The organism is Frankia sp. R82, from assembly GCF_023716925.1.
Taxonomy (GTDB): Bacteria; Actinomycetota; Actinomycetes; order Frankiales; family Frankiaceae; genus Frankia.
Map to the genome: position 1 here is coordinate 57,290 of NZ_JAMQQG010000003.1, position 57,671 is coordinate 114,960.

Genomic DNA, 57,671 nt, shown 5'->3' on the forward strand with positions numbered 1-57,671 from the left:
GACGGCGAACGCGCCGCCCGGTTCGTGGGCAGTGCCCTCGGCGATCTGGAGACCGCCGCGCCCGAACTGCGCGAGGCGGTACGCGCCTTCCTCTCCACCGGGTGCAACGCCACTGCCGCCGCGGCTCGGCTCTACCTGCACCGCAACACCCTGCTGCGCCGCCTGGCCCGGGCCGAACGGCTGCTGCCGACACCGCTGTCCGACAGCCTCCTGCCGGTCGGTGTCGCCCTGGAGATCCACCGCTGGCGCGGCACCGCGCCCCGAGCTCCCCGGTAGCCTCCCACCCCGCGCCGCACCCGGTCGGTTCCTGACGGGGCCTGGTCGACGGGACCCGGTCGGGTCCGCGGCGTCCGTGCCACGCAGCGATGGCGAGGTCCGGGCAGGAGGGCACCGGGCTGCCGCGGATCACTCGGTCGGGGGCTGCTCCTGGTGTCGGCCGGAGCTGAACATCCAGGCCAGGTGTGCGCCCGGGATGTCGCGGATGGTGCGCACCACGAGGCGTAGCCGGTCCGGGTCCACCGTCGGTGCCAGGTGCCGCGCGTCGGCGAGCAGGACGCGTTCGGCTTCGCGAAGGTCGTGCAACCGCCGGGTGATGTGTGCGTACACCTGGTCGAGTGCGGTGTGCTCGTCGCAGCCCGTGGCGTGTCGCAGCACGAGGACATAGTTGGTGGTCTCGCCGCGCGCGGCCTCCCGGGGCAGGGACACCACATCGTTGCACCAGGCGACGAGGTCGCTGGAAGCCGCGCACAACTCGGTCCAGCTGCTGGTGGCGACGAGGTCCGGGGGGATTTCGGTCTGGTGGACGACTTCCAGCAGATCGACCATGAACATGGCGTTGTCGTCGCGGCGCAGGGACGGATATTCGGCCGGGGTGGCCAGTGTGCCGTTGTGCCGGTGGGCGATCTGGGTGAGAAACGCATCGCGATGGTGGTGGATGTGCTCGAGGAAGCGGCGACGCCACTGCGGGGACATCTCCCGGGCCGTCCGGGGCCACAGGTCCGCCAGTGCGGTGACCGGGGCAGAGGCCGTGCTGGGATCGGACCGTCCCTCGACGATCGAGGTGATCGCGGCGTAGGTCGTGTGCACGAGCTCGGCGCGCAGGCCCATCGACCCCTCGTCCTGCTCGTCATCGAGGTGGAACAGCCACAGCACCCACCGGGCGTAGACCTCGACGTCGCTCGGATGGGCGTCGGGCAGGATGCGCGCGGCCAACAGGTGGAATCCGGCGGCGTCGAGCCGGGCACGCTCCCGGGCGTCGGTTACCAGACCGACCCGGGATGCCCAGGTCAGGAGATGCTCGCCGATCTGTTCGGCCTCGGGATGGATCCGCTCGGGGATGGGAATGCCGAAGTCGAGTCTGGACACGCCGGCAGCGGAGAGCTGGGTCATGAGCTGGCCTCGGTGACAGAGAAAGGTACGGGCGGCGGACGCGCCCGACTCCGGTGCCTTCACGACAAAGGCACCACACTCCGTCATTATCACGCGACAAGACGCCCGGTGACTTAAGGACTACGTCCCGAGTGGCGTGGATCCCTTTCCTGCCGTGAGTCAGGCAGACGGCCTGGCGGTCAGTGGCTGGCCGACGGGTTGTCGCGTAGCTGCTGGTTGATCTTCTGGGCTTCCGCGAGCTGGTCTTCAAGGATGACGATGCGGCAGGCAGCCTCGATCGCGGTGCCCTGGTCGACGAGCTCCCGGACGCGGGCGGCGATGCGCAGCTGGTAGCGGGAGTAGCGGCGATGGCCGCCCTCCGAGCGCAACGGGGTGATCAGGCGGGCTTCGCCCAGGGCCCGCAGGAAGGCGGGGGTGGTGCCGAGAAGGTCGGCTGCGCGGCCCACGGTGTAAGCGGGGTAGTCGTCGTCGTCGAGGCTGTCGGCCGGTTTGCGGGTGGTTCCAGGACTCATTGCACCTCTTGCAGCTACGTCGAATATGGATACGTCGAAGGGGGCCTTGGTGTCGTCTGACACCAAGGCCCCGAGGGCTCAACACCATCTACCGGCCAGGTGCGCCGGATTCCTTGTTCCGCGCTGCCGCCTCAGAGGGCGGGTACGGAGACCGCGTATGCGTGACCGGGGACCACCTTCCAATCCGGGGCATGCAGTGACCGAGCGAGCCGAACCATCGCTCGGGCGATCCTGATGGCGTCTACTCCTCTCTACTCGTTGTCTGGCGGGGTACTGCCGAACTTCCGCGGTGGTGCTCGACGGTCCGTCCGACCGCCGTCCTGCTCGCGACAGTTCGTGTCTGCCGCGACCCTGGACTCTCTTGGCTACAAGAGCAAAGCTACCTGACGCGAAGCTCGATGTCTACTGTGGCGGGGACAGATTTTTCGGGTCCAGCTAGAGAGGCTTGCTGCTGTGGACGGATGCGACCGGATGCGACCGGGAGCCGGCCACCGACCCGTACGCTGTTGTCCAGGCCCTCCCGCCCGGCCTACCACGCCGGCCTTCATCACACGGACCTCGCATAATGGCTCGCTGTGACGGTTACCCGTTCTGCTGCTGAGGCCGCATGCCAGGCGGTGGTGGAGGGAGTGCTGGAGCGGATCACCTTCGTCAGTGAGGAGACCGGCTACACCATCGCCCGACTGGCCACCGAGCGGTCCGGCCCGGACCTGCTGACGGTGGTGGGTCCTTTGCTGGGCGCGCAGATCGGGGAGAGTCTGCGGCTGACCGGGCAGTGGGGCAGTCATCCCCGGTACGGCCGGCAGTTCCAGGTGCACTCGTACACCACGGTGCTGCCCGCCACGATCCAGGGCATTCGCCGCTACCTCGGCTCGGGGCTGATCAAGGGGATCGGGCCGGCGATGGCCGAGCGGATGGTCGCGCATTTCGACACCGACATCCTGCGGATCATCGAGGAGGAGCCGGCGCGGCTGATCGAGGTGCACGGGCTGGGACCCAAGCGCACCAGGAAAATTGCCGATGCCTGGGAGGAACAGAAGGCGATCAAGGAGGTGATGGTGTTTCTGCAGGGGGTGGGGGTGTCCACCTCGCTGGCCGTGAAGATCTACAAGAAGTACGGGGACACGTCCATCGGCGTGGTCCGCACGCAGCCCTACCGGCTCGCCGCCGACGTGTGGGGCATCGGGTTTCGGACCGCCGACACCATTGCCCAGGCGGTCGGCATCCCCCACGACAGTCCCGAACGGATCAAAGCCGGGTTGCAGTACACCCTGTCGCAGGCCGCCGACAACGGGCACTGCTTCCTGCCCGCGCCGAACCTGGTCACCGAGGCGGTGAAGATCCTCGAGGTCGAGCGCGAGCTGATCGGCCCGTGTCTGGACCAGCTCGCCGCCGACGAGGGCGTGGTCCGCGAAGGTGTCCCGGCCGGGGACGCCACCGTCCCGGCGGTCTACCTGGTGCCGTTCCACCGTGCGGAAACCTCCCTCGCCGACGGGCTGCTGCGGCTGCTCCACGGCGACCAGGATCGGTTGGCGACGTTCACGGACGTGGACTGGGGCCGGGCGCTCGGCTGGCTGCGGGGCCGGACCGGTCAGGACCTGGCCGACGAACAGGCGGCAGCGGTCCGGCTCGCGCTCACCAGCAAGGTCGCGGTGCTCACCGGCGGTCCCGGGTGCGGCAAGAGCTTCACCGTCCGTTCGGTGGTGGAGCTCGCCCGGGCCCGCAACGCCCGGGTGGTGCTGGTCGCGCCGACCGGGCGGGCCGCGAAACGGCTGGCCGAGCTCACCGGTCACGAGGCCGCCACCGTCCACCGGTTGCTGGAACTGCAACCCGGCGGCGACCCCCGATATGACCGGGACAATCCGCTGGACGCCGATCTGGTGGTGGTGGACGAATCCTCGATGATGGACGTCATCCTGGCCAACAAGCTGGTGAGAGCGGTCCCGCCAGGAGCACATCTACTCCTCGTCGGTGACGTCGACCAGCTTCCCTCGGTCGGCGCCGGCGAGGTCCTGCGCGACCTGCTCGCCGCCGATACCATCCCCAGGGTCCGGCTGACCAGGATCTTCCGGCAGGCACAGCAGTCCGGCATCGTGGTCAACGCCCATCGCATCAACGCCGGGACACCGCCGCGGCTGAACGGCTTCGCCGACTTCTTCTGGTTTTCCTGCGAGCCGGCCGAGGACTCCGGTCTGCATCCAGCGGAGGAGACCGCCAAAATGGTGGTGGACATCGTCGCCCGCCGCATCCCGAAACGCTTCGGGCTCGATCCCCGCCGCGACGTTCAGGTCCTGTCACCGATGCACCGCGGACCGGCCGGGGCCGGCAATCTCAACATCCTGTTGCAGGAAACCCTCACCCCGGCGCGGGAGGGTGTACCCGAGCGGCGCTACGGGGGGCGGGTGTTCCGGGTCGGCGACAAGGTCACCCAGCTTCGCAACAACTACGAGAAGGGCACGGCCGGGGTTTTCAACGGGACCGTCGGCGTCGTCACCGCCATCAGCCCCGAGGAACAGACGCTGACCGTGCTCTCCGACGAGGACGAAAGTCTCAGGTACGACTTCTCCGAACTCGACGAGCTCGCCCATGCCTACGCTGTCAGCATCCACCGCTCCCAGGGCAGTGAATACCCTGCCGTCGTGCTTCCCCTCACCACCTCATCGTGGATGATGCTGCAACGCAACCTCCTCTACACCGGCGTCACCCGCGCCAAAAAACTTGTTGTCCTGGTCGGATCCCGTAAGGCGCTGGCGACCGCGATCCGGACCCCGGGAGCCGGACGTCGTCATACCGCCCTCACCCACCGCGTCCTCACCTCCGGATCCCGCGGGAATGCAGAACCCTGGGTTGTCGAGCCGCACCATCCGGCAGAAGCGGCTACTGCACAGTAGGGCGCTCATGTGTTCGCCGGACACGGAAGCCTGGGCGGCTCGTCGCGCATGATCAAATGAGGCGTCGTCGTCGGCTTCATCCGCCAGCTCCGGCCTTGGAGTTCGCGGGGGTTTCGGTGCACTCCTGCGCAGCGTTCACCGAACTCGCCCTGGCACCTGACCAGGGCACCACCGGTGTCCGTCATGCCTCGCCCCGGCCCAGTACGACAGTGCCCCGGCCCCCGTCCGGCGATGGTCAGCTGTGCCGGGCGAGATCGAGCGCGGCCTGCAGCGACGTCCTCCACCCGTCGCTGGTGTAGCTGGCACCGGACACGGCGTCGATGGTCGCGCTCTGCGCGGTGAGCGTCTCCTGGCCCAGGATCGGGGCGGCTCGGGAGCTGATGCGCGACGAGCGTCCCCCCGCGGGCAGGGTCAGCGCGGTCACGGAGGTGATCCGGTCGCCAGAGACCGTGATGCGCACCTGGACCGGGCCGTAGGGGGTCGACGCGGCCGGCCCGTTGACGGTCACCGGGCCCGGTCGGCTGGGGGGACCCGCGGTGGCGGGGACGGACGGCGGCGTGGCCCGGTCGGCGGGGCCCGTCGTGGTCGACGACGGCGCGATCAGGCCGGGTGGTGCGGTCGGCGCGGCGCGGGTTGTCGACTGGCTGGCGACCAGCCCGCCGAAGGTGAGAACCAGACCGGCAACAGCGCCAGCCACCAGCAGCGACGGTTCTCGCATGAGGTCTCCAGGTGAACGCGGCGAATGCCGTTCGGCTAAAGCTCGAAAGATTCGTGGTGAATCTGATTGTCGGGAACAGCGAGCTGGCGGAGCACCTCGATGGTTGCGGCGCAGAATCCCGGCGGCCCGCACAGATAGACATCTCGGCGGGCCACGTCGGGAACAAGCGCACGCACGTGGTTCGGACCCAGCGGCCGGTCGGGGTCGGCTGACTGCCCGCGGGGTCCACTGACCATCCAGGCACGGGCGCCCCGGGCATTGACCAGGGCACGCGTCTCGTCGACAAGGACAGCGTCGGAAGGATCGCTGGCCCGGTGGAGCAGCACCACGTCAACGCTCCGTGGCAGTTCCTCGAGCAGCGCGCGGATCGGGGTGATACCAACACCGGCGCCGATCAGCAGCACCCGGGATCGGGTCCGGGCGTCGGCGGTGAAGATGCCGTACGGACCTTCGAAGATCACCCGGGTGCCGGGGGTCATCCGGGCGAGTTGTCGGGTGCCGTCACCGACGGCCCTGACCGTGATGCGCAGGACATCCCCGCTCGGCGCGGCGGACAGGGAATAGGGGTGCGCCTGCCACCAGCCCCGTCGGTGGAGAAAACGCCAGACCAAAAACTGGCCGCCCTGCGCGGGCAGCCTGTCCAGGTGCCGCCCCGTCAGATAGACCGAAGCCACATCGTCGGACTCGGCGACGACGGACACGACGCGAAGTCGATGGCGCAGGGATCGCGCGAGCGGCAGCCCGATGCGAAACAGCAGCAGGCAGCCGGCGGCGGCAACGAGCTGACCCTTCCACCACAACGCGATCAGTGGGGAGCCCGCCAGGTCGTGGCCGACCGCGAGCTGATGGCCGAAAGCGAGCAGGATCGCGAGGTAGGTGGTCAGGTGTACCGCGTACCAGGTCTCGTACTTCAGCCGCCGGCGCGCGGTCCGCACCGACAGCGTCGCCGTGACGACGACGAGCAGGAACCCGCCTGTCGCGGTCAGATATGTGGTCGCCAGCGTCCAGGACTGGGACAGAAAGCCGCCCACCTGCGCACCGCCGTATCCGGCCGCGAGCAGAAGCGGGTGCGCCAGGACTACCGCGAGGGTGCTCTGGCCGAGGCCGCGGTGCCAGCGCATCAGCGTGTCCTGGCCGACCGCCCGCTCCAGCGCCGGAATCCGGGCGGCGAGCAGCACCTGGGCGACTATCAGAACCTCGGCGAACAGCCCGGCGCCCCGTCCCGCCCAGGTCAGCAGCCCGGCTGCGCCTGGCCCGGCGGTGGCGAGTCCGGCCAGGGCAAGCGCGGTGACCGCGCCGAGGTTGAGCCCGGCAAGTACGACCAGCACGGCGAAGAGCCCGGGGCGGGCGGGTCGCGCTGGAACCGGTCGTCGGTACGGGGCTGATCTGCCTGCCCACGGGGCTGATCTGCCTGCCCACGGGGCTGAGATCGGCCGCGTCGAGTGGATGCCGGCGTTGGTCTGCTGCTGCTCGCGCATCCGCTCGTGCCCTTCGTCGCTGCGGTCGCACCACACCGGATGTCGGTCCGTTCGGCGTCCGAGGTGTCGCTCCACCGTGACTCCGGCCAGGTCAAGGCCGGGTCAAGGCAGGTCAAGGACTTGTCCCGATCCGGCCGGCCGGATCGCACGCGCCCTGCCGACGGATGGGACAGTTGGGCCATGACTGCGGTGCTGCTCGTCGAGGACGATCCCTCGATCGCCGAGCCGTTGGCCCGCGCCCTGCGCCGCGAGGGGTATGAGGTGCAGGCCGCCCCGGACGGATCCGCAGGTCTCGCCGCGGGGATGACCGGTCGGTTCGACCTGGCAATCCTCGACATCGGGCTGCCCCTGATGGACGGCCTCGAGGTATGCCGGCGGCTGCGGGCCCGGTTGCCGACCCTGCAGATCCTGTTGCTCACCGCCCGTTCGGAAGAGGTGGACTTCGTCGACGGGCTGGACGCGGGTGCCGACGACTACATCGCGAAGCCGTTCCGGCTCGCGGAGCTTCTGGCCCGGGTGCGGGCCGCCGTGCGGCGGGTGACCCCCGATCGGCACACCGCGGCGGGTGTGCGGGTGGACGTCGCCGCCCGACGGGCATTTCTCACCCGGAACGGGATCCAGCAGGAGCTGAACCTGTCCGGCAAGGAATTCGACCTCCTGCGCGTGCTGGTACGGGAGGCCGGGACCGTCATGACCCGGCAGAAGCTGCTCGCCGAGGTGTGGGAGACCACCTGGATGGGCTCCACCAAGACGCTCGACCAGCACATTTCCTGGCTGCGCCACAAACTGGGCGACGACGCCGCAGACCCGCGGTACATCACGACGGTCCGTGGCGTTGGCTTCCGGTTCACTCCCTGAGCCGGGCGACCCGATGCAACGCCGACTCCTCGCCTCCACCCTCGCGGTGGTCGCCGCCGCGGTCCTCACGCTGGCCGCGCCGCTGGCGGTACTCGGCGTCCACCAGGTCCACACCAGCTTCCGCGACAGGCTGCGGGCTCAGGCCGGCGCGGTCGCCATCGCGGTCGGGGAACAACTCGAGGACCACGAACCCGTCGATCCCGACCGGCTCGCCCGCCTGGTACCCGACAGGCAGGTCCACGCCAGCGTCGGTGGCCGCACCTACACCGCCGGCCCGCATCCTGTCGGGGCCACCACCTCGGCCAGCGCGAGCGCCGAGCACGGCGTGACCGTGACTGTCTCCTCGTCCGACCACGACGAGCACGAACGCGCCCTCATGGTGCTCGGCGTGGTCACGCTTCTCGTCGCAGCGTCGGCCGTCGTCGCCGTCGTTGCCGCCCTCCTGCTGGCGGCCCAGCTGACCCGTCCGCTGACCGCGCTCGTACGGGCGGCGGACCAGCTCGGTGCGGGGAACTTCGACCTCGACCCTCGACCGTTGGGTCTACCGGAGGCCGACCGGGTCGCGGCGGTGCTGGCGCACAGCGGCCGGCGGATCGGTGAACTCGTCGATCGTCAGCGGCAGTTCGCACGGGACGCGGCCCATCAGTTGCGCACACCGCTGACCGCCATCGGGCTCCGGCTGGAGGGGATCGCCTCGGCAGACGTGCCCGCCGAGACCCGCCGCGACGCCGAATCCGCGCTCGCGCAGGTGGACCGGCTCGCCACCGTCGTGACCGTGTTACTCGCCCGGGCACGCGGTGACGCGGCCCGTCCGCGGCCGGTGGATCTCGCTGACCTGTTCGACGAGCTGGCCCGGCACTGGGGCCCGCTGGCCGACCGGGCGGGGCGCACGCTCGTCATCGAGAGCGCTCCGCTCGTCGGACTCGCCAACCGGGACCATCTCGCCCAGGCGCTGTCGGTCCTGCTGGAGAACTCCCTGCGTCACGGCGCCGGAACGATCCGACTCACCGTGGTGGCACAGGACGAAGACGCCCTCATCAGTCTCTCCGACGAAGGCCCGGGAATTCCCGCCGATCGCGTGGCGACGTTGTTCACCCGTACGCCCGGTGGGGAGGGGAACGGCATTGGCCTTTTCCTCGCCCGAGCCCTCGTGGAAGCCGACGGCGGCGAGATCAGAATGGCCACCGCCCAGCCGCCGCTTTTCACCGTCACCATCCCCGCGCTGGCCCCCGACGGTGCTCCGGCAGTCACGACTCCCTGAGCCTCAGAAGCTGCTGGGATGCCGGGTCCGAGCCATGAGATGGTCAAGAACGTTCCGGACCGAACTCGCACTGATCTGCCGCTGCTGCTCTGGGCTGTTCCGGCGCAGGGGACAGGTGGGCCGCGATGATCTGCCAGCGGCCGTTGTCGTGGACCCAGGTGCGGGTGTAGTCCATGACGACGGAGACGGGTTCTCCGCTGATGCGGGCGGTGATCGCGGCGCGGACGAAGGTGACTCCGGTCGCACCGTGGAGCAGGCAGTGCCGGCGCAGCTCGGTGTACGAGGTCACGGCGAAGGCACCCGATGCATAGCCCGCGACGTCCTCGGCCTTGCCGTGGAGCAGGCCGTCGTGCCCGCGGGCGACGAGGTCGTCGTGCAGCACGCCGGTGAGCCCCACGGCGTCGTTGGCGGCCACCACGGACTGCAGCAAATCCTCGGCCCGCTCAAGACCGACGAGATCCGCAGGCTGTGCCATCGTCATGAGCTGATTCTTCCGCATCGGCGAAACACCAGACCGCCACGGTCGACGCCCACCCGGGAATCCGTGAGCTGACCGAGGTCGCAGTTCGCAGGTACGTCGGCAATCTGGGAGGTGTCGAGAACGACGACCGCCCCGCGTGGGCCAGAGCGGGCACGACGCCCCAACCACCTCCTTGCGTCATAGCTAAGCCTTACCTAAGGTTAGGGGGATGTGGCGGACTTGACGGGGAGACAACGTGAGCGAGACGCGGACGCTGGTACTGGGGTTCATCGCGGGGGTAACGATCCTGCTTGGGCTCCCCCTTGGGCGGCTACGTCGCCCGATGCCAGGAGTACGGCAGTTCCTGAACGCGACCGCCATCGGTATCCTGATCTTCCTTGTCTGGGACGTGCTCGCGCACGCCTGGGAACCCCTCGACGCCGCGTTGGGCAGGGTCCACGACCACAGCGGCGGCCTCGGCCCCGTCTTCGGCTACGGCACGCTGTTCCTCGGCGGCCTGTCCGTCGGACTGCTCAGCCTCCTCGGCTACGAACGCATCCTCATGCGCCGGCCCACCCCGCCACAGCCGGCGCCGGGCGCCGGAACGCGTTTCGGGCCCGGTGCCATGGCCGCCGACGAACTGGCCGCACTTGCGCCACCACCCATCACCACGGGCCGCTCATCCGCCCGGCAGCTCGCGCTGACCATCGCCGTCGGGATCGGTCTGCACAACTTCGGCGAAGGACTGGCCATCGGAGGCAGCGCCGGCCGCGGCGAGATCGAGTTGGCGACCCTCCTCGTGATCGGCTTCGCCCTGCACAACGCCACCGAAGGATTCGGGATCGTCGCCCCGCTCGCCGCCGACGCCGACCGGCCAAGCTGGGGCTTCCTCCTGCTCACCGGGCTCATCGGCGGCGGACCCACCCTCATCGGCACCGCGATCGGCCGACAGTTCACCAGCGACCCACTCAGCGTGATCTTCCTGTCCCTCGCCGCCGGTTCCATCCTCTACGTCGTCATCCAACTCATCGGCGTCGCCTCCCGCGCCGGCCGCCGTGAGCTGCTCTACCTCGGAGTGCTGGCCGGCCTCGCCGCCGGATTCATCACCGACGCCATCGTCACCGCCGGCGGCGCGTAGGACGCGGGCCGGTCAGTCCGCAATACGTGACGGTTGTGTTTCTGTACAGCTGGATGACCTGCTCTGGCCAGGTTGTATTGCTGCACAGCAGCTACGTTTCCCGGTTGGGTCCGACGGGGGTCGGACAGAGGGGACCTACCTGCAGATGCGTAGATCACTGTTCGCCGTGGGGGCCGCCGCCGCGCTCGCGGCGTTCACCGCACTTCCTGCCGTGGCCGGTCCGCCGGCCGATCCGGGTGCGCTCACGCTCGCCGTGTACGGCGATGCGCCGTATGGCACCACGCCGACGGACAACTCCGAGTTCCTCGCCACACCGGCGTTCATCAACTCGATCAACTCCGACCCGGCCGTCGACGTGGCCGTGCACGTCGGGGACATCCACTCGGGCAAGCAGTACTGCACCGCCCAGTACGACCAGTCGATCGCACAGCTCTGGCAGCAGTACAGGGTGCCGCTGGTCTACACCCCGGGCGACAACGAATGGACCGACTGCCACAAGGCGGCTCAGGGCGGCGGCACCTACGACCCGACCACCGGGAAGATCAAGTATGTGACCGACCCGGCCACCGGCCAACCGGTCGACTACGCCGGCGGCGACCCGATCGCCAACCTCGCGCTCGTGCGCTCGCTGTTCTTCCCGAAGGCCGGGCAGACTCTCGGCAGCGGCAAGCTGCCCGTCCAGTCGCAGGCCAAGGAGTACGACCGGGCGTTCCCGTCGGACGCGCAGTACGTCGAGAACGTCATCTTCGAGCGGAAGGGCACGCTGTTCGTCACGCTGAACGTGCCGGGCGGCTCGAACAACGACACCGACATCTGGTACGGCGCGCCGACGACGAGCACCGCGCAGGCCCGGGAGGCCTCGGAACGCACCGGTGCCGACCTGCGTTGGCTCGACCACGCGTTCGCCCAGGCCCGCCAGAACGGCGACACCTCGGTCGTCATCTCCACGCAGGCCGACATGTGGGACGTCGACGGCAAGACCCCGGCACACCTGACCAACTACGAGCCGCTGGTCTCCAGCATCGCGTCGCACACGACCGCGTTCGGCAAGCCCGTTCTGCTGTTCAACGGTGACTCGCACACGTACCGGTCGGACAACCCGCTCTCGCCGACCGCCCCGTGTGTCACCGAGTCCGCTGCCGGCGAGGTCAGCTGTGCGAACGAGTCCTCCGCACACCCCGGGTACGACGTGAAGAACTTCCACCGGGTCGTCGTGCACGGCAGTACGTTCCCACTCGAATGGCTCAAGCTGACCGTGAAGCCCAGCGCGGACTACCCGGCGGGCGCCAACGCGTTCGGCCCGTTCACCTGGCAGCGCCAGCCGCAGGCCTGACACCCCCGGCGGGGCCGGTGGCCACCCGCCACCGGCCCCGACCGAAACGACCGAAACGGTCGAGGCGACTGGTTGCGATCGGTCAGGCAGCCGCAGCCCAGTGACGCGTCGCCGCCTGCTTTGCTTCCGTCTCCATTGCCGCGAGAACCGTCAGGCCAGGCCCAGTGTGTGCGCCAGGAACGGATTGCGGAAGGTACCGGTGGGGTCGTGGCTCCCGGCCAGCTGAAGGAAGTCGGTGGCGCGGGGGTAGCTGGCGCGGATGGTCCGCGCGGGCAGGGCGAAGATCTTTCCCCAGTGCGGCCGGGGGTCGAAGGGCGCGAGCTGGCGCTCGACCGCGGCCACCGCGCGGGCGACGACGGCCTCGTCCGGCAGCCAGGTGAAATGCAGGCTTGTGGCGTCGCGGCGATAGGCGGGGCTGAGCCACAGGTCGTCGGCGGCGATCGTGCGCAGCTCGCTGATCTGCAGGGCCGGGCGGATCTCGTCGCCGATCCGATGGATCGCCGCGATCGCAGCGTCGGCGTGGTCACGGGAGACGAAGTACTCCGACTGCAGCTCGTTGCCGGCGCTGGGCGTGAAGCCCGACCGGAAATGCGGCAGCCGGTCGTGCCAGGGACCGGGGATCCCGAGCTGTCGGGTCGTGTGCACCGGGTCGAGGCCGGGTATCGGGTGCGCCGGGTGACTCACCGCTCGGGCGCCGAACATCTCCATCGGTACCGGATCAGCCTCGCCGGCCTTCTCGACGACGCGCCGTTTGGCCCACAGCCGGGACGATTCGGAGCTCCAGTCCGTGAGGACGCTGACGCTGTAGGCGGCCGCGAAGATCTCCTCGACGTGGTCGAGCAGGGCTGCTCGGGTCAGACCCTGGTAGACGTCCTGACGGACCTGGAAGGTCGGCACGATGGCGAGCGTCACCGCCACGACCACCCCCAGCGCGCCGAGCGCGACTACCTGACCGGCGAAGTCCGGGTCCACGCCCCGGCGGACCGTGCGCAGGTCGCCGGTCGCGGTGACCAGCTCGAGGGCGGTGACGGAGGTGGCCAGGTTGCCGTTGTGATCACCGGAGCCGTGTGTCGCGGTCGCGCACGCCCCGGCGACGGAGATGTGCGGCAGCGAGCCGAGGTTGGGCAGCGCGAAGCCCTGGGCGTGCAGCTCACGGGCGAGGGTGGCATAGCGGGTTCCGGCGCTCACGGTCACCTCGCGCGCGGCGGGGTCGATCCGGATCAGCCTGGGCAGCCGAGCCGTTGAGATCAACGTGCCGGTCGTGTCCGCGATCGTGTTGAAGGAATGGCGGGTACCGACCGGCCGCGCCCGCTCGCAGCCGGCAACGATGCTCTGGAGCTCCTCGATGGACGTGGGTGCGACGCGCCGACCCGCCCCGAAAACCACGTTCCCGGCCCAGTTGGCCCTTTCCAAGCCCTCAGCGTCCGGCATGCTGCCTCTCCTCGGCGTACCGGTCCCGTGTGTCGGCTGGGACGTGGCCTCGCCGCGACGAAATCCAGGATTGTCGCATCCACCGGGATTTTTGCATCCAGCTGAGACATGCTCGTGGTTCCCTGGCTCGAACGTCCACGGTCAGGCCAGCGGCCCGAGCCTGTTCCCGGGAGGACTCGCCAGGTCGTTCCCGCCGCTGCGGGGAATCCGTCGAGGTCGGCGGGGTCTGCATATCCGGCCTGGGCAGGCCTATGCGGTCGGGCCACCGACGAGGACGGACCAGCCGGCGTCGACCCGCAGGACCGAGCCGGTCGCCGGGCGGAGGGCCAGGTCGAGCGCGAGACCCACCGCGACCGCGACATCCGTCGGTTCGAGCACTCGGTGCAGCACGGAGTTCTCGGCCAGAATTTTCTCCCGCGCAGGGTCCAGAACGGCCGCGGTCGCCTCGGTGCGCACAGCACCGGGCGCGACGGTCAGGACACTGATTCCATCCCGGGCGGTCTCTGCCGCGACGTGCCGGGCGAAGGTCGCGAGCGCCGCCTTGGCGGTGCCGTGGGCGAGCCGGCCGCCGCCCACGTAGTCGGCGACGGTGCTGCCGAGGAAGACCAGCCGGCCCGCCCCCTGCGACCGCATGGCCGCGACGGCTTGCTGGGTGATGTGGAACGCGCCGGCCAGTTCGTTGGTGACCTTCGCCGCGAACGCCGGCCAGCTCAGCTCAGCCAGCGGCGCGAACGGCGGCGGAGCGGTGTTCGCGTTCACCACGAGCGCATCGATCCGACCCCGGTCAGCCACCACCGCCTCGATCATCTCCGCGACCGCGTCGGCGTCGGTGACGTCGGCGGCCAGCGCCGTGGCACTCCCGCCCGCTTGCCTGATCTCGGCAACCACACCGGCCGCCGCGGCGGAGTCCCGCCGGTAGTTCACGATCACGTGATAGCCGCGACGGGCCAGCTCAGGGGCGATTGCCGCGCCGATGCCCCGGCTCGCACCGGTAACAATGGCTGTGGGAATGGCTGTGGGAGTCGTCATCGTCTCGCCCTGCCACCTCTTTCGTATGGACAGTTCTTTTCATATGGATAGTTCTTTTTCGTCTGAATGGTTCCCGTGCGCCCGGCATTCCAGAAAACATCGTTGACGCGACGGTGGCCGTCTATTGCGATGCTATCAAGAACCCGGTGCGGGATCGGCTCCATCGTGCCGGGCCACGCCGCGCCGCCCGTCGGCTGATGCGGTGCCACTGTGCTCTCCTGTTCCGCGCGGCGCGGCGATCCGGAGAAGAAAGGAGCGCCATCTCGGAAATCGTCAAAATCATCCGGCGACCGAGCCCGGCGCGGCCTGCGGCAGACAGCGCATTCGGCCTGTGCGACCTGGCGCCGGCCGACGGGCCACCGTCCCCGAGTCTCGGCGCACGAACGTCGAAGCGGGGCCCGCGGCATCCATCAATCGACGCTCCAGCCCGTTTCGATCCCCGGCCGCGAGAGTGACCGCTGTGCCACGCGGACCGGCGTGACAGGGACGAGGTCCGCCGCAACGGTGAGGAACGGGGGCTGGGATGAGGAATCTGTCCCGTCGGGGGCTGGTCGGCGGAGCGGCAGCAACGCTGGGTGGAGGTCTGCTGGCGACGCCGGCCGTGGCTGCCGACGCGCCGGCGGCCACGTCGTCGGCGAGCGCCACGTACGCGGGGACGGCGGCTGGCCCGGCATCGACGATCGGTCGCGCCGATGCCCGCTACGACGATCTGATTCGGGGCAACAACTACCGTTTCGCCGGTAGCCCGGATTATGTCCGACTCATCACCAGCGTCGATCAGGTCCAGGCGGCGGTCGGCGACGCGGTGCGGGAAAACCGACAGATCGCGGTCCGCAGCGGCGGGCACTGCCTGGAGGGATTCGTCACCGATCCCGCGGTGAAGGTCGTCCTCGACATCTCCCAGATGTCCAACGTCTACTACGACGCGACGCGGCACGCCTTCGCCGTCGAGGCCGGAGCAAGCCTGGGCAAGGTCTACGAGACACTGTTCAAGCAGTGGGGCGTGACCGTGCCCGGCGGGGTCTGTCCACAGGTGGGTGCCGGCGGCCACATCTGCGGCGGCGGCTACGGAGCGTTGTCCCGATTGTACGGCCTGGTGGTCGATTATCTGGACGCGGTCGAAGTGGTCGTCGTCAACTCCGCCGGAAAGCCGCAGACCGTGGTCGCCACCTCGGCATCATCCGACCCGAACCGCGATCTGTGGTGGGCCCACACCGGTGGTGGCGGTGGAAACTTCGGTGTTGTCACCCGGTACTGGCTGCGCGACCCACGGGCAACAGGCACCGACCCCGCCAAACTGTTGCCCCGGCCGCCCGGGTCGCTGCTGCTCACCCAGCTCAGCTGGCCGTGGGCGAAGCTCGACCAGACCAGCTACACCTGGATCGTCGCCAACTTCACCCGCTGGCACGAGGCGAACAGCGCGCCCGGCTCGCCGGCGTCGTCTCTGTTCGCCACTCTGTGGCTCAACAGCATTCACACCGGCGACCTGCGGATGATCGCACAACTCGACGGGACTCTCCCGAACGCAACCGCCATGCTGGACGCTTTCGTGTCCGCCGTCCGGGAGGGCACCACCGTCCAGCCGGTCGGAGGCACTCATCGCACACTGCCCTGGTGGGATGCGTTCCGCTACTCGAGCTTCGCTGACTTCGGCGCGAGCATCGGCCAACGCACCAAGGACAAATCATCCTACCTGCGGAAAAGCTACACCGAGGCGCAGCTGGCGGCCATCTACCGCCATCTCACCCAGGCCGACTACACGGGGACGAGCGCGACCATCCTGCTGGCCAGCTATGGCGGCCAGATCAACAGCGTCGCTCCCGACGCCCGAGCAATTCCGCAACGGGATTCAATCATCAAGGCGCAGTATTCCGTCTCGTGGATCGACCCGGCCGAGGACGACGTTCATCTTTCCTGGGTGCGCGACCTGTACCGGGACATTTTCACCGACACCGGCGGAGCACCCGTGCCGAACGCGAACTGTGACGGCGCGTACATCAACTATCCCGACGTGGACCTCGCCGACCCGGCCTGGAACACGTCGTCGACCCCCTGGTCGAGCCTTTACTACAAGGGAAACTACGCCCGACTCCAGCAGGTCAAGAAGCACTGGGACCCGCAGAACCGGTTCCGTCACGCCCTGTCCGTCGAACCCGCCCGCTGACAGTCGGGCAGCCGGCGCTGGAGCGGCAACCTGACTACGGCTATCTGCCTACTGTCCCAGGAGCGGCCAGGCCGCTGCCCTTGAGGCGCCGTTGTGCGCACTGCGGGCCCGCCCGTCCATCGTGCCGAGGGCGGGCCCGCAGCCGGCTGGTCAGGAACTCACCGACGCTGCGGCAGCCTGCCCGGCAGCGCCTTCCGTGGCGTCGCGGCGAGCCAGCGTGGCGAAGAAGTCGGGGGCCACCTCGGTCAGGTCCTTGAGCTCCGCAAACCAGCCGAGCACCTGCGGCGAGCGTCGGTCGGCGGCCTGCTGATGTGTTTCCAGATCGGCCCACTCGGCGATCATGTAATAGCGGTCGGTGTGCTTGTGCGACTGGTAGAACCGCAACTGCACAAAGCCGGGCTGAGTGCTCATGTACTCCGAGATCAGATTGATGATCTGCTGGAACCGCACCGGATCACCGATCACCCGAATCGGGTTGATCATCGTGGTGGTGGTCGTCGAGGCCGGCGTGGCCGTCGAGGCCGCAGTGGTCGTCATGCCATCCACTCCTGCTCACGTTCGTCGTCTGGTGGCCCGCTGGCATCGTGGTGAGCTGCCGCGTCGAAGATGTCCCGGCCCGGCCCGGCCCGGCTCCGCATCGCCGGCCCGGTCCCGCATCGCCGGAGTCCTACGGTGCTGGATCTAGGCCGTACCGGCGGGGGGCGATGCCGGCAAGGTTTTCGCGGCCACGTCGGCAAGGGCGGCGAGGACGGCGGTCTGGCGGGCATCCCGGTCGGCCACCTGACGGTCGTAGGATGACGTGTCATAGCCCTGTTCGGCCTGACCGACGAGGTCGGTGATGGTCTGCTCGTCCAGCTGTGGACTACCGAGCAGGGACCATCCGGCGGCGAGCCCGGCACCGATGTGCTCGAACCACGCGCCGAGGCCGCCCGGGCCGCCAGCGAGATGCAGGGCATGGAACGGGCCGACCACCGCCCAACGCAGCCCGATCGAGTGCGTGACCGCGAGGTCGATGTCGGCGACGCTGGCAACGCCCTGCTGGACAAGGTGAATGCATTCGCGCAGCAAAGCGGTCTGCAGCCGGTTGACGATGAAACCTGGAATCGGCCGGCGCACCACCACCGGCGTCCGGCCTACACCGCGCAGGAAGGCCTGGGTCCGCGCGATCAGCTCGGGTGGCGTCGTCTCCGCACCGAGCACCTCCACCAGCGGAATCACATGTGGCGGGTTGAACGGATGCGCAACGATGATCCGCCCGGACGTGGTTGCCGTGGCCCGCGCTGCGAGCGCATCGGGCAGCAGGGTGGACGTCGAGGACAGCAGCAGTGCGTCCGGGCTGGCAAGGTCGGCGACCGTCGCGAACAGGTCCTGCTTGGCTTCGAGCCGTTCGGAGATGCTCTCGATCACCACATCGGCGCCGGTGACGGCGGTGGACACATCGGTGGTGACGATGAGCCGGGCCAGGAGGGCCCGGGCCGGGCCGGTGCCCTCCGGCAGCGCGTGCGTGTGCAGTTCGATGCGGGCGCGAAGCGTCGGCTCCGCCTCGGGCCGTCGGACGAGCAGACGGACCTCGTGGCCGGCGCCGAGCAGCAGCGCCGCCCAGCCCAGGCCGATCGTGCCTGCGCCGAGGACCGCCACGGCCGCGGGACCGTCCGGGACCTCTCTGACGTGATCTGTCGTGCTCATTGCGCTCCCCTATGTCGGCTATGCCGTCCGGTCGAGATCTGCCGCCCTGCCGGGCAGGTCGTCCGCCCTGTCGAGAGGATCTGCTCGGCCAAGAAGGTCGAGGTAGCTGACGGCGGCCTTGTCGAAGCGCAGCGCCACATGGGTGGACGCTGTGCGGATGTCCCGCCAGAACCGCTGCAGCGGACGGTCGGGATCCTGGCCTGCGGTGCCCGCCGTGACGACCAGGCGATCGACGGCGTCGACCAGGTAGGAGGCGGCGAGCGCGGTGTCCCGCAGGTTACGCGCGATCAGCGCTGGGGTCGGCTCCTCGTGGTCGGCCACGTGCGCCACCCGGTGCAGCAACAGCTCGGCGGCGTCGATGTCACCGGCGGCACGGGCCACCGACACTGACGTCGTGGCACCTGCGGGCAGGCCGCGGCAGAAGTCGACGAAGGCGCCGCGGGCCGCACCGAGCAGCGGCGTCGCGAAGGTGAGGCCGCTGATCGCACGCAGCGGCACGCCGAACGGCCTGCCCGGATGGAGCGGGCTGTGCCCGGCCGCCGCGACGGCGCTGCGAAACGTCAGCCGCGACGCGACCGGCGCCTCGTCAAGGATCAGCGTGTGGCTGGCCGTCGCTCGCATCCCCAGGGTGCGCCAGCTGTCCCGGACTGTGAACACACCGCGAGGCACTGCGACGAACAGCGGACCTTCCCCGGCATCGGCCCTGGTCCCGGCCTCGGTCGGCCGCACGCACACCAGCGCCCAGTCCGCCAGGTCGATGCCGCTTGTGTACGGCCACGCACCGCTGACCCGCCAGCCGTCCGCGGTCACCCGGGCTGCTCCGCCGGGTACCAGGGCGGCTGCGATCAGGGTGTCCGGCCCGTTCGCCCACAGCTCGGCCTGCCCGTCAGCAGGCAGGAAGGCACCGAGTCGCGCCGAGTAGGCGAACAGGGACGCAAGCCATGCCGCCGACGTACAAGCCTGACCGAGCTGGTCGACCGCGCGGGTCAGTTCCGCGAACCCGCCCGCCCGCCCGCCCCAGCGCGCGGGCACCAGGTGACGGGCGAACCCGGCTGCCTGGATCGCCGTCACCACCTCGACGCTGACTGCCCGCTGCTCGTCGTTGGACCGGGCGTGCGCCGCGGCGACGGCATGCGCGACCGCCACATCGGGCGTCGACGTTTCCAGCTGGGCAGTCGAGCCCGTCGCCGCGGCTGGCCCGGACACATCCGTCGCCCCCGTGGTTGCGGTTACCATCCGCGCCTCCCGAAAGCCGAGTGGATGTGGGACCCGGCTGACACCGGGGCCCGGTCATCCCAGCGTCGCGGGGTGCGCTTGAGACGAGCTTGAGGGTCGCTCAGCCTGAACGACCCGACGCCCTCGACGGCGCCGATCCCGGCGCGCTGCCAGGGTGCAGGTCCGGAGCGTCGGCGAAGACAACCTCGGCCCAGGTCGGTGGCGGACCGGTCAGTGTCACCGGCGGTTGCGCGCCAGGAACGGCGATGCCCTGCAGCACCACTTCGAGGTAGCGCAACTGCAACCTTTCGGCCCGTTCGGGCGTGCTGTCCGGCGTCGAGCGCAGGTGCGCCAACAGCAGATAGACGTCCGTCGCGACCACCTCGGGCCGCAACGCACCGCAGTTGTGGGCGGCAGCGACCAGGTCGTCGATGGCGTCGCGCAGTTCCGTCGCGCTGTCCTGGATCTCACCGCCGACGGTCGCCGAGTTGCCGATCAGGACGAACAGGGCACACGAGCGGGCCTCGACCATGCGACGCATGAAGCGCCGCAGTGCCTGCCAGCCGTCCGGTTCGCCGGCCAGGGCGTCGCGCGCCTCTTCGGCGGCCCGGCCCATCGCCCCGAGGCACATCGCCCGCAACAGGTCGGTCTTGCTCGGGTAACGGCGGTAGATGCTGCCCATGCCGACACCGGCCCGCGCGGCCACGGCCGAGACGGGCGCGTCCCAACCGAGCTCGATGAACACATCGCGCGCCGCAGCCAGCACCGACACATCGTTGCGCTCGGCCTCCGCCCGGCGTCCGCTGCGCGCAGATCTGGTCGTCGAGGTCCGGGTCGTCTCGGTCTTGGTCGTCTCGGTGGCCACCCCCGGAGTCTATGAGGAACGGAGCAGTCCGTTCGACACTCTCCAAACGGAACGGTATGCTCCGATCCGATTCGGACATCGCGAGGAGCAGCCATGACGTCACAGGTCGACCGCACGCAGCCGGCCGCGCCGCCGGGCGAGCCCGCGGACGCTCCGGCCACCACCGGGCAGCCGGCAGGCGAGCAGACGGTCAGGCCGAAGCCTGCCGCGAACGGGAGCACACAGGCCGAGCCACCGGCGGTTCCGCCGCCGAAGGGCGGACTGATCCTGGCGGTCTGCTGCGCCGCGCAGTTCATGGTCGTGCTCGATGTCTCGATCGTGAACGTGGCGCTGCCGACGATCCGCAGCAGTCTCGGGTTCGACGCCTCGGGTCTGCAGTGGGTCATCAACGCCTACACGATCGCCTTCGCCGGCTTCCTGCTCTCCGGCGGCCGGCTCGCCGACCTGTTCGGACGGCGGCGCACGTTCCTGGCCGGGATCACGGTGTTCACCGCGGCGAGCCTGCTCGGCGGGTCGTCCACGTCGGCGGTGATGCTCGTGATCGCCCGGGCGGTGCAGGGTCTCGGCGCCGCCGTGGTCGCGCCGGCGACGCTGACGGTGCTGGCCACGACGTTCACCACCACGCAGGCCAGAACCCGGGCGTTCGGCATCTGGGGCGCGGTTGTCGGCGCCGGCGGTGCGGTCGGTGCTCTGGCCGGCGGCGTGCTCACCGAATGGCTGTCCTGGCGGTGGATCCTGTTCATCAACGTGCCGATCGGAGTCGTACTGCTGTTCCTCGCGGCGCGTGCCGTCACCGAACTGCCCGGGCTCCACCGGGAGCGAACACTGGACCTGTGGGGTGGGCTGTCCGCGACTCTCGGCGTGATGGCCCTGGTCTACGGCGTTGTCGGTTCGGAGCAGCATGGCTGGGCCTCGACGCAGACCATCTGCGGGCTGGCGGTCGGCGTGGCCGTCCTCGGGCTGTTCCTCGTGGACCAGGCCCGCTTCGCGGCCGAACCGCTGCTCCCGCTGGGAATCTTCCGTCACCGATCGGTGGTGACCGCGAACCTTGTCGTGTTCGCCAGCGGTGCCGCACTGTTCGCCATGTTCTACTTTCTCACTCTGTTCCTGCAGCAGGTACTCGGCTACAGCCCGATCCGGGCGGGCCTGGCCTATCTGCCACTCGCAGCAGCGCTGATGGCCTCCGCGCGGGGCACGGCACGGCTGCTGGCCAGGCTTGGGCCGGGAACGCTGCTGCGCGCGGGTCTTGTGCTCACCGCGGGCGGCCTGGCGTGGCTTGCACTACTGGACGAACACTCTTCTTTTGTCGGCGGGATTCTTGGCCCGACGATCCTGGTCGGTATTGGCCAGGGCGCGGTCATGGCCTCCGCGACCATGGCGGGCACTGCGGGGCTGCCGATGAACCAGGCCGGGCTGGCCTCCGGACTGATCAACGCCACCCGACAGCTGGGAGGCGCGCTCGGTCTCGCCGTGCTGGCGACCATCGCCACAGCTCGGATCGCCCATGCCCCGGGCTCGCCGGCCCACGCCCAAGCCTCCGGCTATGCCTTGGCGCTTGCCATCGCCGCGGCCATACCCACCGTCGCCCTGATACCCGCTGCCTTCGCGCCGGGTCGTCCCCGACCTGCCGATTCCTGAGGCGCATCCGAGCACGCGACGCGTACTGACCCACGCGTCGCGTCCCTAATGATCGAACAGTGCCGCAATGCCCGGACGGCTTCAGATCGTCGAACCTTCCAGGCATTTCGCATAACCGGGCAGGATGGACGTGAATGCTCCGCGCCGCTCACTGAGCAGATCGAGCGACAGCACCGCCTCAGGGACCTCGACCGGCGCGTCGAGCCGGGGATCGCAGGACAGCAGCGCCTGATGAAGGCGCCGCATCCGCGCCGAAGGCTCGATCCCCAGCTCCGTCGTGAGTACCTCGCGCAACCGGGCCACCACCTGCAACGCATGTGCCTGCCGGCCGCAGCGATACAGTGCGACCATTATCTGGGCGTGCAGATTCTCGTGGGTGGGATGCGCGGCGACAAGCACCGCGAGCTCGGCGATGAGCTCGTGGTGCATACCCAGCCGCAGATCAGCCTCGATGCGCTGCTCGAGTGCGCTGAGGTGGCGCTCCTGCAGGCCCGCGATCCAGGCCCGCAGTCGAGGACCGACCTGAACATCAGCCAACGGCTCCCCCTTCCAGACCGCGAGGGCCCGGCGGAAGAACAGTGCGGCACAGCCGTCATCGCGACGGGCCAGCGCGGCCCGACCACTGGCACAGCCCCGATTGAATTCGTCGACATCCAGCTGCTCGGGCGAGACCCGCAGAAGATACCCACGTGACCGGGTCGTGAGCAGCTCCTTCGCGTCGGGCACCGAGCCGATCGACGGCAGCGATGCCAGCAGGCGCCGCAGATGCAGGATGTACGTCTGCAGCGTGGACGAGGCACTGCTGGGCGGCTCGTCCTCCCACAACTCGGCTATACAGGCGTCCGCAGACACCACCGTGTTCGCGTTCAGCAGGAAGAACGCGAGAAGCTGCCGTTGCTTCGGCGCACTCGGCGTGAACGACTGGCCGCCATCCATCACACCCAGCGGACCGAGAACCTCATAGGTGACCATCGACCAAGAACCCTCTCTTCGTGCACGCGGTCAGGCGTGTGGCTCGGGAATAAATGGCTGCCCGCTGCGAAATACCGCCTGGAAATCAGGGTTCACCCCCAGACCGCATCACACCGAACCCCACTTCCAGCCCGGCGGGATGATGGATGTACTCCGGCAGCTGCGGTGAGCCTGGGAGGAGTCACGGCGGGCGGAACCTCTCAACTCGGTCACCAATGCCCACACCGTACGCCGGCACGCCGGCGACACCTCCGCGAAAAATCTGGTCGACGGACACAGCCGGCCGACCCCGCGGAAAATCACCACCCGAGCAGAGCAGCCGATCTACAGAGCGCACTCGAGATCCGACTAAAGTCGACAAACACCCGGCGGACCAGATATAAACGCTCTGCGCGCACAATTTTTGGATTCATGCGACCGCCCATACGTTCGACCATAGGTTCCGTACGGCGGGATGTCAACCAACATCACGCAGATTGTCCGGAAGACGGATCGCATCGACTTGCACTTGGTGTTTGGTACCCGCTCGGTGCCGAACAGCGGACACAACCCGGACAGCTGCGCCGCGCGCCGGCAATGAATGGGCCGCGGCATTGGCCCACCGGCTCGGAAGCACCCGATCTACCTCGGCGCGTCCGAGGGGCAGACAGCGAAGCGCAGGTGCCCGCCCGGTCCACGTCCCCGTGCGAGGAGCAGGATCACCGGGCAGACGGCAGGGACGTCGCGCTGAGGCAGGCAGGCCGCCAGGACCGTCGTACGAGGGGCAGATCAGGCTACGCGTGGCAGGTGGGAAGCGACCCGTTGAAGGCGATGATCTCCGCGAACGCGGCACCGATGTCGAGTGGCTCTCCAGGGGCCAGCCCTGCTGCCTCGGCGAGGCCACGCCGTACGTTCGCGACCAGCCGTTCCCCATCCAGCCAGGTGCGGAACGGGCCTGGCTCGGCGTCGCGGGCAATGTCGAGTGCAGTGCGCCGGTCGCGTTCCCCGGCGTGCACGAGCTCGGCCACCCAGCGGAAATAGGCGATGTTGGCGTCCAGGACCTCGGGGCCGGTGACCGGGCCATGGCCGGGAACCACGACGTCGGGTTCCAGTCGACGCAGCCGCTCCAGTGCCGCCAACGAGCCGCGGACCGAGCCCATCAGCGTGAAAGGCGTCACCTGAGAGAGCGCCACGTCTCCGGCGAACAGTACTCGCCGGTCCGGAATCCAGATCACCAGATCGGCCGCCGTATGGGCGGGACCAACGGTGAACAGCTCCAGGCGCAGCCCACCGACCCGGACCGTCAGCGCCTCGTCAAAGGTGAGCGTCGGCGGACGCACTCCGACGTCGCCCCAAGGGACGTCCGGCCACAGCTGCTGCAGGTGCAGGTCATTGTCGATGATCTGGGTCCGGGTCCGTTCGTTCGCGACGATCAGCGTCTCCGGAGCGAACGCCACATTGCCGAAGGTGTGGTCGCTGTGATGATGGGTGTTGACCAGCAGGGCTGGTTCCGCCGGGTACAGCGTGCGGACGGCGGCGCGCAGACCGTCGGCGCGAGCCCTGGTTGCCGCGGTGTCCACCACGGCGCACTGCCCGCCGTCGACCACGATGCCGGCGTTGTTGACGCACCAGCCGCCGGGCGGCTGCACGTAGGCGTGCACCCCGTCGGCTACCCGCTGCAGGCGGGCGGCCATCCGCGCGGAGCCGTCCATGGCAGCTCCGCCGCGCTCCGAACTGCCGCTCGCTGAGCTGCCGGCCTCCTGGCTGACTGTGGCATTCCGGTTCATCTGGGCCTCCCGGTCGTCGCCCACGCACCACCAGACATCGACAGGCTCGCAGCGGCCAGTGGAATCGGGCTGGAGACACCGTCGAGCCGACAGGTGCAGCCAACCTCCAGCGAGGTTCCAGCCGCCTCGCCCAGGGTTGGTTCCAGCGCTCGACCGTCCCGGGAGGTACTTCATGACGCCCAGGCTCGACGTCCACGACCGCGGTGCGGTCTACGCCGAGGTCCAGCACTTCTACGCCCGGCAGATCCGCCAGCTCGACGCGGCCGATGTCGACGGCTTCGCCTCGACCTTCACCCCGGACGGGCTGATGTGGCATGCCTCCAGTGGCGCGAGTGCGACAGGGCCGGCCGAGATCGCCGCCACGCTCCGGGCGAACTTTGCCCGACACACCGGCGTCGTTCCCCGGCACTGGTTCGACAAGCTGCTGATCGAACCAGCCGGAGAGGACGAACTGCACGTGTCCTACTACGCGCTACTGAGCCTGACCGCCGCGGACGGCTCGGTGAGCTTCCAGCCAACCTGCCTCGTCGACGATGTTCTTGTCATCACCGCGGATGGCGCGCTGCGCACTCGGTCGCGCCGGATCCACCGGGACGACCTGCTGCTGTCCCCGGTGGTCCCGACGGCTCCGGCGCAGGCGGCCACGGCAGGTGCGGGAGTCGGCACCGGTCCGGCCTGAGCACACCGTCCCAACGTCCTTGCCTGGTCGAGACAACCCGCCGGCCTCCGACAACCAGGGCCACGCCCGCGACACCCCTGCCGGCGCCGACAGAGGAGAGTGCATGTCCCGCCCAGTCCGCCGACGATCAGGTGCGCGCGCGGCGTTCGTAGCGACTGTCACCGCGGTCACGCTCGCGCTCGCGGCGTGCTCCTCGGCGGGCCATGCCGGTTCGCGCCCCGACGGCGAATCAGCGGCCGGGCCTGCCAGACAGGGCGGAACCCTGCGGTACGCCCTGTTCTACTCGCCGACCTGCCTGGACCCGCAACAGGCCGGCGAGGGGCCGGACCTTGGGGTGGTGGAGTCGCTGACCGCCCAGAACCCGAGCACGAGGGGGACCATCGTCGCGTCACTGGCGACCTCCTGGGAGGTGGCACCGAACGCCACTTCCTTCACCTTCCATCTCCGGCCTGGCGTAACTTTCAGTGACGGATCGGTGTTGACAGCGGCCGTGGTGGCGCAGAACCTCAGCAGCATCCGCCGGCTGGGCGCGACGGCAAGCCACGCTGGCTCCTATCTGGCCGGACTGAAGACGGTCGACACCCCTGATCCGCAGACAGTGACGGTCACCTTTGACCGGCCCAACGCCCAGTTTCTGCAGGCCACCTCGACACCCGCGCTCGCGATCGAGTCGGCGGCCTCGCTGGCCAGGACCGCCGGGGAACGCTGCGCCGGAAAAATCGTTGGGACCGGACCGTTCGTGATCGAGTCCTACACCCGCAACCAGCAGATCGTCATCAAACGCCGGCCGGGCTACGCGTGGGCGCCGAGCTCCGCAGGACACCAGGGGCCCGCCCGACTCGACCAGGTGCGGATCGCGATCGTGACGAACGAGACCACCCGTACCGGCGGTCTGTTGTCCCACCAGTTCGACGTGATCAGCAACCTGACCCCGCAGGACGAGTCGCGGGTACGGGCGGGTGGGTTCCCGGTGCTCAGCCGTACCGACCCGGGTGTCGTCCTGAGCCTGTGGCCAAACGAGAAGCGGACAGCCCTGGCGGACCGCAACGTCCGGGTCGCGATCTCCAAGGCGATCGACCGCAGGGACATCATCACCACGCTGTACACCCCGCAGTACAAGCCGGCGACCAGTGTCCTGTCGTCGACCACTCCGGGATACACAGATCTCGGGTCCGACCTCGCTCATGATCCGGCCGGCGCGCGCGCTCTGCTCGACGCCGCCGGTTGGAAGCCTGGCCCGGACGGCATCCGGGTTCGCGGCGGCCAGCGGCTCACCCTCAACGTGATCTTCGGATTGCCCCGCAGCCTGGAGCTCATCCAACAACAACTGCGCGCGGTGGGGGTGGACCTCCGGCTGCGACAGCTGTCGATCTCGGAACTGCAGGCGCAGTTCGCCGCCGGCAACTACGACTTCTTCCTCGGTAACTCCGCCCGCGCCGATCCAGATGTGCTGCGCACCCTGTTCAGCGCCTTCACGATCACCGGCGCATCGGCGGACCCCCTGGCCGCGGCGCTGAGCGGGCAGGCCGCCTCACTGGACACCGTGGTACGCAACCGGGACGCGGCCACCGCGCAGCGCCTGCTCGTCTCGGACGCGCACGACATTCCGATCACCGAACTGGCCGAGGTCATCGCCGCGTCGGACAAGGTGCACAACCTGCGGTTCAACGCCAATGCCAGCCTGAGCTTCTACGACGCGTGGTTGTCATGACAGCGTTCGCGACGGCGCGCGAGGCCCGGCGCCCGCGGGGTGAGCGCCCGAGTCGGGGCATCCGCACGTGCCGTCGCGCCGCGGGCCTCGGTGGGTTCGCGCGCCGGCTCGGACAGGTGGTGTTCGTGGTGTGGGCCGCGTTCACCGGAGCGTTCCTCGCGCTCTATCGCATGCCCAGCGACCCGGTCACTCTGATGCTCGCGCAGCGTTCCGGCGGGCCGAACGTTGTTGTCGACCCGGTGCAGCAGGCAGCGCTGCGTGCCGAGTACGGCTTCGACCAGCCGGCGTGGCGCCAGTACGGCACGCTGCTCGGTCGGGCACTGCGGGGCGACTTTGGCACCTCGGTGCAGACCGGCCAGTCGGTGCGTCAACTGCTGACCGATGCGCTACCACGGACCACGCAACTCGCTGCGGCCGCCCTGCTCGTCGCGGTGCCCCTCGGCGTGGCGGTGCCCCTTGCCGCCGCGCACATCCGGCGCCGACGCATTCGGAATCTGCTGGACGCACTGCCGGCCGCCGGGGTGTCCATCCCGTCTTTCTGGCTGGGGATCCTGCTGTTGCAGGGGCTGTCGTTTCACTGGGCCCTGTTTCCCGCCACGGGCAACGGCGGGCTGCGCAGCCTCGTGTTGCCTGCCATCACACTCGGGTTACCCGCCGCCGCCGTGATCGCCCAGGTGCTGGGGCGCAGCCTACGATCGGATCTGGGCTCGGCCTATGTTGAACTGGCCCGAGCCCGCGGTGCCAGCCAGTCGTGGATCGTCCTGCGACACGTGCTGCGCAATGCGGCTTTCCCCGCCCTAACAGTCACCGGCCTGCTGGTGGCGAACCTGTTCGGCGGAGCGGTCATCGTCGAGACGGTGTTCGCGCGGGCCGGGCTTGGGCAGGTCACAGTCGCCGCCGTGACGAACGAGGACCTGCCGGTGCTGCTCGGGCTGGTCGTGCTCGCCGCCATGATCTACGCGGTGCTCAGTCTGCTCGTCGAAGCGCTGTACCCCGTGCTTGATCCCCGGGTCCGCCGGGACAGGGGCGATGCGTCCCACCGTGCCCCCACGACCCGGGTACGGAAGGCCGTCTGATGGCCGGATCCACTGACCTCGCCGACGCCGGCTCGCGCGGCGATCACGCCGAGCCCGCCAGCAGCCACACACGCACCAGCAGCAGCAACCAAGAAGCACCCGAGCGCGGCCGCACCGACACCTCCAGCAGGCCGACGACACGGTCCGCGGTGCGGATCGGCCCGCGGACGCTTCTTGCCGTGGGCCGAAACCCAGGTCTGGTCGGGTCGGTCCTGGTGGTGGTCGTGGTGCTTGCCTGGGCGATTGCGCCTGGCTGGTTCTCCCACCAGGACCCAATCCAGGGCGTCACCGCCGAGCGGCTGCAGGCGCCCAGCTCCCGGCACCTGTTCGGGACCGATCATCTGGGCCGCGACCTGTATGCCCGGGTCGTGCACGGAGCGGCGCTGTCGCTGGAGGCGACGGTCATCGCCGTCGTTGTCGCCGTGCTTGCCGGTGCACTGGTCGGGACAGTGGCCGGTTATCTCGGCGGCTGGATCGACACGGCGTTCATGCGGGTCATGGATGTGCTGCTGGCCATCCCCGGCCTGCTGCTCGCGCTCGCCGTCGTCTCCGTGATCGGGTTCGGCGTCATCCACGTGGCGATCGCCGTCGGCGTTGTCAGCGTCGCCAGCTACGCCCGGGTGATGCGCGCGCAGGTACTCGTCGTGCGGGAAGCCGGCTATGTGGAGGCAGCCCGGGGCGGGGGCGCCCGCAATGGCCGAATTCTGCTCACCCATGTCATCCCGAACGCCGCGGGGCCGCTGCTGGCACTGGCCGCCCTCGACATCGGAACGGTGCTGCTGACGGTGTCCGCGCTGAGCTTCCTCGGCTTCGGCTCGGCGCCGCCCGCGCCCGAGTGGGGCGCGCTCGTCGCCTCCGGCGAGCCCTATCTGTACGCAGCCTGGTGGTTGACCACGTTTCCCGGTCTGACCGTCGCGGCCGTCGTGCTGTCCACCAACCGAATCGCCCGTGCCCTCGAAACGGATCGCCACCACTGATGAGCACCGCATCCGACGCCCCCGGCCAGAATCGACCGGCACCGGCCGGTTCGCGCGCGCCGCAGGCCGCGCGGGAGGCATCGCAGGCCTCGACTGCCTCGCATCACGCGGAGACGGATCCGCCCGGCGCATTGCTGCAGGTGTCAGGTCTTCACATCACCTACTCGACCGGGCGGCGCAGGGTGGCCGCCGTGCGCGGCGTCGACCTGACCGTCGCGCGAGGCGAGATCGTCGCACTCGTCGGCGAATCCGGGTCCGGCAAGAGCAGCCTGGCGCACGGGGTGCTGCAGCTGCTGCCCGCGACCGGGCAGATCGCCGCCGGCACAATCCGTTTCGACGGCCACGACCTGCTGGCCCTCTCACCGGAAAAGCTGCGCGCCCTGCGCGGCACACGGATCGCGCTCATCCCGCAGGATGCCACCGCGTTCCTCAACCCGACCCGGCGCATCGGCGGCCAGGTCGCCGAGGTACGCCGCATCCACGGCCTGGCCGACCGGCATACCGCGGCCCGGGAGGCCGTCCGTCTGCTCGCCACCGCCGGACTGCCGGATCCCGATCGGGTGGCCCGCCAGTATCCACACGAACTGTCCGGCGGGATGCGTCAACGCGTGCTGATCGCCGCGGCCCTCGCCGGCGAACCGGATCTGATCCTCGCCGACGAACCGACCAGCGCCCTCGATGTCACCGTACAGCGCGCCGTACTCGACCATCTGCGAGAGCTTGTCGACGCCCTTGGCATCGCGCTGCTGCTCATCACTCACGATCTCGGCGTTGCCGCGGAACGCGCGCACCGGGTGCTGGTCATGCACCAAGGGAGGGTCGTGGAGGCCGGGCCGGCCAGCCAGGTGCTGCATACCCCCACCCACCCCTACACCCGCCGGCTCGTCGAAGCGGCGCCCCGCCCGACCGGCCCCCGGCTGATTGTCACCCACCGGGACCAGGCCACCGATCCCGCACGACCACCCCGTGCCGGTACTCAACATCCCGACGGGGGCTCATCCCTCCCCACGGGATCTCGATCCGCTACCAACCTGCCACCCGCGCAGGACCCGGTGCTGACGCTGGACCAGGTCTCTCACGTGTACAGCCGGCCGGCGGTGGGCGGTGGGCGGCAGCATTTTCCTGCCGTTGCCGACGTCAGCCTCGTCCTTGGCCGCGGACAGTCGCTGGGGTTGGTCGGAGAGTCCGGTAGCGGCAAGTCGACGCTGGCCCGGATCGCCGCCTGCCTACAGGTGCCCTCCTCAGGCGGCGTCCGGGTCGGCGGGCAGGACGCGGTGCGCCGACGGGCACACGAACGTCGCCAGCTCCGGCGGCAGGTCCAGCTCGTGCAGCAGAGCCCCTACACATCGCTGGATCCACGCATTCGGGTCGGGCGCAGCATCACCGAACCCCTGCGGGCCTTCGGGATCGGTGACCGGGCCAGCCGGCGGGCCGCCGCCGCAGACCTGGCCGAGCAGGTCGGCCTGCCCGCGACCCTGCTGGATCGACGCCCCGGCGAACTGTCCGGCGGGCAGCGCCAGCGGGTCGCGATCGCGCGCGCCCTCGCGTTGCGCCCGGCGCTGCTCGTCTGCGACGAGCCAGTCTCCGCGCTCGACGTAACCACCCAGGCGCAGATCCTCAACCTGCTCGCCCGGCTGCACAGCGAGCACGGCATCAGCTACCTGTTCATCTCCCACGATCTGGCTGTCGTCCGCCAGATCTGCGAACGCATCGCGGTCATGCGGGCGGGACGCATCATCGAGGCCGCCGACACCACCACGGTGTTCGACCGACCCGTCGAGCCTTACACCCGCAAGCTCCTCGAAGCGATCCCCGGGCGCCGGTAGACGACAACGCGAAGGCCCCGATGCAGCCCCGGGATGCGGCCGTCGACAGCGATCAGCGGGCCCATCCGGAGGGCTGTTCCATCCACAGCGGCAGCTTCTCGCCGGCCTCGACCGCTACTGGCAAGGTGTTTCCGGGCGGCGGCAACGCGCATGTTGTGTATGGGGAGAACCCGCACGGGCCGTTCACCGCCCGGTTGAAGTCCAGCTCGAAGTCGAACGCCCCGCCGCCGGCGGACGTGGGCCGCGGTGCGAACACCAGCCGCGCGCCGGCGAACGTGGTCAGCCCGCTGGTGCGGTCCCGGAACGGGATGTGCAGCTCGTAGTCGGGCCCGGCATAGACCTCCAGAACGTGCGGCTCCCCGTCGAGGACGAAGCTGACCCGGCCGAACACCGAAAGATTCTTGATTTTTCCTTCGACAACCGAGCGTAGCGTCACGGGCCGCCGGTCCGGATAGGGCTCGTAGCGAGCCGGCAGGACCCACTTCAGGTCGTACGGGTAGGTGGGAACGCCAAGCTCGAGCCGGCGGCTCGCCACATACGGATCGTGCACCTGGATGCCAAACTGTTCGTCCTGGCCGGTCTGCGCGGGAAACAACAACGGAGTGACCAGCACGGTGCCGCACCACGCGGGCCGGGCCGCAAACGGCGCGGTCGCGTCGAACAGCTCGGTACGACCGTCGACCGGCCGGTCGTCGACAGTCAGCCGGTCCTGCGCCCTGGCGTCCACGACGATGCGCCGCCCGCCCTCGACCGACCAGGAGCCGGGGATCTCGTCGAACGTCTGCGGATCCGCTCCGATCCAGTACAGGGCCACCGGCGACAGCGGGCCGTAGGGCTGAGCGAGATAGTCCAGCCAGGCGCGGCGAAACTGGTACCACTCGCCCTGCAGTTCGTCGACCGGACGGGCCGCGAGCCCAATGTGATTCTCAGACATGAGTCGACTCCACCGCTTTCTTGGCCAGCGTGAGTGTTGCCCTGCTGTTCGCGCCCAAGGTGGCACGCACGGCATCCCGGGCCCTGGCCACGGTCGCCTCCGGGCCGAGCAGCTCGGTCACCTTCTCCGGACGCAGCACCACCGTGTGTTGGGAGGACACGTGCACCACACCGTCGTCCTGGCGGAACTCCCAGCGGCCAGTGTGCGCCGACATGATCGGTGGAACCGTCGTCTGCTTGTAGACGATGCTGTCAGGAAAGCAGACCCGCACGGACCGGGTGGTGTGCACCGTGCCGTCGGCGGCCCGGGTGTCCATGTCGATGGTCTGGATGCCCGGGGTGTCCTCGGTGAACGCCATCCGGGCGACGTGCGGCAGCCGCTGTTCCCAGGCGTCGGCCCGGTAGATGAAGTCGTAGACGTCGCGGACCGGGCCGCGCACCGACACGGCGTCGGTGAAGCTGAGGATCAGGTCGTCACGGGCCGCACCACGTTCGGCCGCGGCGCGCAACGCGTCGAGCTCGGCGCCGGTGTTGCGCTCGATGGTCGCGTGTACCCAGGCGACGTGGGCGGGGTCGTCATCGCGCACGGAGAAGTCGTGGTGGAACACGACCTCGGTGCCACCGGCGCCATCGCCGTCGATCTGCCATTCGCCGCCCAGCGCCGTCACCGGAGGTGAGGTGACCTCCTGGCGAAACCGCACCCGGCGCGCCTGCGGGTCCAGGTGTCGCCGGGAGGTCCAGGTGCGAACCTCGTCGCCGGCGAACGCCCAGATCTGCAGTAGTTCGGTACGGTCGTCACCGTCAAGCCGTCGCACGTGAACGGTCGGTGAGAACGTGTGCGGCCAGCCGGAAGTGTCCGCGACGAGCTGATAGACCAGATCCGGGGGGGCCGCGACACCTACCGCGTGCCGGGTCCGATGGATTCCTGGTTCCGACATGAGGCATCGGCTCCTGTGTTCGTCGGTCGATGGAAGTGGTCGCGTGAACGTTGTCACCGCGACTCAGTAGTTGCCGAGGCCGCCGCAGACGTTGATGGCCTGGGCTGTGATGGGATCGGCGGCCGGAGTGACCAGATAGCCGACGAGGCCAGCGACCTCGTCGGCAGTGGAGTACCGGCCGAGCGGGATCTTCGCCTGGAACTTCTCCAGCACGTCCTGCTCGGAGACGTCCCAGTGCTCGGCATAGCCCTGCCGGACCCGCTCGGCCAGTGGTGTCTCGACATAGCCCGGGCAGACCGCGTTGACGGTGATGCCGGTCTTGGCAAGCTCCAGACCGACCGCCTTGGTGAATCCGACGACGCCGTGTTTGGATGCCGAATAGGGCGCGCCGAGAATAACGCCCTGCTTACCGCCGGTCGAGGCGATGTTGATGATGCGCCCGGCGGGCCCGGCCAGCATTCGCCCGGTGGTAAGGACCTCCCGGGTGACCCGGAACACGCTGGTCAGGTTCGTCTCGATCACGTCGAGCCAGAGCTCGTCCGGGATGCGCGCGGTCTCTCCGCCGCCATTGCGACCAGCGTTGTTGACGAGGACGTCGATACGGCCGTACCGCTCGGTAGCCGCAGAGACAGCGGCCCGGATGTCGTCAGGTGCGGTGACGTCGGCCGCGGTGCCGTCAACATCCAGGCCCTCGCCACGTAGCTTGTCCACCACGGCCGTGACGTTATCCGCGTGCCGTGCGACGCCGAACACGGAGATGCCACGCTCCGCAAGCGTCCGGGTGACGGCGAGACCGATGCCGCTGGTCGCGCCGGTGACGAAGGCGACCTTCGGGGTGTATACGCTCACGATTCCGCTCTCCCTGTCGATTCCGGTGCGAGTTCCGATTCCGGTGCGAGTTCGTCTGCAGGTTCGTCGATTCCCGGAGCAGGTTCCGGTGGCCTCCGACTGGTCGGGCGCCGCACTGCCGTCAGCTTGAAACGTCCGGGTCCAGATCGCCTGGAGAGCGTCTGGAGCTCGCCGCGGTGGACCAGTCGGGCGCGTCAAGCACGTCGAGGACGGCGCAGGACCAGGTGAACCCGGCACCCACCCCGGCGAGCAGACACCGTTGTCCTGGTCGGATCTGGCCACTGAGCACGAGATGCTCGAGCCCGGCGTACTGGTCGCCGGCACCGAGATGGCCAACGGTGCGTGCCCACGGCCACGTCGTGGCCGTGACATCGACTCCCCAGGGGCGCAGATAGCCGGCGGTCAGCCGGCGCCGGCCGAAATGCGGCAGAACGAACCAGTCGATGTCGGCGAGGTCCGCGTCGGCGTCCTTGAGCGCCAGCATCAGGGCGTCCTGCTGTCCGGCGGCCACCCGGCCCACCGTGGCACCGGTGCTGGTCTCGGCAAGGAAATCGCGTTTGAGAACGTCGAGATCCATCGGCGCCCGGACGCCGAACGGTGCGGGTCCGAACGGGTCGGTGCCGCGATGCATTCGTTCCAGGGCCGGGTCGGACACGGTGGCGATGCTGCGCACGGCGGCGAACCCCGCTCTGTTGGAGAGCACCGCCGCGGTACCACCGTCGCCGTACACCGTGCCCGGATCGCTGCGCCATCGGTCGAAACCAGGCAGGTGAAACGTGTCGCCCGTGGTCACCAGTACCGCGGCTGGACGGTTCTCGCCGCGCAGCACCAGGGCGGCGAGTTCGATCCCGGCCATCCCGCCGTTGGACAACTGACGGATCTCCACCGCCGGGCAACGACATCCCGCCACCGCCTTCTGCACGTGTGAGGCCGCGGCCCACAGGTCATGCCCCTGGTAGTAGACGTCGGCGTGCAGCAGAACGCGGATCTGGTGCCCTGGTACACCGCAGCGTTGCAGCGACCGCACAGCCGCCGCGGCGGCGAGCGCGGTGGGCGGGGCCGTCGACGTGGACACCGCGTGGATACCGGTCTGCTCGGCGGTGCGCGCATCGCACAGCCCGGCCGCCAACGCCGTCTCGATATCCAGCCGGGCCGGCAGCTCACTCGACACCGCGGCAAGGTAGAGATCATGCGTGCGCACCAGCGCTCCTCCGGACGTAGGACATCGGACGTCGGACGTCGGCCCACCCCACGGTGGCGGGGCCGACTGGAGGCACGGTCGAGGATGCGCTGACCGTCTCTCCGGCGGGACTCCAGTCGATCGTCAGGTCGGTGCGTGAGGATGCGATGCATAGGTAGTGAGATCCACCGTTGAACCCAGATCGGCTGGTCACGCAACCCGCATGACCCCCGGGTCATGCGGTCACGAACCCGGAGGTGTCGCATGGCGCGCTCGGTGGTGCTGCTGTTTCCGGGTCAGGGCGCGCAGTATCCGGGTATGGCGGTGGATCTTTACCGTCGACATGCCACCTTCCGCACGGCGATGGACGAGGTGTTATCCCTGTGGGGGGACGAGGGGCGGGCCATCCGCACCGACTGGCTCGCCGATTGGCCGTGCATCGATCTGGACGATCTTCGGCGAGCGCAGCCACTGCTGTTCGCGGTCGACCACGCGTTGGCCGTGACTCTGCGGGAGGCGGGCGTCGTGCCAGCGGCGCTGCTCGGCCACAGCGTCGGGGAGATAGTGGCCGCGGTCGTCGCCGAGGTGCTGAGCCTGTCGGATGCCGCCGGTCTGCTCGCCGAGCGGATCGGGCACCTGGCCGACGCGCCGCCCGGCGGCATGCTGTCGGTGGCCGCCTCACCCGCCGAGGTACGACCGTTCCTGCTCGACGAGGTGGCGCTCGGCGCCGTCAACGCCGCGCGCAGCGTCGTGCTCGCCGGTCCGGCCGCCCCGCTCGAGGACGTACGGGTCCGGCTGCACGCCGCCGGTTTCACCGTCCTGCCCGTGCCCGCGCGCACACCGTTTCACAGCCCGGTCCTCGGCGGGCACGCGGCACGGTCCCTGCCGTCGGTTCGGCGGCTGAGCTGGTCGCCGCCGACGGTGCCGCTCTACTCGGGGTACACGGGTGGGTTACTCGGGCCCGCCGCGGCGACCGATCCGGACTTCTGGGCGGCACAGCCGGCCCGGCCGGTGTACTTCGCCGACGCGCTGGCTGCCGTGTCCACCGCGGGCGAGCAGATCCTGGTCGAATGCGGGCCGGGCGCGACGCTGACGATCCCGGCCCGACGCAGTCCGCGGGTACGCCGGGCCGGCACTCCGGTCGTCCCGTTGTTACCGAGGCGTGCCGGGGCGCCGGGCAGCGACCTGCGGCACGTCACCGAGGCGATCGCCGGCATCGTCGAGGCCGCGGGCCCGCCCGGGCCTGAGGTCTCAACGAGGATCGCCGGCTCCGTGCTCTCCCGCTGACGTCCAGCACCGCCTGCCTGTTCTCTGCGCCCGCTCTCCGTCTGAGCTTTCGCCGCTTATCCCCGGAACCGCCGAACAGCGAGGCCACGACTTCATGACCATACGACGCGCAGTCATCACCGGACTCGGAGCCGTCGCCCCGGGAGGGATCGGGGTCGACGCCTACTGGAAGCAACTGACAGACGGGCAGTCGGCCACCGGGCCGATCACGCTGTTCGATCCCTCCCCCTATCGGTCGCGCATCGCCGCCGAGGTGGACTTCGACCCGGTTGCCGCTGGTCTCGGCCCCCGGGAGATCCGCCGGATGGACCGGGCCACCCAGTTCGCGGTCGTCGCCGCCCGGGAGGCGTTGGGCGACAGCGGCCTGGAATCCGGGGCCGCCCCGGCCGAGCGGACCGCCGTCGCACTGGGCACGGCGGTCGGCTGCACCACCCGCATGGAGCAGGAGTACGTGATCCTCAGCGACAGCGGTCGCGACTGGCTTGTCGACTCGAGCTACGCGGTACGCGAGCTGTACAGCCAGTTCGTGCCCAGCTCGATGGCCGTCGAGCTGGCCCGGCTCGCCGGGGCCGCCGGTCCGGTGTCGGTCGTCTCCGATGGTTGCACCTCCGGGCTGGATGCGGTCGGACATGCCGTGGACCTCATCCAGGAGGGGAGCGCCGACGTCGTCGTCAGTGGTGGTACTGACGCCCCGATCGCCCCGATCACCCTTGCCTGCTTCGACGCCATCAAGGCCACCAGCCCCCGCAACGACGACGCCGAGCATGCCTCCCGCCCGTTCGACCGGACCCGTAACGGTCTCGTCCTCGGCGAGGGCGCCGCCGTCCTGGTGGTGGAGGAGCTCGAGCATGCGACGCGGCGCGGTGCACACATCTATGCCGAGGTATCCGGCTTCGCCACCCGCTGCAACGCTTACCACATGACGGGCCTGCGGGCCGACGGGATCGAGATGGCTGAGGCCATCCGGGTCGCACTCGAGCAGTCTGCCCTCGCTCCGGACGACGTCGACTATGTCAATGCCCACGGATCCAGCACCAGGCAGAACGATCGGCACGAGACGGCGGCGTTCAAACGCAGCCTCGGCGAGCATGCCCGGCGGGTCGCGATCAGCTCGATCAAATCCATGATCGGACACTCGCTCGGTGCTATCGGTGCCCTGGAGCTGGTGGCCTGTGCACTCGCCATGGAACACGGCACCATCCCACCCACAGCCAACCTGCGCGAGCCGGATCCCGAATGCGATCTCGACTATGTGCCGCTCGTCGCCCGCGAGCAGCCCGTCGACACCGTGCTCAGCGTCGGCAGCGGCTTCGGCGGCTTCCAGAGCGCCGTCGTGCTCGCCCGTCCCGATCGGAGGTTTCCATGACCAGCACCCTCGCGGACGGCGCCGCCGTGGTGACCGGCATCGGGATTGCCGCACCCACGGGGCTCGGCACGTCGGCCTACTGGGCGGCGACGCTCGCCGGCGAGTCGGGGATCAGGCCGATCACCCGGTTCGACGCGACCCGATACCCGGTCCGGGTGGGCGGTGAGGTCGACGGATTCGTCGCCGAGCAGCATGTACCGTCCCGGCTGCTGCCCCAGACCGACCACTCCACCCGGCTCTCGCTGGCAGCCGGGGCGGAAGCCCTGGCTGCCAGCGGCCTGACCGCGCAGGACGCCCCCGAGTTCGGCATCGGCATCGCGACCGCGTCGTCCATGGGTGGCTTCGAGTTCGGTCAGCGGGAGCTGGGGCATCTCTGGGCGCTCGGCGCCCAGCATGTCAGCGCCTACCAGTCGTTCGCCTGGTTCTATGCGGTGAACACCGGCCAGCTCTCGATCCGCCACGGCCTGCGGGGGCCCGGCACAACCGTGGTCTCGGACCAGGCTGGCGGCCTGGATGCGTTAGGTGCCGCTCGGCGGCAGATCCGCAAGGGCACTGCCGCTGTGCTGGCCGGTGGAGTTGACAGCGCGTTGTGCCCGCTGGGCCTCGCCGGGCAGCTCAGCACCGGTGAGCTCGCTGCCAGCGATGATCCGCGGGGCGCCTACCTGCCCTTCGACCGGGCAGCAGCCGGGCACGTGCCGGGCGAGGGCGGGGCGTTCCTGATCCTCGAGGATCCGGCGTTCGCCCAGGCACGCGGCGCGACCGTGCACGGCGAGATCGCCGGCTACGCGTCGACCTTCGATCTGTTCCCCGACGGTCCGGACGCCGACGGGTTGCTGCGTGCCGCCCGGCAGGCACTCGCGGACGCGGGCCTGGCGCCGTTCGACATCGATGTGGTCTTCGGCGACGCGTCCGGCCGGCCCGACGCCGACCGAGCTGAGGCCGCCGTCCTCGTTGCCCTCTTCGGCCCGAACGGCGTGCCGGTGACCGCGCCGAAGAGTGCCACCGGTCGGCTGTGCGCCGGGGCAGGGGCACTGGACGTGGCCACCGCGCTGCTCAGCCTGCGCGACGGCGTCATCCCGCCGACGGTGCACGTGCGCGAGGTCGACCCCGGCCATCAGATCGACCTTGTCGTCGGCGAACCCCGCCGCCCAACAGGCCGGCTGCGTACCGCGCTCGTCCTCGCCCGCGGCCACGGCGGGTTCAACGCGGCCCTCGTCGTCCGCGGGCCGGCCACCACCGCGGCAGCGCCGCCGACATCACCCGCCAACCCCGGGCCGAGCCGACCCTGATCCAGCCGGGCCTGATCGACCCGACCCTGACTGCTCTGATCGACCCTGTTCTGACGGAAGGTGACAACGGATGGCTACCAGGGAACTGACGATCGCCGATCTGACGCGGCTCCTGCGCTCGGCGGCCGGCGAGGAGGAGGGGGTGGACCTGGACGGCGACATCCTCGACACCGATTTCGCCACTCTCGGTTATGACTCGCTGGCCCTGCTGGAAACCGCGTCCCGCCTCGGTGTCGAGTACGGCGTCACCCTCACCGACGACGACATGGAGGCCATCACCACACCCCGCGCTTTGCTCGACCGGGTCAACTCCACCCTGACTCGCAGCTGAGACCCCTGCAGCGCAGACCGACACTCCAAAGGCCGCCACGAGCCGGCCCCGTGACACGCAGCGCCCGCCGAGCCAGGCCAGCTCGGCGGGCGCTGTCGTCCGTCTCGTCCCCGGCGGCAACGGAGGAATCCGTCACACCACGGACAACGATGACCTGAGGATCGGCCGTCGGGCGGTGGTCAACCGCCGCTGCCATCGGGTGGCTACCAGACTCTCCGCACCAGAAACGCGAGCGCGATTCGCGCCCCGCCCGTCATGTCGGTCCAGCTACTCCGCCTCTTTCAACACGAACGACGATAGCGGAATGCGTGTTCGCCGCATGCGGATCTGGCCACGGGGACCTCGGCCGCGAGTGGACGCGCCGGCGCTCCGGAACGGGCCGAAGGGCCCGGGCGGCAGGGAGAATCGGCCCCCGAACAGAAAACCCAGGGAGGCAGTCCGGCTGCGGCCCGGTAGAAATACTGAACGTATCCGAACAGACGCCCCAGGCGGCGACCCGACCGGAGTGTGCCTGCCGAAGCAGCGATGGGAGCAGGTCCATAATCACCGCCATGCCCACCTGGAAAGGACCGGCCGTGACGAACCCGGCACGATACGACGGTCTTCCTGTCCTGGATTCCGCCGATCTCGACAAATTGATCGACTACTGGAACGCGGCGAACTACCTGACAGTCGCGCAGATCTACCTGATGGACAACCCGCTGTTGCGCCGGCCGCTGTCCCGGCAGGACATCAAGCCCCGGCTGCTCGGCCACTGGGGCACGTCCCCGGCGCTGAACCTGATCTATGCACACCTGAACCGGCTGGTCCGGCACAGCGATCAGGACGTTCTCTACGTCGCGGGTCCAGGCCACGGCGGGCCGGCCCTGGTCGCGAACACGTATCTGGAGGGCACCTACTCGGAGATCTATCCGAGCGTGTCCCAGGACGAGGCGGGACTGCGGCAGCTGGTACGGCGTTTCTCCACGCCCGGCGGGATTCCCAGCCACGTCAGTGTTCCGACACCCGGGTCGATCCATGAGGGCGGCGAGCTCGGCTACGCCCTCATCCACGCCTTCGGCGCGGCCTTCGACAATCCGGACCTGCTGGTCGCGGCGGTGGTCGGGGACGGCGAGGCCGAGACCGGCCCGTTGGAGGGCAGCTGGAAGGGCGTCGACTTCCTCAACCCGGCCCGGGACGGGGCCGTCCTGCCGATCCTCAACCTGAACCAGTACAAGATCGCCAACCCGACGGTGCTGGGCCGGCTGCCCCGGGAACGGGTGACGGCCCTGTTCACCGGCCACGGCTACGACGTGCTGTGGGTGGAGGGCGACGACGTCCGGGCGGTGCACCGGGCGTTCGACGCGGCCCTGCGCACCGCGTACACGCGCATCCGGGAGATCCAACGGGCGGCCCGGGCGCCGGGAGCAGCCGTCACCGAGGCGCCGATCTGGCCGATGATCGTGCTGCGGACCCCCAAGGGCTGGACCGGACCGCATGAGGTGGACGGCATCCGGGTCGAAGGGACGTTCCGCGCGCACCAGGTGCCGCTGGCGCACGTCCGTGACAACCCGGCCCATCTGGCCCAGCTCGAGGCATGGCTGCGCTCCTATCAGCCGGACCGGCTGTTCGACAAGGACGGCACACTGATCGCCGAGCTGGCCGCGCTCGCTCCGTCCGGCTCGTTGCGGCTGGGCTCCTCCAGCTACGCCAACGGAGGCCAGCGCACCGAACCACTCCGGCTGCACGACTGGCGGGACTACGCGATCGACGTCGACCCGGAGGCACGGGGCAGCCAGCTGCACGAACCAACCCGCCGGTTGGGCCAGCTGCTGGCCGACGCCTATCGGGACAACCCGACCACGTTCCGGGTGTTCAGCCCGGACGAACTGGCCAGCAACCGCCTCGATGCCGTACTCGACGTCTCCGACCGCTGCCTGGTTGCCGCGATCGACCCACTGGACGACCGGGTTTCGCCGCAGGGTCGGGTGATGGAGGTCCTCTCCGAGCACCTGTGTCAGGGCTGGCTCGAGGCCTACACGCTGACCGGCCGGCACGGGCTGTTCGCGACCTACGAGGCGTTCGCCATGGTCTCGGCGTCGATGCTCATTCAGCACACCAAATGGCTGCAGGAGGCGAGCCGGCTGGCCTGGCGGGCACCGGTGCCCAGCCTCAACGTCCTGCTGACCAGCACCTGCTGGCGCAACGACCACAACGGTTTCTCCCACCAGGGGCCGGGGCTGATCGACACCGTCGTCCCGCTCTCGCCCGGGGTGGCGCGCATCTGGCTGCCACCGGACGCGAACACCCTGCTCTCGGTGGCCGACCACTGCCTGCGCAGCCATGATCACGTCAATCTGATCGTGGCTGACAAGCAGCCCCACCACCAGTACCTCACCGCCGACGAGGCGGCCGAGCACGCCGCCCGAGGCGGGTCCGTCTGGGACTGGGCCGGCACCGAGAAGGCCCTCGGCGGCGACGCCGACATCGTCCTGGCCGGCATCGGTGACGTCCCGACCATGGAGATCCTGGCCGCCGCCGACCTGCTCCGCGCGTTCGTCCCGAACCTGGCGGTCCGGGTCGTCAACATCATCGACCTGATGGCGCTGCTGCGGTCGGACCTGCATCCGCACGGCTTCTCGGCGGCGATGTTCCGAGCGCTGTTCACCGACTCGACCGACGTCGTCGTCGGCTTCCACGGCTACAGCCGAGCCGTCCACCAGCTGCTGCACAGCCGGCCGAACGCGGACCGTTTCCACGTCCGGGGCTTCATGGAGCAGGGCACGACGACGACACCGTTCGACATGGTCGTGCGCAACCAGGTCAGCCGCTACCACCTGGCCCAGCTCGCCATCGAGTTCGCCCGGGTCACGCATCCCGGCTCCGACCGGCTGGTCAGCCACTGTCAGGAGCAGCTCGCCCGCCACCGCGCCCACGTCACCGAACACTTCGAGGACCTGCCCGAGGTCCGCGACTGGACCTGGGCGGATCAGCCGAGCTGATTCACCCGGCCAGCGCGGCTCGGACCCCGCGGGCTATCTCGATGTCCTCGCGGGCCGCCACGACGAACACCCGGACCGGGGTGGCCGGCGCGCTGATCTCAGCGTCGCCGCCCCGGTGGTCGGTGTTGCGGGTGGAGTCCACCGCCACGCCCAGGAAACCCAGCCCGGCCGCAGCCTCGGCGCGGATCTCGGCCGAGGCCTCGCCGATCCCGCCGGTGAAGACCAGGGCCTCCAGACCACCCAACGCGGCGACCATCGCGGCGATCAGCCCGCGCAGTCGGTGCTGGTACACGTCCAACGCCAGCCGGGCCGACGGCTGCCCGGCTCGGGCCATGGCGAGCACCTGGCGCATGTCGGCGCTGCCCGTCAGGCCGAACAGACCGGACCGGTGTTCCAGGCCGTCGTAGAGCTCGTCAGCGGACAGGCCCGCCTCCCGCAACAGCCACAGCAGCGCGCCGGGGTCAACACTGCCCGAGCGGGTGCCCATGACCAGGCCTTCCAGGGGCGTGAACCCCATCGTCGTGTCCTGGCACACCCCGGCGGCCACCGCGGCCAGCGACCCGCCCGACCCAAGATGACACGTCACCACCCGGGGTCGGTCCGGCCCACCCGGGCTGGCGGGTCCGAGCAGCTCGGCCGCGCGCCGGGACGCGTAGGCATGGGACAGGCCGTGAAAGCCGTACCGGCGGATGCCGTGCCGCTCACGCCACTGCGCCGGGATCGCATAGGTCGACGCCGACGACGGCAACGAGGCGTGGAACGCGGTGTCGAAACAGGCCACCTGGGGCAGCTCCGGCGCTGCCGCCCGCACCGCCGTCACCCCCGCCAGCGCCGCCGGCAGGTGCAGCGGGGCCAGGCCGGTCCAGGCCCGCAGCTCCGCCTCGACACCAGGGTCGATCAATGTCGGACGCAGCAGCTTCGGGCCGCCATGGACGAACCGGTGCCCCACCGCCCGCACTCCACCGAGGTCCGCCACCTGCTCGAACACGCCGTCGAGGCTGTCGTCGGGGGCCCGGTCGGCGACCCACACCGGCGTGCCGGTCGGATCCAGCAGCCGCAGCTTGAGACTCGACGACCCGGCGTTGACCACCAGTACGTTGGCGATCTCGCTGGACCCGCCGACACCGATCTCCGGCCGATCCCCCACCCACTTCGAGGCCCCCGAGTCGGACATCCGTACCTCCTCGGCGGACGCTGGCGTGAGCCGATGCGGACACACCCGATCCGCTGTCGCCGAAGCGGTCGGCCCGACCACCGTAACCGGTGCCGGGAGTACTACGGACAGCGCATCGCTCTCGCACGATGCCCCACCGCACGATGCCCCACCGCCGGCGCCGACGAATGGCGTGCGCGTTCGCACTCTCCGTCACCCACACCTACGAGCTCGCAGGGAGGCCTAGCCTGGGTGACGACGGCCGGCCCCGGTCGGGCGGCGACGAGGTGGAGGCGTCCGGGTGGCGGAGTTCGACGTGGTCGTGGTCGGCGCGGGGGCCAGCGGGGCGGTGCTGGCCAGCCGGCTGAGCGAACGCTCTGATCGCCGGGTTCTGCTGGTCGAGGCGGGCAGCGACCATCCGAGCACCGCGGACTTCCCGAAGGAACTGCTCGACGCCGGTCTCATGGCGGCCATGCTGCCCGGGCATCCGAACAACTGGGGCTTCCTGGCCGACCTCACGCCCAACCTGCCCTACACCGTGGCTCGGGGCCGGGTCCTCGGCGGCTCGACCGCGCTGAACGGCACATATTTCATCCGTGGACGCCGGACCGACTTCGACCGCTGGGCCGCCGACGGGCTCGACGAGTGGTCCTACGAGAAGGTGCTGCCGTTCTACAAACGCCTCGAGCGGGATCTCCAGTACGGCGAGTCCGACCTGCACGGCGGTTGCGGGCCGATCACCGTCACCCGCGAGATCACCCGTCCGCATCCGGTGACCGAGGCGTTCGCCGCAGCCTGCGCGAGCCGCGGCTACCCGTACGAGGCGGACAAGAACGGCGAGCAGCCCGCCGGATACGGCCCGCTGCCCGTGAACGCCGTCGACGGCATCCGGCTCAACACCGGGATCACCTACGTCAACCCGGCCCGCCACCGACCGAACTTCGAGGTGCTCGGCAACACCCGCGCCCTGCGCGTGGTGCTGCGCGAGCGCACCGTGGTCGGCCTCGAGGTCGACACCGGCGGCCAGCGACGGACCATCACCGCCGGCGAGGTGGTGCTGTGCGCCGGGGCCATCATGTCGCCGCACCTGCTGGCCCTGTCCGGCATCGGTCCCAGGGCGGACCTCGACGCCGCGGGCATCCCGGTGATCCTCGATGTGCCGGCCGCGGGCAGGGGGTTCACCGACCATCCGGACCTGTCCTTCACCTGGCGCTCACGGCGCCCGATCGCCCCGGTCGCGTCCGGGGCGCCGGCGTTCGAGTCGGTGCTCAACTTCCCGTCCGGTTCGGCCACCGACGGCGAGGACCTGGAGATCATGCCGTCGCTGCGGTCACTGGCGGACATCGCCGGCCTCGGCGCCGTCGCCGGCCGCGACCACACCGCGACGGCACGAATGGTCCGCCACCCGGTGACCACGCTGCGCGCGCTGCGCGGAGTGTCCATCAGACGGCTGGTCCAGCAAGCCGCGCACCGCAACGAACTTTTTCTCGCCATCGCCCTGCAACAGGCGGAAGCGCGCGGCACCGTCACAACGGTCTCGGCCGACCCGCTCGCCCAGCCACGGATCGCCTACAACTACCTGTCGACGAAACGGGACCTCGCCCGGATGCGCGAGGTCGTGCGCGTCACCGTCGACCTGCTGACCTCGCACCCGTTCGCCGGCCTGTTCGGTGAGCTCGGCGAACTCGACCGCCTCACCCTCGAGGACGACGACGCCCTCGACACCTGGATGAAAACGCATCTGGCCACCGCCATCCATGCCAGCAGCAGCTGCCGCATGGGCGCCGCGGACGACCCCGAGGCCGTCGTCGACCAGCAGGGCCGCGTGCACGGTGTCAGCGGCCTGCGGGTGGCCGACACCTCCATCCTGCCCGCCGTCCCGTCCCGCGGACCCGCAGCCACCGCCGTCATGATCGGCGAACGCATCGCCTCGTTCATCGACCAGCCGGCGGAACAGTCGGCCCCTGACAACGGACACCGGCCGCCGCCATCGGACGGGCCGCAGCAGGCTCCGTCACCGGCGCCCTCGCCGGGTCACCAGAGCTCGGCGTAACGGGCCGCGCCCTTCGGATGGGTGACGCTCTCCAGTTGCTACGGTCGCTGAAGCCGACCACGACATCGACCGGCGAGCCCCGGAACTCCTCCCACGCTCGTACTTCGGCCAGTGACCCCGCCGACGATCCCACTCGGGCCACCGGGCGGCTGGCCGCCGCCGTGGGCACCGCCATCAGCGGCGGTTGGTCCGGCGGTGGGCTGCGGGTCCGGCGGTGGGCTGCGGGTCCGGCGACGCCGGGTGCCGGTCCGGCGATGCCGGCCGCCGGGGTGTCCTGGCCTGTCCCAGGCAGCGGCACGCTGGCGCTGCGCCCGTCCGCGGGGGTGTTCCCGACCTCCGTGCCCGTTCGCCCGTTCGCCCGTTCGCCAGGACGGGGGAGTCGAAGCCGCTCGGCAAAGGCGGACGTGGTCGCGCTGGGCAGTCTCCCACGGTGGACCTTCCAAGGAGTGCTTCCGAGTCACGTCCGGCCGCGCCCCGCCCAGGCCTGCACGGTCACCCGACACCAAAATGGCGGACGCGTCGAACTCGCCTCGAGCGCACACCTCAATGGGACATTTCCGGACAGCTGTTCCCCTTGGTCGGACGCTAGTGTGCTGTCCGCGAATGTTCACGGGCAGCGCGCTGGTAGCTGTCTGGGCTGCGGCTGGCTGGTTGGGGCTGGACTGGTCGGGGCTGTGGCTGGGCTGGCCGGGCCGTCGCTGGCTGGCGTCCGCCGCCGTCCGCTGGCACTCTCCGGTGTTGTCCGGGCACCGTTCGAGGTCACGCGGCCTCGCGGGGCTGGTTGCGACGGCCGATCTCGCCGCCGTCACGGGCCGTTGCCGGCGTCGGTGGGCCTGGTGGGGCGGATGGGTCCTTCTACAGGGATGAAACAGACAAAATTTCGGTTTGACCCCTGTAGAAGGACCACGTTGATCGACACGCCCGGGATTATCTCGACCTGCCGAGCCAATGTGGTCACGGTGCGTCACACTGGTCGCCGGGTGCAGGTCGCCGGGTGCAGGTCGCCGGTGCCGGGTGGCTGCCTCCGGCCCGGGAGGATGCGCCCGCAGTCACCCCGACACCCCGGCACCCCGGCGCCCGGTCACAACCGGAAACGTTCATGGACGGCGCACTGGCGAAGGCGCACCACACTCGCCAGCGAAAGCGGAGCGGAGCGGTGACGTCGCTGTGACCCGGCGTGAATTGTCGGGAAGTCGTTTTCCGCACCCGGGCACCCTGGATGCCCCACCGAAGATCGGCGGCCGTACGGACGATCACGATCGTCGCGGCGGGTTCTCGCCGGGCGTCTCGCCGGGGACGGGTGTGCACAGTCGCGTCAGACCACGCCGTCGACACCCGGCGGAACCGACCACCGATCGGACGAAGGCCGATCAGATATAACCAGCGGACGGGCGACGGCTACCCAATACTCGCCGACAATCGTCATCCATCCCTTTCCACCCAAAGGTGGGGACGCGGCCCGACGGTGCCACCGGCATGTCCGCGGCCGGCGGTCGGGCGACCTGCGGTGCGACCAGGCCAGAAAAGCGCCGAGGCGGTGCCGGTTTCCCGGCGGGCGATCCCTGCGGAACAACTGATCGGTGGAAAGAAGATTTCGTGCGCAGTTCGGTGGTTCGTGCGCAGTTCGGTGGGCGGTGCCGTCCCAGGAAATCAGGTCTGGAGGAATCGGGTACCGCTGGCCGAGAGCAGGAAACCCCGGCCTCGGCCGGGCCCGCTCGGTGGGTAGGTGAAGTACCGGCCGCTGATGGGATCGGACTCCCCCGGCTCCGGTTCCAGCACAAGGCGGGTCGGCGCCGATTTCAGTCGGCTCGCCGACGACGTGTAGTCGGCGGTGCGCAGTTCGCCGATGCGCGCGGTGACGACCAGCCGGACCTGCGGGTGGCGTTCCTGCAGGAAGGCGTTCAGGCTGTCGCCGAGCCGGGTCACGTCATCGACCAGCAGCAGCGTGGGCCGGCCCGCATCGGCGGCCCGCTGGGCGAGGGTCGTCGCGGCGTCGAGGTCACGGACCCGGTCCGCGGCCGAACAGCCGGTCAGCGGCGAGTCCACGGGGGCCGCCGCGTAGATCGCCACCGTGCTGCCCAGACCGGCCCGGGCAAGCTCCGCCAGCCGGCACAACAGCGTGCTCCGGCCGCTGCGGGGCGGCCCGTACACCAGCGCCGGGCTGGCTTCCGCCAGTTCCAGGCAGGCCGGCACGACCTCGCCGCCCTGGACGGTGAGCCCGACCGGAAGCACCAGCACGTCACCGGCGCGGCGCACACCCCCGTCCACCGTCAGGTCGTCCGGCTCGACGACGGCGGGCAGAGCCCGGACGCGTCGGGGCCCGGCCCCGGCTCCGGCATCGTCCGCCCAGGTCGAAGGCGATGCCGGCCGGACCGTATCCGGGATGGCCACCTGGACCTCCATCAGCAGATCGTTGCCGGTGGTCCACAGGCCACGGCCGGGCTCACCACGCGGGATCGCCCGCCGTCCGATGGCAAGATCGCCATAGGCGTTTCGGTCCGCGAGGCGCAGTACGAGCCGTTGGGGCGCGCGGGCGGCGATCTCGCTGCGCACCCGGGTACCGACGATGGACGCGGCGACGGCCACCTTGGCCGCCGGCCCCGCGCCGATCACCGCGGCGAAGTCCGCCAGCACCGCGATTCCCTGTTTGGAGCTGACGGACTCGTGCGCGTTCAGGAAGCCACCCAGGTTGTCGATCAGCAGGATCGACTGGGCCTCGGCCGCCCGCCGCGCCGCGTCCAGTGCTCCCAGTCGGGCGATCCGGGCCCGCAGGAAGGCCAGCAGGTTCGCCTGCCGTTCCAGCTCGTCGCCGAGGATGACGTTGCCGGCGCAGTGCGGGAGCCCGGCGAGGTCCTGCAGGTCGCCGCCGGCGAAGTCCAGCACGTACAGGTGCAGCGCGGTCGGCGGCAGGGCGGCGGTGAGACTGGTGGCGAGCGAGGTCAGTGCGGTGCTGGCCCCAGCTCCCGGAGCACCGAAGACCAGCAGGTTGCCGGCGTCGAGGTGCCAGGCGACGGTGGGTTGGCGGGCGTGCTCGGACTCGTCGGGACGGTCGCCGCGGGCGAAGTACGCCGCGAGCCCGGCGGGGCGGCCGGGGATCACCTCGCCCGCCCGGGCCCGGGCCCAGATCTCGTCCAACGTCAACGATGCGGGCAGCGCCGGCGGCCAGACGTCCGCGACGGGCCGTACCTGGCGCCAGCCCAACGCCAACCGGTAGGCCTGTCGCACGCCGGAGATCAACCTGCCCAGCTCGGACCGATCGTCGACCTCGCCGGCTCCAGCCGCTCCACCACCTCCATCCGCTGCCACGCCCGTCCCGCCGACGCCGCTTCCGGCCCCGATGGCGGCGATGGCCGTGCCGCCCACTCCACCCAGGCTGACCCTGCCCAGGGTGACGCCGCCCGAGCCGGCGCCGTCCAGGTTGGCGCCGTCCGAGCCGAGGCCGTCCAGGTTGGCGCCGTCCAGGTTGGCGCCGTCCGAGCCGAGGCCGTGCAGCAGCGTGAACGATGCGAGGCGGACCGTATCCTCCTTGGTGGCCTCGACGGGGCCGGATGGGTAGCCGGCCTGGAAGGCGAGCACCTGGTTGTCGATCCGGGCCAGTCCGCGGCCGGGCGTGGTGAACCGGGCGGCGTCGGGCAGGTCGATCAGGCGCACCGAGTCCTCGACGTCGAGGAGTTTGAGGGTCATCCGTAGCTGGGTGTTGCGTTTGATCTCGTCGTAGTTGCGTACCGAGGCGGGGCTCTGCGTCGCGAACAGCAGGTGCACGCCAAGCGAGCGGCCTCGTTTGGTCAGGTCGATGATGGTTGCCAGCTCGTCGGGGAGCTCGTCGGCGAGGATCTGGAACTCGTCGATGATGACGAGGAGTCGGGGCAGTTCGTCGGCGATCTGCTCGATCTTCTGCGCGCCGCGGGCGAACAGCAGCCGTTCGCGGCGCAGCAGCTCGGTGCGCAGGTAACGCAGGGCCCGTGCGGCCTCGTGCAGGTCGGTGTCGCTGACCAGGCCGACGCAGTGCGGCAGCCGGGTGAGCTCCTGCAACGAGGTGCCGCCCTTGAAGTCGAACAGCCCGATGATCACCTGGTCGGGTGAGTACCGGGTCGCCAGGCCGACGACGATCATCTTCAGCAGCTCACTCTTGCCGGATCCGGTCGCACCACCGAGCAGGCCGTGCGGGCCGTGGCGGACGATATCGAGCTCGAACGGCCCGTCCTCGCCGAGGCCCACCGCGATCGCGAGGCTGCCGGGGTCACGGCGGGCCGTCGCCCAGTGCCTGCGGATGGCCTCGCCAAGCCGGTCGGACGGCTGCGCCAGGTCGAAGGGGACGAGGTCGGCCAGGCGCACCCCGGTGGGCAGCGGCGCCTCCCGCTCGGCGACCAGCGGATCGTCCAGGCGCGCCAGCATCCGCGCGCAGTGGTCGGCGTCGTCCGCGTCGAGCGGTGCCGGGCTCGCGCCGGGGGTGACCCGGCCGGTCCTGATGTCGGCCTGGGTGAGGGTGCCCTCGGGGCCGAACTCGATCAGGGTGGTGGTCAGATTGGGGGGTGGGCCGGCCACGATGAGGGCCGACGCGTCGGCCGCGAGCGCCCGGCGGAAGGCGAGGCTGGACCCGGGCCGCAGCCGCGGGCCGTCGACGATCAGCAGCGTGCGGACCGCGTGTATCCGGTCGGAGGACGCGCCGGTCGCCAGGTTGAGCGGCGCCGGGGAGCCGGTACCCGCAGCTGCGCCCGCACCGGTCAGCCAGGCGGCGGCCTCGTCGAGGGCACGCTGTGGGTCGGCGGCGGCGTCGATGCGCCGTACCCGCAGGTCCCCGCCGGTGTCGTCGCGCAGGTGCGGGAGCCACTTGAGCCACTCCCAGTCGGTGGTGTCCTCGACCAGCAGGCCGATCCGCAGGTGAGCGGGCCCCTGCGCGCAGCACGCCTGGCAGACCGCCGCGCGGACCAGGCCCAGCACGTCCGGCCGTGGGCCGCGCAGTGTCACGAGCTCGCCACGGTCCAGGCTGAACGTGAGCGGGACGGGCGTCAGGCCCCCCGAACGGGCCACCCGTTCCCTGATCTCGGCGGCGGCCTGGTCCCCCCGTTCGACCGGTGGACGCCAGTCCAGGTGCCCGACGGCGACGAAGACGTCCAGAAAGTCGCTGTCGGTCGGACCCCGCTCCCACAGGGCGGCACCCAGCTGGTCGGCCAGGTGGACCCAGTCTGCGGCCGTCGGTGTGACGTCCCAGCGGCGACGCAGCTCCTGGCGCCGTGCCTCGGCCAGCCTGGTGTCGAACGCGGCGAGTTCCGCCGCCCGCTCGGCGACGCCGCGGCGCACCTCCCGGCGGCGACGCAGCCGGCTCTCCACGAACGAGAACACCACGATGATCGCGCCCAGGGCGGACATCAGCGCGTAGACCGCCTGCCTGGTCATGAGGAACAGCAGGCCGGCGAGGACCAGCGGCGCGGCCAGGGACGCCCAGTTGAACGGGCTCGCCCGACCCGGCTCCCGGGGCGTCGGCGGCAGCGCGACGACGTCCGGCGCCCGCGGCGGCACCGGACGGGCGGTGCGGTGAAAGGGCACGGTCGGGCGATGCCTGGTCGGCACGCCCAGCGCCTGGCCCGACCGGGCCACCTCACCGCCCACGCGGGTCAGGCGCAGGGTGGTGCCCCAGATCGCGAGCACCGCGCCGGGACGCAGCACCTGGTCGTCCGCGAGGATCTCGCCGTCCACGGTCAGTTCGTCGACCGCCCACCGGCAGGTGACCGCGTCGCCCGCCACGGTGAGACCGGCCGCCGCCTCCTGACGACTGCCGAGTTCGACCAGCGGCCCGTCGAACGGGTCGACGACCAGCGACACCGCCTGCCCCTGCGGCACCTCCGGCACCGCCAGCCGTGACCCGGCGCCCGGGCCGGCGACGACCACCAGTTCCCACCCCGCGAGGTACGACGTCGACGCCACCCCGGGCAGCGCAACGGCCAGTTCGGCGCGAGCAGCCGACTCGGCGGCAGCAACCCCTTCAACGCGAGGGGCTGGTTCGGCGCGAGCAGCCAGTTCGGCGCGGGGCTGCGGTGCGGGGGCCCACAGATCCATCGCCGACCCGGCCGCCACGACGCCACCGCCCGCCAGCTCGATCGTCGGCACCCACTGGGAACCACCGTCGACGTCCAGCCCGATCATCGGCACCCACCCGGAACCACCGCCGGCCGGCAGGCTGGCCCGGGCTGGCCTCCCGGCCAGTGCCTTCCGGTACCCGGAGTGGTACCTGGCCACGGGCTCGGCCGGCGCCACCTCGACGCCGTCGACGATCCCGCAGATCGCCACCGGCACCTCGGGCCCGAACGACTCGCCCTCCACCACCAGCCCGAACTCGCCGAGCGGCCCGAACAGCGCGGTACCCAGCTCCCGCACGGTCGCGTCCGCCCGGATCTCCACCGACCAGTCCCACGCCCCGCCGCCCATCGCGACCGCCCGCATCCTGATGATCATTGTGTGACCATCCCTGTCACATGCCGCTCCCACGCATCAGATGCGACCATCTCCTCGACCGCCAGCCACCTGAACCGAGCATCCTCCAGGCCGCAATCACGCGCGACAGGTTCTCGTTTCAGCTCAGCGGTAACGTTCAAAAATAGCTTCCGCTTTTATGGGAACATCACACACGGCCCGCGACTGGTTTTCAGGAAGAAGACTGAACCGAATTCTCTCGACGTCATTGACCAGGCCATGGAGAGCCCGTGCGTCCGAGCGACTCACAGCACGAACGGCACAGGTGAGACCCTCGAACACCGTGCGCGTCTCACCGATGTCGATCTGGCCGGAAGAAACATGAACGCGAAGGTCTGCAGTTCTTCGAAAATTCCCGGATCGATCACCTGATTACCACAGTCACCACTCGACCCTCCAATGACCGTCGACCCAGTCGCATACTTCATCGAATTCGATGCCGACCATTCCGTATTCCGATTTTCCCGAGTTTCGATATCGAGGGCGAAGTTTTCCGTAGTACTTCGTCAGCACTTATCCGATCGTCGCCGCATGTCTACCCGCGCCTATCTCGCCGTTACCCGTCGTGCGTGGTCGCGTCCTCGACGGCCTGTAGAAACCAGGCCCAGAAATTCTCCCAGCTCCGACTGCTGCACCAGTGTCTGCTCGGGGCGTCGACGGCAACAGTTTTCCCGGCAGCCGGGTGCTGGCAGACGACGTTATCTGGCATTTGCGGTACTGGTTCACCGTTCTGCACAGCCAGCCACACACACGGCGTTCGGTCCCGGGATTTGATCCTTTCGTAAATTAACTGTAACGCCTAAAGATCATTTCTGCTTTCACAAGAACATCGCGTACAGCCAACCGTTGATCCTCGGGTAGCAGACCGAATCGAATCATTTCAATATCATTGACCATATCATGGAGAGCCTGCTCGTCCGGGCGGGCCACATTTGCAAGCAAATAAGTCAGAGCCTCGAAATTCGTGTAGGCCTCATTTATTTCGATCTGGCCGGAAGAGACGCCCGCACGGAGCACCTGCAACTTCCGGAGAAGATCTGCATTACTCACTTCGTCATCACCGTTACCACTCTACCCTCCGGACTCAAAACGACTACGATGCCGCCCCCGTCATGGCGGACGTTACCGCCCATCTGAACCATGCCTTCTGTTCGACTTATAACATCCTCAATATACCTCGGGGCTACACTGCGGCCATAGTCCCCACCGGCCTGGGAAATCTGCGGAAAACCTCCAGTACTGCCACCTTCATAGGGCCCGGGTTTAGCTGAATACCGGAGTCCACTCGGTTGCATTCTGTCCACTGCATGTCTTGAGTAGAGACGGCTCCCGACCTGGGCGTACTCTCGGCCGTCGGCGGTGAATTTCGGATAGCTCTGCCAGGATGTCCAGAGAATTTTGTCGTCGGCGACGGTCGGGGCCAGGCCCCTGATCGCTGTGGGCCTGCGGACCGTGGCCAGACCACCGGCACCGGCACCGGCCAGGCCTCCGGTGGCGACGCCGAAGGCGAGCTCGCCGCCGTCCAGGTGGCCGGGGTGGGAGAGTTCCTGCGCCATGAGGTCCCCGGCTCCGCTGGACAGCGCACCCGCCCTGGCGCCCGCCAGGAAGCCGGCGTCCGGGAACAGTTTCGTAGCAGCGCCGCCGACACCTCCACCGACGCCTCCAGCAAGCCCGGCGACAGCTACCGACCGGGGGTTGAAATTCCCGGTGACAAGACCGAGGCCGCCCGAGGTGGCGGCGCCGATGAGAATGCCGGCTCCGGCCACCTGGCCGCCGGGGACAAACATCAGGCCTGTCCCGGCAGCGATCACCAGGCCGGCGCCGATACTGTCCCACGGGGCCGTCCGGATGTTGTCCCAGGCCTTGCCGAACGTGTTCTTGCCGGCATGTGACCGATACTCGTCGTAATCGTCGTCGCTCAGCGGACGCAGCCCGGTCGGGTCGAGCATGCCGACCGGGTTGTTCCACGCTTCGTGGAAGGCGTTCGCCGCGCCCGGCAGGCCGGGAACATGCTCGAGCGGATCCGGGGACAGAAAGGAGCGCGTCTGTGGGTCGAGAACGCGGGCGCGCTGCCAGAGCAGGCCGTCGAAAGCCAGCTCGCCGCGATAGCCGAGCCCGGCCGATGCAGGGGAAGCCGGGGGGGAAGCCGGGGATGAGCCGCGAGCGGCCGCTGCGGCACCGCGCGTGGGCAGTGGCTCCCCCCACGGATCATGGCTGCCGACTGAGCCCTGCCAGTCGACGTCATGCCAGCGGCCGGACCCAGCGCCGTCCGTAGACCCGCCCGCGTGGACGCCCGGCGTCGCGGGGCCGATCACACCGATGGCCGATGCGGCGCGGACGTAGGTGGTGTCGCCGAGCCCCTGGACCTGCCCCGGCCAGCTCACCGGGTCCCAGCAGACCATGGTGCCGTCGATCTGCAACAGGTCACCAAGGGCGTCGGTGACCAGGCGGGTCGTCCGCTTGTTCGACCGGCCGCCGCCGACAGCATCCGACGGGCTGTGGCTGACCTCGGTCAGGCGGCCCAGGGCGTCCCAGTCGTACCGGGTAGCACCGGCCGGCCCGTCCGCGGCCACGCGCCGGCCGCCCGCGTCGTAACGGTAGCGGGTTGTTCCGGCGGTTCCGAGGCGGCGTTCGACGAGCTGGCCGGCGGCATCGTAGGTGGACCGGATGACACCGGCCGGATCACCGCGATCCTCGGCGACCAGCCGTCCGCCCAGATCCCAGGTCAGGGTCTGCGTGCCCCACGGCCCTTCGGCGGTGACCAGCTGGCCGGCCGCGTCATAACCGAAGCGCAGCTCACCGCCACCGTCGACCACCCGCGTGATCCGTCCCGCGGCGTCACGTTCCACCGTCCGGTCCGGAATACCGACCCGTCCGTCGGCGTCCCGTTCGATCCGCCGCACGCCGAGCGCCGGATGCTCGACGGAACACAGCCAACCGTCGGCGTCGTAGTCCTGGCGCACCGGCGGTGTGCCCGCCTGGCCGAGACGAACGCAGCGGTCGTCCGCGTCGTACTCCCAGTCGAGTCGGCCCGCAGCGGTGGTGCGGGCGACCAGCCGACCGGCCACGTCGTAGGTCAGGGAGACACCCCGATCCGGCCCCGCCGAACCAGCCGTTGCCGTTGTCGTTGCCCGGATCAGGCGGTCGGCGGCGTCGTAGGCGAAACGCGTTCGAGGCTCGGCATCGTCGATCAGACCTTCACCCACCAGCCGCCCGGCCGCGTCCCGCCACCACCGCCGGCCGACACCGTCCGCACCATGCCAGGCCTGGACCGCACCACCGCCGGTCCGGATGACAGTGGTGGTCCGGCCACGTGGATCGGTCGTGGCGGTCGGCCGTCCGACCTCGTCATGACGCAGCTCGTACCGTCCACCCAGCGGATCCGTCCAGGCAGAGAGCTGGCCTCGGACGTCGTACTCATAGTGGGTGACGGCGCCGAGGGGGTCGGTGGCGCTGGTCAGGGCGCCGCGGGCGTCATAGGTGTAGCGGCGGACGGCACCGGTGCCATCGGTCACGGTGATCGGCAGCCCGAGCGGACCGTGCTCGATCGTCATGCGCCGCTGACCCGGGCGGGTCAGCGCAACAACCCGACCGTGGGCGTCGTACTCCCAGGTCGTCTCGCGGCCAGCGGGGGTGACGAGGGCGGTCAGCCGGCCGGCGTCGTCCCGCCGGTAGCGGGTGCATGCCCCGGACGGGCTGATGGTCTGCACCCAGCGGCCGGCCCGGTCGTAGCTGTAGGACTCACGCCGGCCCAGCGGCGTGATGGCAGCGGCGAGACGCCCGCCGGGAGTCCATTCCAGGGTGCGCCGGCCGCCGAGGGGGTCGGTGACGGCCACGACCCGTCCACGGGAGTCGTGCTCGTAGTGGGTGGTGGCGCCGGCGGGGTCGGTTTCGGTGATGATGGCGCCGGCCGGGTCGTAGGTGCGTTGCCAGACCCGCCCGTCCGGGCCGGTCCGCCGGATCGGCCGGCCGGCCTCGTCGTAGTCGACCTGCCAGGCGTTGCCGTCGGCGTCGGTTTCGACGGTCGGGTGGCCGTCGGCGTCGTGGTCGCGGCGGAACGTCGCGCCGGCGGGATCGTGTGCGGCGACAAGCCGGCCGAGACCGTCGTGGTCGAAGTGGAACGTCTGGCCGTCGGGAGAGACGATCCGCGCGGTGTTGCCGAACAGGTCGTAGGCGAAGCCCAGGGTGGCACCCAGCGGGTCGGTGACCTGCTGGACCCGCCCGTGCGGGCCATACGTCGACGCCCACTGTCCCCCGGCGGGGTCGACGTAGCCGTCGGGACGGCCCGCGGGCGTGTAGTGGTGTTCGCTGCCGGCCCCGTCCGGGCCATGCTCCCGGGTCACCCGCCCGGCGTCGTCGATGTCCCACCTGCGGGTCTGGCCCGCCGGCCCGGCCAGCTCGACCAGCCGGCCGGCCGCGTCGTAGCGCAGGCTCGTCCGCCCGCCGCCGGTGATCCGCACCTCGACGAGCTGGGCGTCGTCGTCCCAGCGGAACCTCGTTGTGACCCCGTCCGGATCGACGACGCAGGTGGGCAGGTCGTCGTCGTTGACGGTGAGCCGGGTCAGTGCGCCGGTTGCATCGACGATCTCCACCGGGGTGCGGGCGGTGCCGGCGTAAACCCAGCGGGTTCGATGGCCACGCGGATCGGTATGACTGGTCAGGCGACCGAGGGTGTCCCACGACCAGCGTTCGCTGATGCCACACGGCCCGGCGCGGCGGACACGATTGCCCGCGTCGTCGTAGTCCATCGTCCAGCGGGCACCGGAACGTTCCTCGATCCCCCGCAACCGGCCGGACTCATCGAACACCCGGTGGAACGGGCGGTCCGCGTCGTCGACCACGGCCACCAGCCGGCCGGCGGAGTCATGCCGGTACTCGTTGATCGCTCCACCCGCCGCATCCGTGACCAGGGTGCGATGGCCCTCGCGGTAGGCGAACTCGACGAGACGGCCCTCGGGAGACAGCTGGGTCAGAACCCGGCCGGCCTCGTCATAGGTGGTAAGGGCCAGGACCACGCCGTCGGCATCCACCATCTCGCTGAGAGGGCCGACGCCAGAGCCGACACCGACGGAACCGGTGACGGCGCCGGCGGCGCTGGTCTGGTCGGCGTAGCGGTAGTGGCGGGAGCCCTGCGGGCCACCGTCCACCGCGACCAGGTTGGCGTGCTCGTCATAGCCATAGCGCACCTGCCGGCCGTCGCTGGACCGCACCATCGTGATCAGGCCAGCCGCGTCGTCCCAGACGATCTCGCAGAACCGGCCCGAGCGGGGATATGACAGCCGGACCAGCCGGCCACCCGACCAGGTCAGCAGCAGCTCCGCACGATCGACACGCACCCGCACCGGACGGCCGTCCGCGTCGTACCACCAGGTCTCCCCCGGCCCACGCGTGAAACGAAATCCCGTGCCGTCGGCGGACAGGACAGCATCCAGCAGCGGCAACCGGCTCGGCCGGTCCGGACCAGGCCGTGCCACCAGGGAACGCACGCCATCCGGGCCACGCCAGTCGATCTGCTCGTCGCCGACGTCGAGTGCGGTGTCAGCCCAACTGGACCATCCCCACCCGTGCGCGCCGAGTCGATCATGGGCTCGGGAGTTGTACGTTCGCCGCCACCCGGCCGGCGCCGCCCGACCCGGCAGCGGAAGATCCAGTTCCTGCTCGACGAGGTTGCCGTTCGCGGTACACACCGGATCGGCGGCGAAACCACTGTCCGGCGTGTGGCCCAGCAGATGCGGCTCGTCCACGGTCAGCGACGTTGTCGGCAGCG

Annotated in this window: 40 protein-coding genes (2 of these 40 running past the window's edge); 19 read left to right on the forward strand and 21 right to left on the reverse strand. The window is 70.0% G+C overall.

Features of this window, described 5'->3' with window-relative positions:
- Positions 1-276, forward strand: the end of a protein-coding gene (locus tag ND747_RS01600; protein WP_251731129.1) for a CdaR family transcriptional regulator. The gene continues 918 nt to the left of window position 1, outside the view; 276 of the gene's 1,194 nt are visible here — the last part of the coding sequence; the start codon falls outside the window, past its left edge; its stop codon occupies positions 274-276.
- 129 nt (positions 277-405) lie between these two features.
- Here the strand turns inward: ND747_RS01600 and ND747_RS01605 are convergent, their stop codons facing one another.
- Both ND747_RS01605 and ND747_RS01610 read right to left on the reverse strand, forming a co-directional pair.
- Positions 406-1,389 (reverse strand): terpene synthase family protein, encoded by a 984-nt coding sequence (locus ND747_RS01605; protein WP_251731130.1) that lies wholly within the window; start codon positions 1,387-1,389, stop codon positions 406-408.
- 179 nt (positions 1,390-1,568) lie between these two features.
- Positions 1,569-1,901, reverse strand: a complete 333-nt coding sequence (locus ND747_RS01610) for a MerR family transcriptional regulator (RefSeq protein ID WP_251731131.1) — start codon at positions 1,899-1,901, stop codon at positions 1,569-1,571.
- A 575-nt stretch (positions 1,902-2,476) separates the two neighbouring features.
- On the opposite strand from ND747_RS01610, the gene ND747_RS01615 reads away from it, so the two are divergent.
- The gene (locus ND747_RS01615) at positions 2,477-4,792 is read left to right on the forward strand and encodes an ATP-dependent RecD-like DNA helicase (protein WP_251731132.1); all 2,316 of its coding nucleotides are present in this window, start codon (positions 2,477-2,479) and stop codon (positions 4,790-4,792) included.
- 235 nt (positions 4,793-5,027) lie between these two features.
- Here ND747_RS01615 and ND747_RS01620 read toward each other — a convergent pair whose 3' ends face one another.
- On the reverse strand, positions 5,028-5,510 hold the full coding sequence (locus ND747_RS01620; RefSeq protein WP_251731133.1) for an FMN-binding protein: 483 nt from the start codon (positions 5,508-5,510) through the stop codon (positions 5,028-5,030).
- A 35-nt stretch (positions 5,511-5,545) separates the two neighbouring features.
- Positions 5,546-6,838 carry a ferredoxin reductase family protein gene (locus ND747_RS01625; protein WP_251731134.1) on the reverse strand — a complete coding sequence of 431 codons (1,293 nt, stop codon included), beginning with the start codon at positions 6,836-6,838 and terminating at the stop codon, positions 5,546-5,548.
- Positions 6,839-7,168: 330 nt separating this feature from the next.
- On the opposite strand from ND747_RS01625, the gene ND747_RS01630 reads away from it, so the two are divergent.
- Positions 7,169-7,846: a response regulator transcription factor gene (locus tag ND747_RS01630; RefSeq protein ID WP_251731135.1), complete on the forward strand. Its 678-nt coding sequence runs from the start codon at positions 7,169-7,171 to the stop codon at positions 7,844-7,846.
- Between the two features lie 13 nt (positions 7,847-7,859).
- Positions 7,860-9,107, forward strand: a complete 1,248-nt coding sequence (locus ND747_RS01635; protein ID WP_251731137.1) for an ATP-binding protein — start codon at positions 7,860-7,862, stop codon at positions 9,105-9,107.
- Positions 9,108-9,150: 43 nt separating this feature from the next.
- Here ND747_RS01635 and ND747_RS01640 read toward each other — a convergent pair whose 3' ends face one another.
- The gene (locus ND747_RS01640) at positions 9,151-9,588 is read right to left on the reverse strand and encodes a nuclear transport factor 2 family protein (protein WP_251731138.1); all 438 of its coding nucleotides are present in this window, start codon (positions 9,586-9,588) and stop codon (positions 9,151-9,153) included.
- Between the two features lie 235 nt (positions 9,589-9,823).
- On the opposite strand from ND747_RS01640, the gene ND747_RS01645 reads away from it, so the two are divergent.
- On the forward strand, positions 9,824-10,705 hold the full coding sequence (locus ND747_RS01645; RefSeq protein ID WP_251731139.1) for a ZIP family metal transporter: 882 nt from the start codon (positions 9,824-9,826) through the stop codon (positions 10,703-10,705).
- A gap of 145 nt (positions 10,706-10,850) precedes the next feature.
- Positions 10,851-12,038: a hypothetical protein gene (locus ND747_RS01650; RefSeq protein ID WP_251731140.1), complete on the forward strand. Its 1,188-nt coding sequence runs from the start codon at positions 10,851-10,853 to the stop codon at positions 12,036-12,038.
- Positions 12,039-12,188: 150 nt separating this feature from the next.
- Here ND747_RS01650 and ND747_RS01655 read toward each other — a convergent pair whose 3' ends face one another.
- Positions 12,189-13,469 (reverse strand): FAD-binding protein, encoded by a 1,281-nt coding sequence (locus ND747_RS01655; RefSeq protein ID WP_251731141.1) that lies wholly within the window; start codon positions 13,467-13,469, stop codon positions 12,189-12,191.
- Between the two features lie 249 nt (positions 13,470-13,718).
- The gene (locus tag ND747_RS01660; protein WP_251731143.1) at positions 13,719-14,498 is read right to left on the reverse strand and encodes an SDR family NAD(P)-dependent oxidoreductase; all 780 of its coding nucleotides are present in this window, start codon (positions 14,496-14,498) and stop codon (positions 13,719-13,721) included.
- A gap of 523 nt (positions 14,499-15,021) precedes the next feature.
- Here ND747_RS01660 and ND747_RS01665 point away from each other — a divergent pair.
- Positions 15,022-16,662 (forward strand): FAD-binding oxidoreductase, encoded by a 1,641-nt coding sequence (locus ND747_RS01665; protein ID WP_251731144.1) that lies wholly within the window; start codon positions 15,022-15,024, stop codon positions 16,660-16,662.
- Positions 16,663-16,812: 150 nt separating this feature from the next.
- Here the strand turns inward: ND747_RS01665 and ND747_RS01670 are convergent, their stop codons facing one another.
- The 4 genes from ND747_RS01670 to ND747_RS01685 all read right to left on the reverse strand — a co-directional run bounded on the left by ND747_RS01670 (position 16,813) and on the right by ND747_RS01685 (position 20,428).
- Positions 16,813-17,199: an antibiotic biosynthesis monooxygenase gene (locus ND747_RS01670; RefSeq protein ID WP_251731145.1), complete on the reverse strand. Its 387-nt coding sequence runs from the start codon at positions 17,197-17,199 to the stop codon at positions 16,813-16,815.
- 144 nt (positions 17,200-17,343) lie between these two features.
- Positions 17,344-18,348: a 3-hydroxyacyl-CoA dehydrogenase family protein gene (locus tag ND747_RS01675; protein WP_251731146.1), complete on the reverse strand. Its 1,005-nt coding sequence runs from the start codon at positions 18,346-18,348 to the stop codon at positions 17,344-17,346.
- 18 nt (positions 18,349-18,366) lie between these two features.
- Positions 18,367-19,584 (reverse strand): acyl-CoA dehydrogenase family protein, encoded by a 1,218-nt coding sequence (locus ND747_RS01680; RefSeq protein WP_251731147.1) that lies wholly within the window; start codon positions 19,582-19,584, stop codon positions 18,367-18,369.
- Between the two features lie 100 nt (positions 19,585-19,684).
- Positions 19,685-20,428 (reverse strand): TetR/AcrR family transcriptional regulator, encoded by a 744-nt coding sequence (locus ND747_RS01685; RefSeq protein ID WP_251731148.1) that lies wholly within the window; start codon positions 20,426-20,428, stop codon positions 19,685-19,687.
- Between the two features lie 93 nt (positions 20,429-20,521).
- Here ND747_RS01685 and ND747_RS01690 point away from each other — a divergent pair, with 93 nt between their 5' ends.
- Positions 20,522-22,066: an MFS transporter gene (locus tag ND747_RS01690; RefSeq protein ID WP_251731150.1), complete on the forward strand. Its 1,545-nt coding sequence runs from the start codon at positions 20,522-20,524 to the stop codon at positions 22,064-22,066.
- Between the two features lie 81 nt (positions 22,067-22,147).
- Here ND747_RS01690 and ND747_RS01695 read toward each other — a convergent pair whose 3' ends face one another.
- Together ND747_RS01695 and ND747_RS01700 are read right to left on the reverse strand one after the other, a co-directional pair.
- Positions 22,148-23,038, reverse strand: coding sequence for an AfsR/SARP family transcriptional regulator (locus ND747_RS01695; protein ID WP_251731151.1), 891 nt, complete (start codon positions 23,036-23,038; stop codon positions 22,148-22,150).
- A 773-nt stretch (positions 23,039-23,811) separates the two neighbouring features.
- Positions 23,812-24,729 (reverse strand): MBL fold metallo-hydrolase, encoded by a 918-nt coding sequence (locus tag ND747_RS01700; protein ID WP_251731152.1) that lies wholly within the window; start codon positions 24,727-24,729, stop codon positions 23,812-23,814.
- 247 nt (positions 24,730-24,976) lie between these two features.
- Between ND747_RS01700 and ND747_RS01705 the strand changes: the two genes are divergently transcribed.
- The 5 genes from ND747_RS01705 (at position 24,977) to ND747_RS01725 (ending at position 31,073) form a co-directional block, all read left to right on the forward strand.
- Positions 24,977-25,483: a nuclear transport factor 2 family protein gene (locus ND747_RS01705; RefSeq protein ID WP_251731153.1), complete on the forward strand. Its 507-nt coding sequence runs from the start codon at positions 24,977-24,979 to the stop codon at positions 25,481-25,483.
- Between the two features lie 103 nt (positions 25,484-25,586).
- The gene (locus ND747_RS01710; protein ID WP_251731154.1) at positions 25,587-27,194 is read left to right on the forward strand and encodes an ABC transporter substrate-binding protein; all 1,608 of its coding nucleotides are present in this window, start codon (positions 25,587-25,589) and stop codon (positions 27,192-27,194) included.
- Positions 27,191-28,270, forward strand: a complete 1,080-nt coding sequence (locus ND747_RS01715; RefSeq protein ID WP_251731155.1) for an ABC transporter permease — start codon at positions 27,191-27,193, stop codon at positions 28,268-28,270. The genes ND747_RS01710 and ND747_RS01715 overlap by 4 nt, the downstream gene beginning before the upstream one ends.
- On the forward strand, positions 28,270-29,247 hold the full coding sequence (locus ND747_RS01720) for an ABC transporter permease (RefSeq protein WP_251731157.1): 978 nt from the start codon (positions 28,270-28,272) through the stop codon (positions 29,245-29,247). Before ND747_RS01715 ends, ND747_RS01720 begins: the two co-directional genes overlap by 1 nt.
- The gene (locus tag ND747_RS01725) at positions 29,247-31,073 is read left to right on the forward strand and encodes an ABC transporter ATP-binding protein (RefSeq protein WP_251731158.1); all 1,827 of its coding nucleotides are present in this window, start codon (positions 29,247-29,249) and stop codon (positions 31,071-31,073) included. Before ND747_RS01720 ends, ND747_RS01725 begins: the two co-directional genes overlap by 1 nt.
- A gap of 52 nt (positions 31,074-31,125) precedes the next feature.
- Here the strand turns inward: ND747_RS01725 and ND747_RS01730 are convergent, their stop codons facing one another.
- The 4 genes from ND747_RS01730 to ND747_RS29620 form a co-directional block, all read right to left on the reverse strand.
- Complete coding sequence (locus tag ND747_RS01730) at positions 31,126-32,007, reverse strand: DUF1684 domain-containing protein (RefSeq protein WP_251731159.1); 882 nt, start codon at positions 32,005-32,007, stop codon at positions 31,126-31,128.
- Entirely contained in the window at positions 32,000-32,944 is a 945-nt protein-coding gene (locus ND747_RS01735; protein ID WP_251731160.1) for an aromatase/cyclase, read from the reverse strand. The genes ND747_RS01730 and ND747_RS01735 overlap by 8 nt, the downstream gene beginning before the upstream one ends.
- Positions 32,945-33,007: 63 nt before the next feature.
- The gene (locus tag ND747_RS01740; RefSeq protein WP_251731162.1) at positions 33,008-33,793 is read right to left on the reverse strand and encodes an SDR family NAD(P)-dependent oxidoreductase; all 786 of its coding nucleotides are present in this window, start codon (positions 33,791-33,793) and stop codon (positions 33,008-33,010) included.
- Between the two features lie 121 nt (positions 33,794-33,914).
- Positions 33,915-34,994 (reverse strand): ketoacyl-ACP synthase III family protein, encoded by a 1,080-nt coding sequence (locus tag ND747_RS29620; protein ID WP_251731163.1) that lies wholly within the window; start codon positions 34,992-34,994, stop codon positions 33,915-33,917.
- Between the two features lie 243 nt (positions 34,995-35,237).
- Between ND747_RS29620 and ND747_RS01750 the strand changes: the two genes are divergently transcribed.
- From ND747_RS01750 to ND747_RS01770, 5 genes are all read left to right on the forward strand, one after another.
- Positions 35,238-36,260, forward strand: a complete 1,023-nt coding sequence (locus ND747_RS01750) for an acyltransferase domain-containing protein (protein ID WP_251731164.1) — start codon at positions 35,238-35,240, stop codon at positions 36,258-36,260.
- 94 nt (positions 36,261-36,354) lie between these two features.
- Positions 36,355-37,626, forward strand: a complete 1,272-nt coding sequence (locus ND747_RS01755; protein ID WP_251731165.1) for a beta-ketoacyl synthase — start codon at positions 36,355-36,357, stop codon at positions 37,624-37,626.
- Positions 37,623-38,915 (forward strand): ketosynthase chain-length factor, encoded by a 1,293-nt coding sequence (locus ND747_RS01760; RefSeq protein ID WP_251731166.1) that lies wholly within the window; start codon positions 37,623-37,625, stop codon positions 38,913-38,915. Before ND747_RS01755 ends, ND747_RS01760 begins: the two co-directional genes overlap by 4 nt.
- 70 nt (positions 38,916-38,985) lie before the next feature.
- Positions 38,986-39,246, forward strand: a complete 261-nt coding sequence (locus ND747_RS01765; protein WP_251731167.1) for an acyl carrier protein — start codon at positions 38,986-38,988, stop codon at positions 39,244-39,246.
- A 551-nt stretch (positions 39,247-39,797) separates the two neighbouring features.
- The gene (locus ND747_RS01770; protein WP_374216121.1) at positions 39,798-42,227 is read left to right on the forward strand and encodes a phosphoketolase; all 2,430 of its coding nucleotides are present in this window, start codon (positions 39,798-39,800) and stop codon (positions 42,225-42,227) included.
- Position 42,228: 1 nt separating this feature from the next.
- Here the strand turns inward: ND747_RS01770 and ND747_RS01775 are convergent, their stop codons facing one another.
- Positions 42,229-43,401 carry an acetate/propionate family kinase gene (locus tag ND747_RS01775; protein ID WP_251731169.1) on the reverse strand — a complete coding sequence of 391 codons (1,173 nt, stop codon included), beginning with the start codon at positions 43,399-43,401 and terminating at the stop codon, positions 42,229-42,231.
- Between the two features lie 280 nt (positions 43,402-43,681).
- On the opposite strand from ND747_RS01775, the gene ND747_RS29625 reads away from it, so the two are divergent.
- A complete protein-coding gene (locus ND747_RS29625; protein WP_251731171.1) occupies positions 43,682-45,433 on the forward strand; it encodes a GMC family oxidoreductase N-terminal domain-containing protein in 1,752 nt (583 codons plus the stop codon).
- Positions 45,434-47,083: 1,650 nt separating this feature from the next.
- Here ND747_RS29625 and ND747_RS01785 read toward each other — a convergent pair.
- The 3 genes from ND747_RS01785 to ND747_RS01795 form a co-directional block, all read right to left on the reverse strand.
- Positions 47,084-51,886 (reverse strand): FtsK/SpoIIIE domain-containing protein, encoded by a 4,803-nt coding sequence (locus ND747_RS01785; protein WP_251731172.1) that lies wholly within the window; start codon positions 51,884-51,886, stop codon positions 47,084-47,086.
- 804 nt (positions 51,887-52,690) lie between these two features.
- On the reverse strand, positions 52,691-52,954 hold the full coding sequence (locus ND747_RS01790; protein ID WP_251731173.1) for a hypothetical protein: 264 nt from the start codon (positions 52,952-52,954) through the stop codon (positions 52,691-52,693).
- Positions 52,951-57,671 carry the 3' portion of a DUF6531 domain-containing protein gene (locus ND747_RS01795; RefSeq protein WP_251731175.1) on the reverse strand. 334 nt of this gene lie beyond the right edge of the window, so only the last 4,721 of its 5,055 coding nucleotides appear in the window; its start codon lies off the right edge, out of view; the stop codon is at positions 52,951-52,953. Before ND747_RS01795 ends, ND747_RS01790 begins: the two co-directional genes overlap by 4 nt.

Excerpts from the sequence above, each read along its gene's own strand:
- ND747_RS01605 (WP_251731130.1), bottom strand. The coding sequence starts at position 1,389 with ATGACCCAGCTCTCCGCTGCCGGCGTGTCCAGACTCGACTTCGGCATT.
- ND747_RS01610 (WP_251731131.1), bottom strand. The coding sequence starts at position 1,901 with ATGAGTCCTGGAACCACCCGCAAACCGGCCGACAGCCTCGACGACGAC.
- ND747_RS01620 (WP_251731133.1), bottom strand. The coding sequence starts at position 5,510 with ATGCGAGAACCGTCGCTGCTGGTGGCTGGCGCTGTTGCCGGTCTGGTT.
- ND747_RS01630 (WP_251731135.1), top strand. The coding sequence starts at position 7,169 with ATGACTGCGGTGCTGCTCGTCGAGGACGATCCCTCGATCGCCGAGCCG.
- ND747_RS01635 (WP_251731137.1), top strand. The coding sequence starts at position 7,860 with ATGCAACGCCGACTCCTCGCCTCCACCCTCGCGGTGGTCGCCGCCGCG.
- ND747_RS01640 (WP_251731138.1), bottom strand. The coding sequence starts at position 9,588 with ATGACGATGGCACAGCCTGCGGATCTCGTCGGTCTTGAGCGGGCCGAG.
- ND747_RS01650 (WP_251731140.1), top strand. The coding sequence starts at position 10,851 with ATGCGTAGATCACTGTTCGCCGTGGGGGCCGCCGCCGCGCTCGCGGCG.
- ND747_RS01655 (WP_251731141.1), bottom strand. The coding sequence starts at position 13,469 with ATGCCGGACGCTGAGGGCTTGGAAAGGGCCAACTGGGCCGGGAACGTG.
- ND747_RS01660 (WP_251731143.1), bottom strand. The coding sequence starts at position 14,498 with ATGACGACTCCCACAGCCATTCCCACAGCCATTGTTACCGGTGCGAGC.
- ND747_RS01665 (WP_251731144.1), top strand. The coding sequence starts at position 15,022 with ATGAGGAATCTGTCCCGTCGGGGGCTGGTCGGCGGAGCGGCAGCAACG.
- ND747_RS01670 (WP_251731145.1), bottom strand. The coding sequence starts at position 17,199 with ATGACGACCACTGCGGCCTCGACGGCCACGCCGGCCTCGACGACCACC.
- ND747_RS01675 (WP_251731146.1), bottom strand. The coding sequence starts at position 18,348 with ATGAGCACGACAGATCACGTCAGAGAGGTCCCGGACGGTCCCGCGGCC.
- ND747_RS01680 (WP_251731147.1), bottom strand. The coding sequence starts at position 19,584 with ATGGTAACCGCAACCACGGGGGCGACGGATGTGTCCGGGCCAGCCGCG.
- ND747_RS01690 (WP_251731150.1), top strand. The coding sequence starts at position 20,522 with ATGACGTCACAGGTCGACCGCACGCAGCCGGCCGCGCCGCCGGGCGAG.
- ND747_RS01695 (WP_251731151.1), bottom strand. The coding sequence starts at position 23,038 with ATGGTCACCTATGAGGTTCTCGGTCCGCTGGGTGTGATGGATGGCGGC.
- ND747_RS01700 (WP_251731152.1), bottom strand. The coding sequence starts at position 24,729 with ATGGACGGCTCCGCGCGGATGGCCGCCCGCCTGCAGCGGGTAGCCGAC.
- ND747_RS01705 (WP_251731153.1), top strand. The coding sequence starts at position 24,977 with ATGACGCCCAGGCTCGACGTCCACGACCGCGGTGCGGTCTACGCCGAG.
- ND747_RS01710 (WP_251731154.1), top strand. The coding sequence starts at position 25,587 with ATGTCCCGCCCAGTCCGCCGACGATCAGGTGCGCGCGCGGCGTTCGTA.
- ND747_RS01715 (WP_251731155.1), top strand. The coding sequence starts at position 27,191 with ATGACAGCGTTCGCGACGGCGCGCGAGGCCCGGCGCCCGCGGGGTGAG.
- ND747_RS01720 (WP_251731157.1), top strand. The coding sequence starts at position 28,270 with ATGGCCGGATCCACTGACCTCGCCGACGCCGGCTCGCGCGGCGATCAC.
- ND747_RS01725 (WP_251731158.1), top strand. The coding sequence starts at position 29,247 with ATGAGCACCGCATCCGACGCCCCCGGCCAGAATCGACCGGCACCGGCC.
- ND747_RS01730 (WP_251731159.1), bottom strand. The coding sequence starts at position 32,007 with ATGTCTGAGAATCACATTGGGCTCGCGGCCCGTCCGGTCGACGAACTG.
- ND747_RS01735 (WP_251731160.1), bottom strand. The coding sequence starts at position 32,944 with ATGTCGGAACCAGGAATCCATCGGACCCGGCACGCGGTAGGTGTCGCG.
- ND747_RS01750 (WP_251731164.1), top strand. The coding sequence starts at position 35,238 with ATGGCGCGCTCGGTGGTGCTGCTGTTTCCGGGTCAGGGCGCGCAGTAT.
- ND747_RS01755 (WP_251731165.1), top strand. The coding sequence starts at position 36,355 with ATGACCATACGACGCGCAGTCATCACCGGACTCGGAGCCGTCGCCCCG.
- ND747_RS01760 (WP_251731166.1), top strand. The coding sequence starts at position 37,623 with ATGACCAGCACCCTCGCGGACGGCGCCGCCGTGGTGACCGGCATCGGG.
- ND747_RS01765 (WP_251731167.1), top strand. The coding sequence starts at position 38,986 with ATGGCTACCAGGGAACTGACGATCGCCGATCTGACGCGGCTCCTGCGC.
- ND747_RS01770 (WP_374216121.1), top strand. The coding sequence starts at position 39,798 with ATGCCCACCTGGAAAGGACCGGCCGTGACGAACCCGGCACGATACGAC.
- ND747_RS01775 (WP_251731169.1), bottom strand. The coding sequence starts at position 43,401 with ATGTCCGACTCGGGGGCCTCGAAGTGGGTGGGGGATCGGCCGGAGATC.
- ND747_RS01785 (WP_251731172.1), bottom strand. The coding sequence starts at position 51,886 with ATGATCATCAGGATGCGGGCGGTCGCGATGGGCGGCGGGGCGTGGGAC.